Here is a 57,230-nt window from a genome sequence, read left to right as displayed (position 1 = left end):
CTGGCGGGAGCGACACGCCCGCTGACGGATGTCATGAAAGGGCCGTTCAGGACAATTTCTGTCTTGAACGGCCCTTTCATGACGTGCCGGGTGCGGGAATGGTCGGGGTGGGCCGCTACGGTGGGCGTCGTGCTGGCCGAGATGCGCATCCAGGGCCTCGGAGTCATCGAGGACGCCCTGCTGGAACTGCACGCGGGCTTCACCGTGGTCACCGGTGAGACGGGTGCGGGCAAGACGATGGTCGTCAGCGGGTTGCACCTGCTCTCCGGCGGCCGAGCCGAAGTGTCCAAGGTGCGGACGGGAATGCTGAAGGCCTTCGTGGAAGGCCGATTCGAGCTGGGCGGTGCCGAGGGCGCCACCCGGATCGTCACCGACGCCGGGGCGGAGGTCGACGAGGACGGCAGCGTCATCGCGCTGCGCGCGGTCTCGGTCGACGGCCGGTCCCGTGCCCACCTCGGCGGCCGTTCGGTGCCGGTCGGTGTGCTGGCCGACCTGTCCGAGCAGCTGATCGCCGTCCACGGGCAGAACGATCAGCTGCGGCTGCTGCGGCCCGCCGAGCAGCGCGCGGTGATCGACCGGTTCGCAGGTGAGGCCGTCACCGAGCCGCTCGAGCAGTACCGCGCGGTCCGGGACGAATGGCTCGCCGTCGTCGCCGAACTGACCGAGCGCTCCACCCGCTCCCGCGAGATGGCCCAGCAGGCCGACCTGTTGCGCCACGGGCTCGCCGAGATCGACGCCGTCGCGCCGGAACCCGGCGAGGACACCGAGCTCACCGAGCAGATCAAGCGGCTCGCCGCGGTCGACGAACTGCGGTCCGCGGCGAGTGCCGCGCAGGCCGCCGTCTCGGGTTCGCCCGACGGCGACCCGGACGCGCCCGGCGCGGTCGGGCTGATCGGTGAGGCGAGCCGCCACCTGACCGGTTCCGAGGACGCCGTCCTGCGTGAGCTCGGTCCCCGGCTGGACGAGGCCTCGGTGCTGTTGTCCGAAGTGGGCGCCGAGCTGGGCAGCTATCTCGAAACGCTCGACGCCGATCCCGCGTTGCTGGAGAAGGTGCTGGCGCGCCAGGCCGATCTGAAGCGGCTCACCCGCAAATACGCGGCGGACGTGGACGGTGTGCTCGCCTGGGCCGACGACGCCCGTCGCCGGATGTCCACGATGGACACCTCCGAGGAGGCGCTGGCCGAACTGGCCAAGCGCCGCGACGAACTCGCCGTCACGCTGGCCGAACACGCCCTCACGCTGTCGGAGGCGCGGGTCGAGGCCGCCGCCGAGCTCGCCGAGGCGATCACCGCCGAGATGTCCGGGCTCGCCATGGGACAGGCCGAGATCGAGATCACCGTCGAGCGGCGCACCGTCGACGAGAGCGACGCGCACGCCGTGAAGGTCGGCGGCAGGCTCGTGCACGCCGGGCCCGACGGCGTCGACGACGTCGAGTTGCTGCTGCGGGCGCACAACGGTGCCCCGCCGCTCCCGGTGCACAAGGCCGCTTCCGGCGGTGAGCTTTCCCGCGTGATGCTGGCGATCGAGGTCGTCCTCGCCCACGCGGACACCGTGCAGACACTGGTGTTCGACGAGGTCGACGCCGGTGTCGGCGGCCGCGCGGCGGTCGAGATCGGCAGGCGGCTCGCGCGGCTGGCGCGCAGTCACCAGGTCCTGGTGGTCACGCACCTGCCGCAGGTGGCCGCGTTCGCCGATCAGCATCTGGTGGTGGACAAGGGGACCAGCGGCGGGGTGACCCGCAGCGGGGTGCGCGTGCTCGAACAGTCGGAGCGCGTCGTCGAGCTCGCGCGCATGCTCGCCGGGATGGAGAGCACCGAAACCGGCCGGGCGCACGCGGAAGAACTGCTCGCCGTCGCCGAGGCCGACAAGAGCGCGCCGGACAAGCCCAAAGCCCGTCGCGGCGGGAAGCGGAAGAAGGCGAAGTAGTGCCTGTCGCGACCGGGTAGCCCGATCCGGTGTGGGTTAATCGGCGTGTTTCCATCGGCGTGGCGGACACGGAAGCCCGCGCGGATTTGTCACTATCGGTCGCATGAAGCTCACCGGCTTGCTCTCGCGTAACCAAGAGACCCTCCCCGGGATCACCGGCGTCGCCAGGGTCGACAGGCGTACGCGTGAGCTGCTCCGCCGGCTGAGCCCTGGCGACATCGTCGTCCTCGACCAGCTCGACCTCGACCGGTCGACGGCCGATGCCTTGGTGGAGGCCGAAGTCGCGGCGGTGGTGAACGCTTCGCCGTCGATCTCCGGCCGGTTCCCCAACCTGGGCCCGGAGATCCTGCTCGAAGCCGGGATCCCGCTGGTCGATTCGGTCGGCGGCGAACTGCTGCGCAAGGTCAAGGACGGCACGAAACTCCGCCTGCACGAGGGCGTCGTCTACATCGGAGAGCGGCAGCTCGGCTCGGGTGTCCAGCAGACGCGGGAAAGCGTCGCGGACCAGATGATCGAGGCCAAGGCCGGGATGTCCACTCAGCTCGAGGCGTTCTCCGCGAACACGATCGAATTCCTCCGCCGGGAACGCAGTCTCATCCTCGACGGCGTCGGCGTCCCGGAGATCCGTGTCCCGCTGCGGGATCGGCACGCCTTGGTGGTCGCGGGCGGCAACGGGCACGCCGAAGACCTCAAGAAGCTGAAGAAGTACATCTCCGAACACCGGCCGGTGCTGATCGGGGTCGACGCCGGGGCGGACACCTTGCGCGCGCAGGGTTATCAGCCGGACGTCATCGTCGGCGACCCGCACGGCATCGGCGCCGAGACGTTGCGCAGCGGTGGCGAGGTCGTGGTCCCGGCGCAGCCGGACGGGCACGCGCCGGGGGTCGAGCGCATCCAGGACCTCGGGATCGGCGCGGTCACCTTCCCCGCGACGGGCAACGCCGAGGATCTGGCGCTGCTGCTGGCCGACGCGCACGAGGCGAGCCTGGTGGTCACCGTCGGATTCCAGGCGACACTGCGGGAATTCCTCGACCACGGCCGGTCCGGGTCGAACCCGTCGACGTTCCTCACCAGGCTCAAGCTCGGCACGAAACTGGTCGACGGCAAGGCGGTCGCGACCCTGCACCGCAGCCGGGTGTCCATCGGCGCCATCGTCCTGCTGGTCGTCGCGACCTTGGTGGCCGTCGCGGCCGCGCTGCTGGTGTCCGACGTGGGTTCGGTGTACCTCGACTGGATCCGCGACACCTGGAACTCGTTCATCGCCTGGGGCAAGGGACTCTTCACGTGATTTCACTGCGGTACCACATCGTTTCCATCGCCGCCTGCTTCCTGGCGCTCGCCATCGGCGTGGTGCTCGGGTCGACGGCGCTGAACGGTTCCCTGCTTTCGGGTCTCGCCAGCCAGAAGGAGGATCTGGGTTCCCAGGTCGCGGATCTGGAGGCACAGCGCAATTCGCTCAACGCCAGGCTCGGCGACGCGGACGCGTTCGCCGGTGCGATGGGGCCGAAGGTCGTCGCGGGTCAGTTGGACAAGCGTTCGGTGGTGCTGGTGACCACCGAGGACGCGAAGCCCGCGGACCGCGACGCGCTCAAGCAGCTCGTCGGTCAGGCCGGTGCCTCGGTCACCGGTGAGATCCAGCTGACCGAGGCGTTCTCCGACCCGATGCGGTCGGATCAGCTGCGTGACGTCGTGTCGCGTCTGCAGCCGGCCGGTGTCCAGTTCCCGACCGCGGGCGACCCGGGCACCCTCGCGGGCGCGCTGATCGGCTCCGTGGCGTTGCTGAACAAGGACAACGCGCAGCCGCAGTCCACCCCGGTGGAGCTGGCGGCCGCGCTCGGCGGGCTCACCGACGGCGGTTTCCTCAAGACCGGCGGGGACGTGAAGCCCGCGCAGCTCGCGATCGTGCTCACCGGTTCCAAGTACACCGGCGACGGCGCCGGTGACCGTGCCTCGACCGTCGCGCGGTTCGCCGCGCAGCTCGACCGTTCCGGTGCGGGCACCGTCCTGGCGGGCGACGCGGGATCCGCCGACGGCACCGGCGCGATCGGCGTCGTCCGCGCCGACACCTCGTCGACGTCCATCCTGTCCACTGTGGACAACGCGGAGACCGCGGCGGGCCGGGTCACCACGATCATGGCGCTGCGGGAGCAGCTCGAAGGCGGCGCCGGGCGCTACGGCATCGCGGGCAACGCCCAGGCCCCCGCCCCCGGGATCGCCGCCGCCGGCAACTGACCCCCTTCCGCATTTAGTCCTCTGGATGCGGTACTTGCGTGTGCAAGGACCGCATCCAGAGGACTAAATGCGGGGCCAGAGGCGGGTTTTCGGGAGTGGGCGGGCGTAGGAACCGGCCCGGCTGGTCTTGAGGTTCAGGGCCACAAGGGATTCGGCGAGGCGGACGGCGGCGGCGACGCCGTCGATCACCGGGATGTCCAGCATCGCCGAGATACGGCGATCGAGGCCGGTCATCCCGGCGCAGCCGAGGACGAGGACCTCCGCGCCCGCGTCCCTGGCGCGCCGTCCGGCGGTCAGCAGGGCCGATTCCGTCCGGCGCTCGTCGGTCAGTTCGAGGACGCCGAGCCCCGCACCGAGGACGCCGACACAGTTCTGCGCGACGCCCGCGGCGTGCAGGCTGTCCTCGATGAGCCCGCACGTCCGGTCCAATGTGGTCACGACGCCGTAGCGTCTTCCCAGCAGACAGGCCAGATGCGCGGCGGCCTCGGTGATGTCGACGACCGGGACGTCGAGCAGTTCCCTGGCGCCTTCCCGTCCGTGCTCGCCGAAACCGGCCATCACGAGCGCGTCGAAGGGCTCGTCCAGCCCGTTGAGAAGGTCGAGGACGGCCGCGGCGCTCAGGAAGCTGTCCAGCCAGCCCTCGGCGGATTCCGGACCCCACAGCGGTGTTCTGGCCAGGATCTCGGTGCCGGGACTCGCGGCGGCGCGGGCGCCCGACTCGATCTCCTTGGTCATCGCCTCGGTGGTGTTGCAGTTGGTGACCAGGATCCGCATCACGCGACCCGCTGCTTGCGTGACACCACGAAATAGAGCGCCGCGGCGGAAGCGGTGCCGATGAACCACGAGTACGGCGCGGCGGGGGCGAAGAACGGCACCAGCGCGATGATCGCGGACAGCGCCGCCGTGGGCAGGAAGGTGACCATCGCCCGCGGGTTGAACCCGCGTTTGTAGTGGTACGGCGAATCGGGTCCGGCCACGAACAGTTTGTCGACGTCGATCCGGCCGCGTTTCACCAGGTAGTAGTCCACGATCATGATGCCGAACAGCGGGCCGAGGAAGGCCCCGAGGCCGCCGAGGAAGTAGTTGACCACCGCGGGCGAGGAGTACAGCTTCCACGGCAGCACGCACAACGCCGCGACCGCGCTGATCATCCCGCCGACGGTGAAGGTGATCCGTTTCGGCCAGATGTTGGCCAGGTCGTAGGCGGGGGAGACGAAGTTCGCGACGATGTTCACGCCCATGGTGGCGATCGCGAAGGTCAGCGCGCCGATGATCAGCACAGGCGTGTTGTCGATGCGGGCCAGCAGTTCGGCGGGGTCGGTGATGGCCTCACCGAACACCTGGAGACTGCCCGCCGTGACCAGTACGGACAGCAGCGCGAACGCCGTCGAGTTGATCGGCAGACCCCAGAAGTTGCCGCGCCGCACCGTTTTCTGGTTCGGGGCGAACCGGGAGAAGTCGCAGAAGTTGAGCATCAGGGTGCCGTAGATGGACAGGATCAGGCCCACGGCGCCGAACCATTGCCGTACTTGCTCCCCTGTGGACAGTGCCTTCGGATTGCTGGTCAACGAGATGTTCCAGTCGGCGGCGGCCAGCACCCATACGGCGAGCGCGATCATCACCACCCAGATACCCGGACCGCACCAGTCCTGGAACTTGCGCACGGCCTCCATGCCGCGGGTGAGCACGAGCGCCTGCGCGAGCCACAGCGCGATGAAGCAGATCCAGCCGAGCGCGTGCAGACCGAGGAAACCGACCTCTGTCAACGGTTTCAGTCCCGGATCGATCGCGAGCACGAGCAGTGTGATGGCCACGGAAGCGAGATAGGTCTGGATGCCGTACCAGAAGATCGCGATGATCGCGCGGATCAGCGCGGGCAGGTTCGCGCCGAAGGTCCCGAAGCTGATGCGGGCGACGACGGGGAAGGGGACGCCCGTCTTCTGACCGATCCGGCCCATCAGGTTCATGCCGAAGTAGATGAGCACGAAACCGGTCAGCAGGGCGGTGAACACCTGCCACGCCGAAAGCCCGAGGACGAACAGGCCCGCCGCGAAGGTGTAGTTGCCGAGGTTGTGCACGTCCGACATCCACAGCGCGAAGATGTCGTAGACCTTCCAGCGGCGTTCTTTCGCCGGCGCGAGATCTTCGTTCCAGAGCCGGGGATCGGTGTTCTCGGTGGTAGGCGCTTCGGACCGGGTTGCTGGGGCGGCGGTCATGCGGGCCTCCGATCGACGGGGAGTCCGGTCGATTTGGTATCCCAAAATTTGGCATCCCAAATATCACCCCGCGGTGGCCCGTCGTCAAGGTTTCTGCCGATAAACTCGGGTTACGAGCTGTTACGGCGGTGTTGAAGAGGGGGTCAGGTGGCCGAGGAAGGACAGCGTCAGCCGCTGGCCGCGACCCGGCAGCGGGTCCGCGACGAGCTGCGTGAACGTATCCTCGCCGGACGGCTGAAGCCGGGGGACAGGCTGGTCGAACGCGAACTCGCCGAGGATCTCGGCGTCTCACGCGTGCCGGTGCGCGAAGCCATCCGCAGCCTGGAGGCCGAAGGATTCCTCGCCGTCCAGTCGCCCCGCCGGATCGTCGTGCGCCAGCTGGCCAGAGCCGACGTCGAAGAGCTCTTCGACGTCCGTGAGGCGCTCGAAGGGCTCGCAGCCGGTCTGGCCGCCGAACGGGCGGGCAAGGCCGAGCTTCGCGCGCTCGAACGGCTGCTCACCGACGCCGCCCGCGCGACCGAGAGCGGCGACCCGGCCCGGATCACCCAGCTCAACACCCGCTTCCACGACCAGATCGTCGCTCTCGCGGGCAACGGCCTGCTGCACGAGATCCTCCGTCCGCTCGAGGGCAGGCTGCGCTGGCTGACCAGCCAGAACGAGCATTGGGGCGAACTGCTCGACGAGCACCGCCGCCTCTACGACGCGATCGCTTCGGGTGACGCCGACCGCGCCCGGGCCCATGCCGTCGAGCATGTGCGGGTCAACCGCGAAGTGACGTTGAAGACGCTGTTCCCCGAGGACGACGGAGAACGCTCCGCGGGCTGAAACGGACATGTCAGACTCGCGGACATGATCACCGACGAACAACGGGCCGCCCGCACCGCGCGGGCGGTGGCCGCCGCGGTCTCCGCGGGACGCGACCTGGGTATCACCGTCACCGAACCCGAGGTCCTGTACGACGTTTTCTCCGTCATCGTGCGGCTGGCGCCTTCGCCGGTCGTCGTGCGGGTGCCGACCGTTCTGCCGCGCACGACGACACCGGAGACACAGCTGACCGATCAGCGGCGCGAACTCGCCGTCGCCACCTGGCTTGGCGAGAAGGGGCTTCCGGTCGTCAAGCCGAGCCCGCTGGTACCGGCGGAACCGGTTCAGCGCGACGGTTTCTCGATGACCTTCTGGGAGCTGATCGAGTTCGTCGAGGACGCGAACCTCGCCGTGGAGTACTCGGCCAAGCTCGTCGCGAAGCTGCACGCCACGCTCCGCGACTACCCCGGCGAGCTGGCGTTCCTGAACGGCCTCGACCCGTTCATCCCCGACGGTCTCGCCCAGCTCGAAAGCAGGCCGGACCTGCTCGACGCGGGCGACCTCGACCGCGCCCGCCGCGAATGGGAGGTCCTCCGGCCGCTGCTGGAGTCGGAGGAGGCCTTCACCAAGGCGTTCCCGAACGCCACCGTGCAGCCGGTGCACGGTGACGCGCCGGGCTACAACCTGATCGTCACCACCGAAGGCGAGCTGTACTCCGACTTCGAACTGGTCAACCGCGGCCCGATCGAACGCGATCTCGCCTTCAACGGCCCCGAAGGCATCGCGGCCTACAACGCCGCCGCCGAGGAACTGGGCCTGCGCGAGGTCGACGAAACCGTGCTGAAGACGATCGAGGCCGCGGGACGGCTGCAGATGGTCGCGTGCCTCTCGATGGCGCCCGAGCTGCCGATGCTCGTGGAAGGAATGAAGCCGATGATCGATCTGTGGCGCGCTTCGCCGTTCGAGGGTTAGCCGAGCATCGAGGTCCAGGCCTCGGCGAATCCGGGGAAGGTCTTCCCGACCGTCCCCGGATTCTCCACCTCGACGCCCTCGACCTTCAGCCCGAGCACCGCGGCCGCCATCACCAGCCGGTGATCGTCGTAGGTGTGGAACTTCCCGCCGTGCAGCGGCGCCGGCGTGATCCGCAGGCCGTCCTCGGTCTCGCGCACGTCGGCGCCGAGCGACGACAGTTCGGTGGCGAGCGCGGTCAGCCGGTCGGTCTCGTGGCCGCGCAGATGCGCCACCCCGGAGATGACCGACGGCCCTTCGGCGAGGCACAGCAGCGCCGCGATCACCGGCGTCAGCTCGCCGACGTCGTGCAGATCCAGTTCGACGCCGGGGATCGTGCCGCCGCCGGTGACCGTCAGGCCGCCCGCGTCGAGCTCGGCGGTGGCGCCCAGAACGGGCGCCAGGCTCCGCAGCCAGTCCCCGGGCTGGGTCGTCCGCTGCGGCCAGCCCGCGATCCGCACCGTGCCGCCGGTCGCGATCGCGGCGGCGACGAACGGCGCCGCCGTCGAGAGGTCCGGCTCGACGATGTACTCGGGGCAGGAGAGCCGTGTCGGCGCGACGTGGAACTCGGTGCCCTCACGGTCCACGGTGGCCCCGAAGCGGCGCAGCATCTCGACCGTCATCGCGATATGCGGTTCGCTCGGCACCTGGCCGCCCACCAGGCGCACGGTGACACCCTGCTGGAACGACGGCCCGGCGAGCAGCAGCGCGGACAGGAACTGGCTCGACGCCGAGGAGTCCAGATCGACCCGGCCGCCCCGCAGACCGCCTTCGCCGTGCACGGTGAAGGGCGGCGCCTCGCGGCGGTCGTCGTCGATACGGGCGCCGAGGTCGCGCAGCGCCTTCAGCAGCGGCCCGATCGGACGGCGGCGGATGGCCTCGTCGCCGTCGAACAGCGCCGGGCCGGTGCCCAGCGCGGCGAGCGCGGGGGTGAACCGGGCGACCGTGCCCGCGTTGCCGAGTTCCACCCGGACGGTCTCGTCGGGGTGGACGCGGCCGGGGCCGAGCGGGTGCACGAGGTAGCCGCCGATGCTGCCCTGCGAGTGGGCGCCGAGGGCGTAGATGGCGCCGAGCATGAGGCGCGCGTCCCGGGAGTCGAGCGGGGTCCGCACCCGCGTCGGCGCGCTGGCGAGCGCGGCGAGGACGTAGGCCCGGTTGGTGATCGACTTCGAACCGGGGACGCGGATGTCCGCGTCGAGCGGGCCTTCCGCGACCGGTGCGGTCCAGGTGTCGTGCGCGTCTGTCACGCCGCGAGGGTAGCGGTTTTCCACTCCATCGGACGCTTGCGGCGTGGCCGATGAGCGCTACGGCGGGCGTGCGATAAGGTGGAAGCCCGTGGGACTTCAGTCGCGGGCTACCAAGTATGTCTTTGTCACCGGAGGCGTTGCCTCCTCTCTGGGTAAGGGACTCACGGCTTCCAGCCTGGGTCAGCTCCTTACCGCACGTGGGCTCCGGGTCACGATGCAGAAGCTGGATCCGTACCTCAACGTCGATCCGGGCACGATGAACCCGTTCCAGCACGGTGAGGTGTTCGTCACCGACGACGGCGCCGAAACCGATCTGGACATCGGGCACTACGAGCGTTTTCTCGACCGGGCTCTCGACGGCAAGGCGAACGTCACCACCGGGCAGGTGTACTCCGAGGTCATCGCCAAGGAGCGCCGCGGTGAGTACCTCGGCGACACCGTGCAGGTCATCCCGCACATCACCGACGAGATCAAGGCGAGGATCACCGCCGCGGCGGGTGCCGACGAGGACGGGAACAGCCCGGACGTCGTGATCACCGAGGTCGGCGGCACCGTGGGCGACATCGAGTCGCTGCCGTTCCTGGAGGCCTGCCGTCAGGTCCGCCACGACGTCGGCCGCGACCAGTGCTTCTTCCTCCACGTCTCGCTGGTCCCGTACCTCGCCCCGTCGGGCGAGCTCAAGACCAAGCCGACCCAGCACTCGGTCGCCGCGCTGCGCAACATCGGTATCCAGCCCGACGCGCTCGTCTGCCGCGCCGACCGCGAGCTGCCGGAGGACCTCAAGCGCAAGATCGGCCTGATGTGCGACGTCGACACCGAGGCCGTCATCGCCTGCCCCGACGCGCCGTCGATCTACGACATCCCGAAGGTGCTGCACCGTGAAGCGCTCGACGCCTACGTGGTGCGCCGTCTCGGGCTGCCGTTCCGCGACGTCGACTGGACCGTGTGGGGCGACCTGCTCGACCGCGTGCACAACCCGTCGGAGACGGTGCGGGTCGCGGTCGTCGGCAAGTACATCGACCTGCCGGACGCGTACCTGTCGGTGACCGAGGCGCTGCGCGCGGGCGGGTTCGCCCACCGCGCCAAGGTCCAGATCGCCTGGGTCCCCTCGGACTCCTGCGAGACCCCGGCCGGTGCCGCGGCCGCGCTGTCCGATGTGGACGGTGTGCTGATCCCGGGTGGGTTCGGCATCCGCGGTATCGAGGGCAAGGTCGGCGCCATCGCCTACGCCCGCACCCACGGGCTGCCGCTGCTGGGCCTGTGCCTCGGCCTGCAGTGCATGGTGATCGACGCGGCGCGGAACTTGGCCGGGATCAAGGACGCGAACTCGGCCGAGTTCGAGGACGGACCGAACCCGGTCATCTCCACGATGGCCGACCAGCGCGACGTCGTCGCGGGTGAGCGCGACATGGGCGGCACGATGCGTCTGGGCGCCTACGTCGCGAAGCTCAAGCCGGGGTCGCAGGTCGCGAAGGCGTACGGCAGCACCGAGGTCTCCGAGCGGCACCGCCACCGCTACGAGGTCAACAACGCCTACCGCAAGCGCCTTTCCGACGCCGGTCTGGTGTTCTCGGGCACCTCGCCCGACGACCACCTGGTCGAGTTCGTGGAGCTGCCCGCCGACAAGCACCCGTTCTTCGTCGGCACCCAGGCGCACCCGGAGCTCAAGAGCCGTCCGACCCGGCCGCACCCGCTGTTCAGCGCGTTCGTGAAGGCCGTCGTGGACCGCAAGGTCGCCGAGCGGCTGCCGGTCGAGCTGCCCGAGGCCCCGCAGACGGTGGCCCGGTGACCGAGCCCGGCAAACACGAGTTCACCGTCGCGTCCACAAGGGACGTCCACATCGGACGCGTCGTGGGGCTGCGGGTCGACGAGGTCGTGATGCCCGGCGGCGGCACCGCCCGCCGTGAGGTCGTCGAGCACCTCGGCGCGGTCGCCGTCGTCGCGCTGGACGCGGACGGCATGGTGACGCTGATCCACCAGTACCGCCACCCGATCGGGCGGCGGCTGTGGGAACTGCCCGCCGGGCTGATCGACAAGGCGGGGGAGGACCCCGTCGGCGCGGCCAAACGCGAACTGGTCGAAGAAGTCGGGCTCAGCGCCGAGCGCTGGGAGACCCTGGTCGACGTCGCGGCGTCGCCCGGCTTCACCGACGAGGTCGTCCGCGTCTACCTCGCCCGTGAACTGTCCGAAGTGGACAGGGAGATGCTCGGCGAGGAGGAGGCCGACCTCGTCATGCGGAAGTTCCCGCTCGCCGAGGCGGTCCGGATGGCGCTGGCGGGTGAGCTGGTGAACGGGGCGACCGTCGGTGGCGTGCTCGCCGCGCACGCGGTGCTTTCGGGGGCGGCTTCGTCGCGGCCTTCGGACGCTCCTTGGGAGGACAGGCCGACGAAGTTCGCTTCGCGCGGTCTCTAGGTCCCTTCGCGCGCTAGGAACGGTCCTTTCCTTGCAAATTTTGCAAGGAAAGGACCGTTCATTGCATTCGGGAGCCGGGGTCAGTCGCGGAGTCGGCGGCCCTGCGCGTCCGTGCCGCCGTTCGCCAGCAGCACGATCCCGTCGACCATCGGCCAGACCACCCCGACGCCGCAGGTGACCAGCACGACCGCCAGCTGGCCGAGGGCGAGGCCGATGTGGCCGGTGTAGAACCGCCCGATCCCGAACGGCAGCACGATCTGCAGCACCCCGGCGGCGATCTTCGACTTCGGCGAGTACGGCAGGACCGCGGCGGGCCGCTGATACACGGGGACGAACGGCGGTGGGTCGAACCGCGGCGCCAGGTACGTCGGGTGCGGCGCGGGCAGGTCCTGAAACAGCGGCCGGAGCTCGCCGAGCGTCACGGCCTCGTACGCGGCGAGGACGCGGCCCTCGTACTCGTCCGGCGTGAGCCTGCCCTGGCTGTAATGGTCGCCGAGCAGCCGCGCGGCCTCTTCGCGCTCGGCCGTGCCGACGCGCATCTCCTCCGGGTCCGGTTGCTGCGACATGCTCCCAAGGTAGCCCGTTTCACACCCGCGGCGCGGTACGCGCGGCGAACCCCCGATCGGGTCGCGAGTGGTCCTAGAGTGTCCGTGTGTCACGGGCCGGCGGTAGCGGAGTCGCCCAGGTGGTCGCCGCGTACCTCGACCATCTGGTGGTCGAGCGCGGAACCGCGAGGAACACCCTCGACAGCTACTCCCGTGACCTGCGCCGGTACACCGCGTACCTCGGCGACGCGGACGTCGAGCGCTTCGCCGACGTCACCTCCGCGCACATCACCTCGTTCGGCGCGGCGCTGCGCGAGGGCGACGAAGAGCATCGCCCGTTGGCCGCGTCCTCGGCGGCCCGCGCGCTGGTCGCGGTGCGGGGGCTGCACAAGTTCGCGCACGCCGACGGCATCACCGAGAACGACCCGGCCCGCGAGGTCCGGCCGCCCGCCGCGGCCAAACGGCTGCCCAAGGCGCTGCCGGTCGGCGACGTGCTGAAACTGCTGGAAACCCCACCGCCCGAGGGCGAACGGCCGCTGCGGGACCGGGCGCTGCTGGAACTGCTCTACTCCACCGGCGCGCGGATCTCCGAGGCCGTCGGACTCGACGTCGACGACATCGACGACGCCGAACGGACCGTGCTGCTCGACGGCAAGGGCGGCAAACAGCGCATCGTGCCGATCGGCCGTCCCGCGCTGGAAGCGGTGCACGCCTATCTCGTTCGCGCGCGGCCCGCCCTCGCCACCCACGGCCGGGGGACGCCGGCGATGTTCCTGAACGCCCGCGGCTCCAGGCTTTCCCGGCAGAGCGCGTGGCAGGTTCTCAAGGACACCGCGGAATCCGCCGGGATCACGGCGGGCGTTTCGCCGCACACGTTGCGCCATTCCTTCGCCACGCATCTGCTCGAAGGCGGCGCCGACGTCCGCGTCGTGCAGGAACTGCTCGGCCACGCTTCCGTGACCACCACCCAGGTGTACACGCTGGTCACGGTCAACACGCTCCGCGAGGTTTACGCGACAGCACATCCCCGCGCGCTCGGCTAGGCGCTGTCCTGCGGCTCTGTTCGATGGGCTTCGTGATCCAGGTGGTTCCTGGCGGTGCGGGCGGTTCTCCCTCGTACCGGGTCGTACTCGGGTGAACCGCTCGTGCCGTCAGGGGCCGCCTGGGCGCGAAGACCGCGGACAAGAGTCGCAGGACAGCGCCTAAACGACCCGGTCGATCCCGGCGTGCCTCGTTGGCTCGACTCCCGGATCGCGCATAGGCTGCCGAGGATCCTGCCGAAGAGGAGCTTTCGCGTTATGTCGACACCGAACGAGCCGGCGAAGCCGTCCGCGTCCGCCGGTTCGGCTGCCGCGAGCCTCAGCCAGGTGACCATCGCAACCCCCGCCGAACACGACGGCGACGAACCGTCGGAGGACACGATCTCTTCCCGCGGCCGCAAGGCCAAGCGCGCCAAAGAAGCCAAAGAAGCCAAGCAGCAAGAACGCGACAACGACGGCATCGGGCCCACCGGCCGTCCGTATCGCGAGATCCCCGACCCGCCGCCGCTGGACCGGCACGGCCCCGCACTGGTGATGGCCATGTGCAACCAGAAGGGCGGCGTCGGCAAGACCACCTCGACCATCAACCTCGGCGCGGCGCTGGCCGAATGCGGCCGCCGGGTGCTGCTGGTCGACTTCGACCCGCAGGGCGCGCTCTCGGTCGGCCTCGGCATTCAGCCGCACGAGCTGGACCAGACGGTCTACAACGTCATCATGGAGCGCTCGGTCAGCATCACCGACGTCATCCGGAAGACCCGGGTGGACGGCGTCGACCTGCTGCCGAGCAACATCGACCTGTCCGCGGCCGAGGTCCAGTTGGTCGCAGAGGTAGGACGCGAACACACTTTGTTACGGGTCCTTCGTCCGGTCATGAACGACTACGACTATGTTCTTGTCGACTGCCAGCCCTCGCTAGGCCTGCTGACGGTGAACGCACTGACCGCCGCGGACGGTGTGATCATCCCGCTGGAGTGCGAGTTCTTCAGTCTGCGAGGCGTAGCGCTCCTGATCGACACCATCGAGAAGGTGCAGGAACGCCTCAACCCCAAACTGGACATCACCGGGATTCTCGCCACCATGTACGACCCGAGAACCCTGCACTCGAAGGAGGTCATGGCGAGAGTGGTGGAGGCATTCGGCGACACCGTGTTCGACACGGTGATCAACCGCACCGTGCGGTTCCCCGAGACGACGGTCGCGGGCGAGCCGATCACGACCTGGGCTCCCAAATCAGCGGGCGCGGCGGCTTATCGCGCGCTGGCACGCGAGGTGATCGCTCGGTGAGCAGGCGAGCTTCCCTGCCCGGAGCGTCCGAACTCTTCAGGATCACCTCCAGCCCCGCCCTCGATCTCCCGCCCGCGCCCGAACAGCCCGCCCCCGCGAAGGGGAACGGCAACGGGAACGGATCCGGGACCGAGCCGGGGCACGCGCACAAGGATCAGCTGACCCGTGCCGCGCGCAGCGGTTCCGGGCGGACCAAGCACGACGCGAAGATCACCGTCTACGTCTCCGGCGACGAACTGCTGGCGATGGAGCAGGCCAGGCTGAACCTCCGGGCGAAGCACGGTCTCGTGCTCGATCGCGGCAGGCTGGTCCGCGAGGCGGTGGCCGTGCTGCTGGCCGACTTCGACGCGGCGGGCGAGGACTCGGTCCTCGTCCAACGCCTGCGGGCGGGCAGCGAGGACGGGAAAGAGACCGAGAACTGATGGACGACCCGGCCGCGGCTGCTCCCAGCGGCTCAGAGCCGGTCGAGCGGACAGAGGCAGACGAGACCCCCGTCGTGCACGAGACCGTGCACGGCGGGATGGTCCCCGAAGGACTGGCCAGTGAAGAGCTGAGCACGTCCAAGTTCAAGGTGCACCTGGAGAACTTCGAGGGCCCCTTCGATCTGCTGCTCCAGCTGATCTCGCAGCACCAGCTCGACGTCACCGAAGTCGCGTTGCACCGGGTCACGGACGATTTCATCGCCTACACCCGTGCGCTCGGCACGGAGTGGAACCTCGACGAGACGACCGAGTTCCTGGTCATCGCGGCGACCCTGCTCGACCTCAAGGCGGCGCGCCTGCTGCCCGCCGCCGAGGTGGAGAGCGAAGACGACCTGGCCCTGCTCGAAGCACGGGACCTGCTGTTCGCGCGTGTGCTGCAGTACCGGGCGTACAAGCAGGTCGCGGCGCTGTTCGGCGAGCTGGAGGCCGGCGCGCTGCGGCGGTATCCGCGCTCGGTCGCGCTCGAAGACCGGTTCATGGGGCTGCTGCCCGAGGTGATGCTCGGCGTCGACGTCGGGAAGTTCTCCGAGATCGCGGTCGCGGTCTTCAAACCGAAGCCGCCGCCGACGGTGTCGATCGCGCATATCCACATGGGCCGGGTCTCGGTGCGCGAGCACGCCGCGCTGCTGCGGCTCAAGCTCGCGGAACGAGGCGAAGCGACCTTCGGCGAACTGGTCGAGGACTGCGAGCACACCGTCGAGATCGTGGCGCGGTTCCTCGCGCTGCTGGAGCTGTACCGGGAGTCCTCGGTCCAGTTCGAGCAGCTGGAGGCGCTCGCCGAACTGCACGTGCGCTGGACCGGCGGGTCCGTGGAGGAGGCGTCGGTGGCGGCCGAGCAGGACCGCGCCGCCGTCGAGGACGAGGAGTACGGGTGACCCCGGAGAACACCGAAGAGACAGAGACGACCGAAGACACCCAGGCGGAGACTCCTGCCGCCGAAGCGGAGCCGCCCGCCGACGAAGGTCTCGTCGCGGCCGGCGACGGCGACTATCCCGACGTCACCTCGGACGAGGCGCTCGAAGCGGCGCTGGAGGCGTTGCTCCTGGTCGTCGACTCGCCGATCAGCGAGGAATCGCTCGCCGAGACGGTCGGGCAGCCGGTGTCGCGGGTGACCGTGGCGCTGCGCACGATGGCGCAGAAGTTCACCGAGCGGACCAGCGGAATCGACCTGCGCCGAGTCGGCGAAGGGTGGCGGTTCTACACTAGGGACGTCTATGCCCCGTTCGTGGAGAAGCTTCTGCTCGACGGCCAGCGTTCCAAGCTGACGCGAGCCGCACTGGAGAGCCTCGCCGTGATCGCCTATCGGCAGCCGGTGACCAGGGCCAGGGTCGCCGCCGTCCGAGGGGTGAACGTGGACGGGGTGATCAGGACGCTGCTGGCGCGCGGCCTGATCGAGGAGATGGGGACCGACCCCGAAACCACTGGCACGCTGTACGTGACGACCGAGCTGTTCCTGGAGCGACTGGGCCTGTCGTCCCTGGCCGACCTTCCGCCCATCGCTCCGTTGCTACCCGAAGTGGACACCATCGATGACATCTGACCCGCATCCCGACGGCATTCGGCTGCAGAAGGTCCTTTCGCAGGCGGGCGTGGCCTCGCGGCGCGCGGCCGAGGACCTGATCGTGCGCGGTCGCGTGAGCGTGGACGGCAAGGTGGTCACCGAACTCGGCCGCCGGGTCGATCCGGACAACTCCGTGATCCACGTCGACGGCACCCGCGTCCAGGTCCGCGAGGACCTCGTGTACCTCCTGCTGAACAAGCCCAAGGGCGTGCACAGCACGATGAACGACGACCGCGGCCGTCCGTGCGTCGGCGACTACCTGCGCGGCCGGTACGAGGAGACGCCCGGCATCGTGCACGTCGGCAGGCTCGACGAGAACACCGAAGGCCTGCTGCTCCTCACGAACGACGGCGACCTCGGGCACCGGCTGATGCACCCGTCGTTCCGCGTGCTGAAGACCTACTTCGCCGAGGTCGAGGGCATCGTCCCGCGCGGACTCGGCAAGGAACTGCGCGCCGGTTTCGAGCTGCCGGACGGCATCGTCAAGGTCGACCAGTTCCGCGTCAAGGACATGCTGGCCGGGCGCACCCAGATCGAGCTGGTCATCCACGAGGGACGCAAGCACATCGTGCGGCGGCTGATGGCGGCCACCGGGCACCCGGTGCGCAAACTGGTCCGGACCGCGCTGGGCGACGTCCAGCTCGGCGCCCAGCGGTCGGGTTCGATCCGGCGGCTGAACCGCGGCGAGGTCGGTTCGCTGTACCGCGCCGTCGATCTCTAAGACTTTCCGCTCTACTGCACGCGTGATCATCGCGTTTAGCTCTCTCTGACGGGCTTTCAGCCGACGGGGAAGGGCTCAACCGTGAAAACAGTTGTGCTGGCAGGGATCTTGGCGGTGGCCGCGGCCGTGGTCGCGGCACCGCAGGCCGCGGCGAAACCGCGGGCGAGTGAACCGGTCTACGACTTCGCCCAGGCCGTCCGCGAGACGGCTTGGGTGGACATCGGGCTCGACGGGGACGGCGACGGTCGTTCGGACCGGGTCGCCGCCGACATCATCCGCCCGAAGGAACCGGCGGCGCAGGGCAAGAAGGTTCCGGTCATCATGGACGCGAGCCCGTACTACTCGTGCTGCGGACGCGGCAACGAGAGCGAGCTCAAGACCTACGATTCGGCGGGCAGGCCGGTCGGGTTCCCGCTCTACTACGACAACTTCTTCGTCCCTCGCGGGTACGCCGTGGTCCTGGTGGATCTGGCCGGTACCAACAAATCCCGCGGGTGCACCGACATCGGCGGCCCCTCGGACATCGAATCGGCGCGCAAGGTGGTCGACTGGCTGAACGGCCGGGCGAACGGCTACACGACGGCGACCGGTCCGGCGAGGACGAACGCGACGTGGTCGACGGGCGCGGTCGGCATGATCGGGAAGTCCTACGACGGCACGGTGGCCAACGGCGTAGCCGCGACCGGTGTCGAGGGGCTCAAGACCATCGTGCCGATCGGCGCGATCAGTTCCTGGTACGACTACTACCGTTCCGACGGCGCGAACCTGCGCCAGGGCAGCCCGGCCGGGCTCGCGCAGACCGTTTCGCAGCGCAACGGCGGGCAGAACTGCAGCGCGGCCAACCGCAAACTCACCGCGGGCGCGACGTCGAACGGTGACTACAACGCGTTCTGGCTCGACCGGGACTACGTGCAGAGCGCATCGAAGGTGAAGGCGAGCGTGCTCGCTTCGCACGGTCTCGGCGACCTCAACGTCAAGACCATCAACTTCGGGCAGTGGTGGGAAGCGCTGAACGTCGAACGCAAGATCTGGCTGACGCAGGCCGGTCACGTCGACCCGTTCGACTACCGCCGCTCGGCTTGGGTCGACACACTGCACAAGTGGTTCGACCACTACCTGCTCGGCGTGGACAACGGCATCGAGAAGACCCCGGGCGCGAGTGTGGAACGCGAGCCCGATGTCTGGGTGGATCAGCCGGCGTGGCCCGCGGGCAGTGCCGTCACCCTGCGCCCCGCGTCCGGAAGCACTCCGGGGGTCGGCACGCTCGGCAGCTCTCCTGGCACGGGCACGGTGTCGTTCACGGACTCCTCCGGTCAGTCCTCGAACAGCTGGGCCGCGAAGCCGACGGAGACTTCGAACGGGCGAGTGCTGTTCAGCACCGGCGCGCTGGCGAAGGACCTTCACGTGTCCGGAACCGCGAAGGTGACGGTGACCGCGACGCCGTCGACGTCCACTGCGCGTCTTTCGGCGATCCTGGTGGACTACGGTCCGGCGACGATCCGGAACTACACCGGACCGAAGGAAGGCATCAAGAACGAGCTGACCCAGTCGTGCTGGGGCTCGAGCGCTTCGGGCAACGACGCGTGCTACCTGAACACGAGCACCGACGCGGTTTCCGTGGGGCTGAACATCATCAGCCGCGGCTGGGCGGATCTGGCCAACCACAGTTCGCTGAGCCAGGAGTCGCCGCTGACCCCGGGGCAGCCGTACACGATGACGTTCCGGCTGGCGAGCACGGATCACGTCGTCCCGCAGGGACATCAGCTCGCGCTGATCATCGGCGGGACGGACGGCTCGTTCATCTCGGGACCGGCGCAGTACCCGAAGATCACGGTGGATCTGGGCAAGACGTCGCTGGCGTTGCCCGTCGCGGGTGCGGGCCCGGCGGCGGTGCCGGCGGCGCTGCCGGTGGCTCCGGCGCAGATCGCTCCTGCCACTGTTTCGGGGCTTGAGCGCGGCTAGCCGGATGCTATGAACGGGCCGTTCCTTGCAAAATTTGCAAGGAACGGCCCGTTCATAGCGCTACGGGGGCGGGATCAGCCGGTTTGCGAGGCCGGGCTCTTCGACCCGAAGGGCTTCCGCTGCAGAGCGCGGGCGACCGGTTCGACGATCCGCGCGGCCGTCGGGCCGAGGATCGCCATCAGCAGCACGTACGCCGTCGCGAGGGCCGCGAGTTCGCCGGTCACCGCGCCCGCCGCCACCGCCAGCCCGGCGATGACGATCGAGAACTCGCCTCGCGCGACCAGCGCGGCTCCGGCACGAGCGCGGCCCATCTTCCCGATGCCCTGCCGCCGCGCGGCCCACCAGCCGGTGCCGACCTTCGTGAGCGTGGTCGCGACCGCCAGCACCACCGCCCAGCCGAGTACCGGCGGGATCGAAGCGGGGTTGGTGTTGAGCCCGAACACCACGAAGAACACGGCGGCGAAGAGGTCCCGCAGCGGTTCGAGCATGTGCGTCGCGTTCTCCGCCGTCGAACCCGAGATCGCGATGCCGAGCAGGAACGCGCCGACCGCGGCCGAAACCTGCATCGCCGAAGCGACACCGGCGACCAGCAGTGCCGCGCCGAGGACCTTGAGGAGGAACACCTCGCGATCCGGGCTGTCCACCGCCGCGGAGACGTACCGGCCGAATTTCAGCGCGATCACCAGGACCACGGTGATGACCATCAGGGAGATCCCGACGGCCTTCATCCCGCCGAGGAAGCTGACCCCGCCGAGCACCGCGGTGAGGATCGGCAGGTACAGCGCCATCACCAGGTCCTCGAACACCAGGATCGACAGCACCACCGGGGTTTCCCGGTTACCGAGCCGCCCGAGATCGCCGAGCACCTTCGCGATGATCCCGGACGACGAGATGTAGGTGACGCCTGCCATCACGATCGCGCCGATCGGCCCCCAGCCGAGGATGAGCGCGACGATCGCCCCGGGCGCGGCGTTGAGCACGATGTCCACGAGGCCCGCCACCCACGAGCGTTTCAGCCCGGTGAACAGCTCGGCCGCCGAGTACTCCAGGCCCAGCAGGAGCAGCAGCAGGACGACACCGATCTCGCTGGCGAGATGGGTGAAGTCGCCGATGTCGCCGAGCGGGATCAGCCCGCCCTGCCCGAAGCACAGGCCACCGATCAGGTACAGCGGGATCGGGGACATCCCGATCTTCCCGGCGAGGCGTCCCAACGCGCCCAGCCCGAAGAAGACCGCCCCGAGTTCGATCAAGGACAGTGCGGTGTGATCCATCCGCGATCAGCCGTACTTCAAGATCTTGACGGCGGCCTCGAGACCCTCGGAGGTGCCGACCGCGACGAGCACGTCGCCCGCGGTGAGGTTGAAGTCCGGGTTGGGGGAGGGGTGGACCTGACCGGCTCGCATCACCGCGACCACCGAGACGCTCGTCCGCGTGCGCATGGCGGTGTCGCCCAGTGTCCGCCCGTCGAACGGCGACGACGACTTGATCGGCAGCTGCTTGGTGTTGATACCGGGCAGGTCCCGGTGCTCTTCGGTGAGCTGGGCGACCAGCTGGGGCGCGCCGAGCAGGTTCGCCAGCGCGCCCGCCTCGTCGGTGGTGAGCGGAAGCGACGCCAGGCAGGCGTCGGGATCGTCCGTTTTGGACACGATCAGCTCGACATGTCCATCGCGGTGGGTCACCACCCCGACACGGCGGCCGTTGCGGGTGGCGAAGTCCTTGCGGACGCCTATTCCGGGGAGCGGGGTCACTTCGACGTTCACGTGAACAACAGTAACTCACTGTCCGTTTTGCGCGGGACGGATCAGGAACAACGCCGAGATCACGACCATGAGGGCGCACGTCGCGCCGTGGATGCCGAGCGCGGCGCCCACGGAACCGTTGTGGGTCAACACGATCAGCATGTCGCCGAACGGGATGAACGCCAGCGCGAGCATCGCCCAGCCCAGAGCGCGGGCGTTGCGGAACAGGAGCAGCGCGAGCACCACGAGCGCCGTGCCGATGTCACGGACGCCCTTGACCGCGAGGATCGGATCGCCCTCGGACGGCATCACCGGCAGCCCGAAGCCACCCGTCTGGGTCGCCGGGAAGAACACGTAACCACTCCCGAAGTAGAGGACGAAGAGCACGAGGGCGGCGGACAGGACGTAGGCGATCTTGATACGGGTCATGGTCTCCGACTCCAAAAAGCTAGCAGCGCTAGGAACGGCGCCGACACTAGCGCTAGCAGTGCTAGCTTGTCTAGCGGTGCTAGCATGTCCGTATGGTCACGAACCCCCGGCGCGAGCGGGATCGCTCGCAACGCGAACAGCTGATCGTCACCACCGCCCGTGAGATCGCCGAGGAAGAGGGCTGGGACGCGGTCACCACGCGGCGGCTGGCGGCGAAGATCGAGTACAGCCAGCCCGTGCTCTACAGCCATTTCTCCGGCAAGGGGGCGATCATGGCGGCCGCGGCGCTCGAAGGGTGCACCGAAATGGCCGCCGACATGCGCAGAGGGGCCGGGGCGGCGGAGGGTTCCCGGGACGCGCTGATGCGGCTGGCCGCCAACTACTTCGACTTCGCCGACCGTAAACCGGCGCTCTACGACGCGATCTTCACCCTCGCCAGCGAACTGAGCTTCGCCAGCCCGGACAGCCCGGAGCCGTTGAAGGACGCGTTCGGTGCCTTGCTCGAAGTCGTCGGCCCGGTCGCCGGTGGAGACGACCCCGCCCTCTACACCGAGACCTTCTGGGCCGCCCTGCACGGCCTGGTCACCCTCGAACGCAGCAGGCGGCTCCCGGCGGACGCGCGCGCGGAACGGATCCGCATGCTCGTCGACCGGTTCGCCGTGGGCGGCTGAGGCGTGTCGCGTACCACCAGGCAGAATGAACGTCGATCAGATGAGCGACGGATGAGCTGAGGAGTGTTTCGGTGGCGGGAGCCCTGCGTGGTGTGGTCGCGATGGACGGCCCGTCCGGAACCGGGAAATCGACGGTTTCGCGGAAGCTCGCGACGAAGCTCGGCGCCGGTTACCTCGACACCGGTGCGATGTACCGCATGGTCACCCTCGCCGTCCTGCGCGCCGGGACCGACCTGACCGACCCGGACGCGATCGCCGACGTCGCCCGGAAGGCCGAATTCGGCATCGGCACCAGTCCGGACGAAGCGACCGTGACCCTGGCGGGTGAAGACGTCGCCGCTGAGATCCGCGGCGCGGACGTCACCACCGCGGTGTCGCCGGTTTCGGCCGTTCCCGCCGTCCGCGAACTGCTGGTCGCCCGGCAGCGCGAGATCATCGCCGAGGTGCTCGGCCGCGTCGGCGGCATCGTGGTCGAAGGCCGGGACATCGGCACCGTCGTCTCGCCGGACGCCCCGCTCAAGATCTTCCTCACCGCGTCGGCCGAGGTCCGCGCCGCACGCCGCAGCGCGCAGGATTCCGCCGCCGGCCGGGAGTCCACGGTGGATGTCGCCAAAGCGGCGGTGGAACGGCGCGACCGCCTCGACTCGACGCGGGCGGCTTCGCCCTTGCGCGCGGCCGACGACGCCGTCGAGGTGGACACTTCGGCGCTCAACATCGACCAGGTGATCGTGGCGCTGGCGGAACTCGCGCTGCACCGTGGTCTTCTCGAAGGCTGCCCCGCCGAGGCGTCGAGGTGAGCGCGAAGGGACTTCCCGAAGGCGCGAGCGGCCCGATCCACACGTTCGGCCGGGGGATCTCGAAATTCCTCGTCCGGCCCGCGTTCCGGGTCCGGGTGCACGGTGCCGAGCGGGTACCGGCGTCCGGGCCGGTGGTGTTCATGGCGAACCACAGTTCGATGACGGAACCGGCGCTGCTGTTCGGAATGTTGTCGCGGCGCACGGCGTTCCTGGTCAAGGCGGAGCTCTTCAAGGGCTTCGTCGGCTGGTTCTTCCCGAAACTGGGCCAGATCCCGGTGAAACGGGGCGCGGTGGACCGCAAACCGCTGATGATGGCGGTCAAGGTGCTCGAGGAAGGGGGCGCCGTCGGGATCTTCCCCGAAGGCACCCGCGGCCTCGGTGACGCCGAAAACTTCGAGCGCGGCGTGGCCTTCCTGGTCCGCGCCGGGAACGCGACCGTGGTTCCGGTCGCCACTCGGGGGACGTACAAACCCGCCGGCGCCAAACGGCGTTGGCGGCCACGCGTCGACATCATGGTCGGCGAACCTTTCACTCCCGAGATCGGGAAGGGAAGGACAGGGCTGGAGGAGGGAACCGAGCGGCTTCGCATCGCGCTCGCGGACCTCGTGAAGGCACTGGACGAATGGCGCTTGGAGCACGGGCTCCAAGACACGCGACAGGATTGAGAAAATGACAGAGCTTGACGGAGTCGGCGAGATCGACGGCTCCTGGTCCGACGAATCCGAATTCACCGCGCTCGACGCGCAGATCGCCGCGGGCGAGGCCGAGGAGGAGGCGCAGCTCGCGCAGCCGGTCCTCGCCGTCGTCGGCAGGCCGAACGTCGGCAAGTCGACCCTGGTCAACCGCATCCTCGGCCGCCGAGAGGCGGTCGTGCAGGACGTCCCCGGCGTGACCAGGGACCGCGTCGCCTACGACGCGTTCTGGGCGGGCCGCCGGTTCACGCTGGTGGACACGGGCGGCTGGGAGCCGGACGCGACCGGGCTGCAGGCCTCCGTCGCCGCACAGGCCGAGATGGCGATGGCCACCGCCGACGCGGTCCTGCTGGTCATCGACGCCAGTGTCGGCGCGACGGCCACCGACGAGGCCGTCTCCAAGGTGCTGCGCCGCTCGAAGAAGCCGGTGCTGCTCGCCGCCAACAAGGTCGACGACGACCGCCTGCTCGCCGACACCGCGTCACTGTGGTCGCTCGGCCTCGGCGAGCCGTACCCGGTCAGCGCGCTGCACGGGCGCAGCTCCGGCGACCTGCTCGACGCCATCGTCAAGGCCCTGCCGTCGATGCCGCGCGACGGCGACCGCGCCACCACCGGCCCGCGCCGCGTAGCGCTGGTCGGCAAGCCGAACGTGGGCAAGTCCAGTCTGCTGAACAAGCTCTCCGGCGAGGAACGGTCCGTCGTGGACTCGGTCGCCGGCACCACCGTCGACCCGGTCGACTCGCTGGTCGAGCTCGACGGCGAGACCTGGCGGTTCGTCGACACGGCCGGTCTGCGCAAGCGGGTCAACTCGGCCAACGGTGCCGAGTACTACGCGTCGCTGCGGACCAAGACCGCGATCGACGCGGCCGAGGTCGCGATCGTGCTGCTGGACGCGGCCGAGCCGCTTTCGGAGCAGGACCTGCGGGTGCTGACCATGGTCGTCGAGGCGGGCCGAGCCTGCGTGCTCGCCTTCAACAAGTGGGATCTCGTCGACGAAGACCGCCGTCACGCCATGGTCCGTGAGCTGGACCGCGGCCTGGTGCGGGTGCCGTGGGCGGACAAGGTCAACATCTCCGCGCTCACGGGCCGGTCGGTGCGCAAGCTCGCGCCCGCGCTGCGGACCGCGTTGAAGTCCTGGGACCAGCGGGTGCCCACCGGTCAGCTGAACGGCTGGCTGGCCGACCTCATCGCCGCGACCCCGCCGCCGGTGCGCGGCGGCAAGCAGCCGAAGGTGCTGTTCGCGACCCAGGCGGGTATCCGGCCGCCGACGCTGGTCCTGTTCACCACCGGCTTCCTCGAGGCGGGCTACCGGCGGTTCATCGAACGGAAGTTCCGTGAGCGTTTCGGTTTCGAAGGCAGCCCCGTTCGGGTGAATGTCCGGGTGCGGGAAAAGAAGCAAAAGCCCAAGGCCGGTGGTAAAGCGGCGGGAAAACCACAGGGTAAGCCAAAAGCGCGCTGATTTTCTCACGATGTAGGTGAATATTTCACTGGGTGGACACGCCGATGACCTCGGGTTTCGGCGTGTCCACCGGTGAGTTTCGACACTCTGCCGAGACCCTCCCGAGATATGTCGTTCACCTGCGGTAAAGTCGATGGTCTGCTAGCGGGCGCCTCATTCGGAGAGCGAGCCCGAATGACGCACTTCGCGAAAGGTGTGTGATGGGCTTGCGCGCCCATGGTTCTGCCGTGCCCGTGGTGATCTTCCGATGACCCTGACCGCCGACTCGCGACCGATCGCCTGCGTCGCGGACGTCACCGTCGCGCCGTCGCCCGCCCCGGTCGCCGACCGCGCCCTGTTCTGGTCCGGCCTCGGCGCGGGCGAGCGCACCCTGATCGACATCCTCGCCGAGACCGCCGCCCGCCACCCCAACGCGGGCGCGATCGACGACGGCGAGACCACGCTGTCCTACCGCAAGCTCGTCGAGGAGATCGACGCCTACGGCCGCAAGCTGACCGCCAACGGTGTCGGCGTCGGCGACCGGGTCGGCGTCCGGATCTCCTCCGGCACCGCTGAGCTCTACGTCGCCATCCTCGCGATCCTGTCCGTCGGCGCCGCCTATGTGCCGGTCGACGCGGACGACCCCGAAGAGCGCGCCGAACTGGTCTTCGGCGAGGCCGACGTCGCCGCGGTGGTCACCGATGGCGGCGCGATCACCGTCCTCGGCTCGCCGAGCGGCGTCGAGGGCTCGCCCGCGCCGACCGACGACGCCTGGATCATCTTCACCTCCGGTTCGACCGGGAAGCCGAAGGGCGTCGCGGTCTCGCACGCCTCGGCCGCCGCGTTCGTGGACGCCGAAGCGCAGCTGTTCCTCACCGAGGAGCCGATCGGTCCCGGAGACCGCGTGCTCGCCGGGCTGTCCGTCGCGTTCGACGCGTCCTGCGAAGAGATGTGGCTCGCCTGGCGCCACGGCGCCTGCCTGGTCCCGGCGCCGCGTTCCCTCGTGCGCACCGGCGTCGACCTCGGCCCGTGGCTGGTCGCGCAGGGCATCACCGTCGTCTCCACCGTGCCTACGCTGGCCGCGCTGTGGCCCGCCGACGCGCTCGAAGACGTCCGCCTGCTGATCTTCGGTGGCGAAGCGTGCCCGCCGGAGCTGGCCGAACGCGTCGCCGTCGAAGGCCGCGAAGTCTGGAACACCTACGGACCGACCGAGGCCACCGTCGTCGCCTGCGCCGCGCAGATGACCGGCGAAGGTCCGGTCCGCATCGGCCTGCCGCTCGTGGGCTGGCAGCTCGCCGTCGTCAACGAGGCGGGCGAACCGGTCGCGATGGGGGAGACCGGCGAGCTGGTCATCGGCGGTGTCGGCCTGGCCCGCTACCTGGACCCCGAGAAGGACGCAGAGAAGTTCGCGCCGCTGCCTTCGCTGGGCTGGCGCCGCGCGTACCGCAGCGGCGACATGGTCCGCGCGGAGGCCGAGGGCCTGCTGTTCCTCGGGCGCCTCGACGAACAGGTGAAACTCGGCGGCCGCCGGATCGAACTCGGCGAGGTCGACGCCGCACTGCAGGCGCTGCCCGGCGTGCAGGGTGCCGCCGCCGCGGTCCGCCGCACCAAGGCGGGCAACCAGGTGCTCGTCGGATACGTCGTGCCCGCCGAGGGCGTCGAGTTCGACCACGACGAGGCCGCGACACGGCTGCGCGAGCAGCTGCCCGCCGCGCTCGTCCCGCTGCTTGCCCTGATCGAAGACCTGCCGACGCGCACTTCCGGCAAGGTCGACCGCAACGCGCTTCCCTGGCCGCTGTCCACGGTGGACGCCGCGAAATCCGGTCTGTCGCCGACGGAGAGCTGGCTGGCCGAAGGCTGGGCGGAGATCCTGGGCGTCTCGGTCGACAACCCGAAGGCCGACTTCTTCACCAACGGCGGCGGCAGCCTGACCGCCGCCCAGCTGATCGCGCGGATCCGCACCCGGCACCCGCAGGTGTCGGTGAGCGACATCTACGCCAACCCGAAGCTCGGCGCGCTCGCGTCGATGCTGGACGCGCTGAGCGGCGAGAAGACCGAACGCCGCGACATCGCGCCCACCCCGCGCAAGGCCGGGATCATCCAGTCGTTGCTGATGATCCCGCTGATGGGTCTCGTCGGCCTGCGCTGGACGACGATCGCCGCGACGCTGTCGAACGTGCTTTCGCTGGCCGGGTTCGCCTGGGCGCCGACGCTGAACTGGGTGTGGATCGCCGTCGCGTGGATCGCGCTGTTCAGCCCCGCCGGCCGGATCGCGATCTCGGCGACCGGCTCGCGGCTGCTGCTGCGCGGCGTCCGTCCCGGCAGCTACCCGCGTGGCGGAAGTGTCCACCTGCGACTGTGGACCGCCGAGAAACTCGCCGAGTTCAGCGGCGCGGACAGCGTCGCGGGCGCTTCCTGGATGACGACGTACGCCAAGGCCCTCGGCGCGCGGATCGCCAAGGACGTCGACCTGCATTCCCCGCCGCCGGTCACCGGCATGCTGAAACTCGGCCGCGGTGCCGCCGTCGAACCCGAGGTCGACCTGTCCGGGCACTGGGTGGACGGCGATCTCGTGCACATCGGCAAGATCCGCATCGGTGCCGACGCGCGGATCGGCGCGCGCAGCACGCTGTTCCCCGGCGCCCGGATCGGCAAGGGTGCGGAGATCGCGGCCGGGTCCACCGTCCGTGGCAACGTGCCGGCCGGGCAGCGTTGGGCCGGTGCGCCCGCCGCGCGTGCCAGCAAGGACGCGCTGAAGTGGCCGTCGAGCCGCCCGCCGCGCTCGCGGTTCTGGGCTTCGGTCTACGGCGCGACTTCGGTCGCCTTGGGCCTGCTGCCCGCCGTCGCCGCCCTGCCCGCTGTCGCGGTGCTGGGTTACGCGATCGCCGGCGCGCCGTCGCTGGGCGCCGCGCTCGGCCAGGCGCTGCTGTTCACGCCGCTCGCGACCGTCGCGTACTTCCTGACGTACGCGCTGCTGGTGCTCGTCGGCGTCCGTTCGCTGAGCATCGGCATGGTCGAGGGCTATCACCCGGTGCACGGGCGCGTCGCGTGGCAGGTCTGGGCGACCGAGCGGCTGATGGGCATGGCGCGTGAAGGGCTGTTCCCGTTGTACGCCAGCCTGTTCACCCCGGTGTGGCTCCGGATGCTCGGCGCGAAGGTCGGCCGCAACGTCGAGGCGTCCACCGTGCTCGCGCTGCCGAAGATGACCCAGGTGGACAGTGGCGCGTTCCTCGCGGACGACACCATGGTCGCCACCTACGAACTCGGCCACGGCTGGCTGCACGTCGCCCCGGCGCGGATCGGCAAGCAGGCGTTCCTCGGCAACTCGGGGATGGCCGCGCCGGGACGTTCGGTGCCGAAACGCGGTCTGGTCGGGGTGCTGTCGTCGGCCCCGCTCAAGGCGAAGAAGGGCTCGTCGTATCTCGGGATGCCGCCGCTGCCGGTCCGCCGGTCGGTCGGCGAGGCCGACACGAGCCGTACCTTCACGCCGCCGCTGCGGCTGAAGGCGGCCCGCGCGCTCGTCGAACTCTGCCGCATCGTGCCGGTGATGTGCGGTGTCGCGCTGACCGTGCTGGTGGCCGCCGGGATCTTCGCGCTCGCGTCGTCGTTCGGCTTCCTGGTCGCGGTGCTGCTCGGCGGGCCGCTGCTGCTCGCCGCCGGCGCCGTCGCCGCGCTGACCGCCACCGCGATGAAGTGGCTGCTGGTCGGCCGGTTCCGCGCGGTCGACCATCCCTTGTGGAGCTCGTTCGTCTGGCGCAACGAACTCGCCGACACCTTCGTCGAGGCGCTCGCCGTGCCGTGGCTGATCGGTTCGCTCGGCGGCACGCCGCTGCTGCCGGCGTGGCTGCGGACCATGGGCGTCAAGATCGGGCGCGGCGTGTGGCTGGAGACGTACTGGCTGCCCGAGTCGGACCTGGTGAGCCTCGGCGACGGCGCGACGATCAACCGCGGCTGTGTCGTGCAGACGCACCTGTTCCACGACCGGATCATGACGATGTCGCCGGTGACCCTGGACGAGGGAGCGACGCTCGGGCCGCACGGTATCGTGCTGCCTGGCGCGAGCATCGGCGCGCGGACGACCGTCGGACCTGGCTCCCTGGTGACCCGGGGCGACGCGGTTCCCGCCGACTCGCGCTGGCTGGGTAATCCCATCTCGGCCTGGACGAAGTAGGAACGGCTGGCGGAGCTGAGGTGCGTTCGGATGGTGACCACAGGGGTGAACCCGCCCCGGCCGAAGGCCCCGCTATCGCGGTGGCAGGGCGCCGTGTCCACGCACCGTGACGGTCTTCTGCCAACCAGCGCCCTGCCGACGTCGATCGCGGCCGCGGGTTCACAGACAGACACAATGGAAAGCGGGGTTCTTCCCGGGTGATTTCGAAGGCATCCGTGCAGCCCTCGCCCGGCGCGGAAACCTCCGGCGACTCCTATCTGCCCCGTCACGGTAACGGCGGTTACCGGGTCCGGCACTACGATCTGGAGCTGGACTACAAGATCGGTCCCAACCGGTTGTCGGCCGCCGCGGCCATCACCGCGGAGGCGACGCAGGCGCTGTCACGGTTCACGCTCGACTTCGGCGAGTTCCGGATCAACCGCGTGCTGGTCAACGGGAAACCGGCCAAGTACACGCGCCGCGCGCACAAGCTGCAGGTGAAGCCGGCGAAGTCGTTGGCGCTCGGCAGCGAGTTCCTGGTGGAGGTCCACTACGTCGGGAATCCGCGGCCGCTTCCGGGGCTGTGGGGCGACATCGGCTGGGACGAACTGACCGACGGCTCGCTCGTCGCGAGTCAGCCGGTCGGGGCGCCATCGTGGTTCCCGTGCAACGACCATCCGGTGGACAAGGCGACGTACCGTGTCGCACTCACGACGTCGTCGCCGTATCTCGTGGCCGTGACCGGGAATCTCGTCTCCCGGTACACGCGCGCGAGCACCACTCAGTGGGTCTTCGAACGGCCCGAGCCGACGCCGACGTATCTGATGAGCGTCCAAATCGGACGGTACGACGACATCGTGCTGGCCTCCGGCGGTGTCCCGCAGCGGGCCGCCGTTCCGCCGCGCCTGCGCCGGGCCTTCTCGCGTGATTTCGGGCGGCAGGGCCAGATCATGGAGTCGCTGCAGCGGCTGTTCGGGCCGTACCCCTTCGGCGAGTACGTCATCGTCGTCACCGACGACGACCTCGACGACCCGATCGAAGCGCAGGGTATGTCGATCTTCGGCGCCAACCATGTGGACGGACGGCGCACGCACGAACGGCTCGTCGTCCACGAGCTGGCGCACCAGTGGTTCGGCAACAGCCTGACCGTCGCCGACTGGCGGCACATCTGGCTGAACGAAGGCTTCGCGACGTACGCGGAATGGCTCTGGTCCGAGGAATCCGGCGGACAGAGCGCGCACGCGTGGGCGAAGACGTGGCACGCGCGTATGAAGGCGAAGCCCGCGGACCTGCGCCTCGCCGACCCAGGGGTGGCGCGGATGTTCGACGAGCGGGTGTACAAACGTGGCGGGCTTTTGTTGCACGCCTTGCGTTGTACCGTCGGCGACGAGGTCTTCTTCCCGCTGGTGAAGGCTTGGGCGGTGGAGAACCGGCACGGTCTGGTGACCACCGATGGTTTCGTGGCACTCGCTGAACGCTTTGCCGGGCGTTCGCTTGCTTCTTTCTTCGATGCTTGGCTGGATGGTTTGGCGTTGCCTCCGCTTCCTCCCGCCTGACGCGCCTCGGTGCGCCCAATGTGGCATTGGGGACGTTGAGTGTCCCCAATGCCACATTGGGCGCTTGGCTGAGTTATCCACAGTGGGGCTGATGTGGCGAGTTGTCCACAGCGGGCGGGATCGGTGCTGGCGAGGTCGGCCTACGTCGGCTGATGATCTCGGTGTGCGATCAGCTGAGTGGGCTCGGGATCACGAAGCCCTTTACAAACAGAGCCGTGGTGGGGTGATCACCGTCGGGCGGCTCGTGGCGTTCGGTGTCTCGAAGAGGACTTGTCACCGGCGTTGCGTGCCGGGCGGGCCATGGCAGAGGTTGCTCCCCGGGGTGGTGCTGCTCGGTTCAGGGCGGCCCACTCCTCGGCAAGCGATCGAAGGGGCACTGCTCTATGGCGGGCCGGAGGCGATCCTCACCGGGCTTCAGGCTTGTCGCCTGCACGGGATCAGGGGGCCGAAAGGTGACACTGATCGAATCCACCTGCTGGTGCCCTCGTCTCGCCAGGTCAGCAGCTCCGGGTTCGTGATCGTGGAGCGGACGACACGGATGCCTCGACCAGTCGCCGTGAACGGCATACTCGTGGCGCCGCTCGTACGTGCGGTCCTCGATGAATGCAGGAGATCCACTACGCGAGACCCGGTCCGGGCCTTGCTGACGGAGGCTGTTCAGCGGGCGAGGTTGCAACCAGATGTCCTCATCCGTGAGCTCGAAGCCGGCAGCGACCGTGGTAGCGCTTTGCCACGCCAGGTGCTGCGCGACGTCCTCAAAGGGGCCCGGTCGGTCGCCGAAATCGACGCGATGCGCGTCTGGCGGCTCTCCGGCCTGCCCGAACCGCTCTGGAACCACCGGCTCCGAGACGAAAACGGCGAGTACATCGCGACACCCGACGGCTACTTCAAGGAAGCCGCGCTCGCTTGGGAGATCGACTCCTACGAATTCCACTTCACGAAGGAGGACTACGCGAAGACCTTGGACAGGAACGCCAGATACGCCGCGGCGGGGATCGCCGTCCTGCAAACCCTGCCCAGCCGTCTCAGGTCGGAGCCCGAGGCTGTCGCTCGAGAGCTTCGCCAGGCGTATGAGGCTCGATGCCGCTAGAACCGCACCGGAGCACCCGCGCAGTGCAGAGCCCCGACCTGCGTCCGGAAACGCAACAGCGCGTCACCTCCCCGCCGGATGCTGGAGAGCACCGCCACCTTCCCGTCGCCCGCGTTCTCCCGCAGCGCGTGCGCGAGCAGCGGATGGGGCGAGAGCTCGACGAACGCGCGGTGTCCGTCGTCGAGGGCCGCCCGGACGGCGGCGCTGAAGCGGACCGGGCGGCGCAGGTTCGCGGTCCAGTAGGCGGCATCGAAAGCGGCCGGGGCTTTCGGATCGGGGAGCACGGTCGTGTAGACGGGGACGCGGGCGCGTCCGGGGCGCAGTCCGGACAGCTCGGCACCGAGCTCGGCCAGGATGGGTTCGACCTGCGGCGAATGCGACGCGACCTCGACGGGGACCAGTTTGGCCATCAGCTCTCTCGCGGCCCAGCGGTCCACCAAGGATCGCACCCGGTCGCGTCCACCGGCGACGACCGTCGACGTCGGGCCCGAGTGCGCGGCGACGGTCACCTCGGGCACGTCGGCGAGTTCCGTTTCGACGGTGTCCCACGGCAGGGCGACCATCGCCATCGCGCCGGTGCCCGCGACGCGCCGCATCAACCGGGACCGGCGGCAGATCACGGCCACACCGTCCGCTGTGGACAGTGCGCCCGCGACCACCGCCGCGGCCGTCTCGCCCATGGAGTGCCCGATCACGGCGGCCGGTTCGGCGCCGTGTGCCCGCCAGGCCGCCGCCAGGCCCAGCTGCATGGCGAACAGCGACGGCTGGACCTGCTCGATGCCGTCCGCCGACCCGGAAAGCGCGTCGTACAGGGAAAAACCGGCTTCGGCGCTGATCAGCGGTGCCAGGTGGTCGATCTCTTCGGCGAAAGCGCGCTCGCCGTCGAGCAGCGCCTTGCCCATCCCCGGCCACTGCGAACCGTGGCCGGAGAACACCCAGACCGCGTTCCCGGCCGAGACCGCCTCGCCGACGGCGGTGCCGCTGGAGGATTCCCCGGCGGCGACCGCGCGGAGGCGGCCGGTCACCGAGTCCCGGTCCTCGCCGACGACGACGGCACGCCACGGACCGTGCCGCCGTCCGGTGAGTTCGGCGGCGAGGGCAGGCAGACGGTCGGGCCGGTCCGCGAGTACGGCGGCCTCGGCCGCCAGCTGCTCGGACGACTCGGCCGAGAACGGGAAGAACATCGTTTCCTCCTACCGGGATCAGCCGAGGTACCGGCGGGCGAGTGCCTTCTTGTCGATCTTGCCGACCGCGGTCGACGGCAGTTCTTCCACCACCGCGACCCGGTCCGGCACCTTGTAGGCGGCGACGCCGCGGTCTCGGAAGAAGGTCTGGAGCTTGCTCGTGGACGGCGGCTCGCCCGAGCAGACCAGGAACGCCACCGATCGTTCGCCGAGTACGGTGTCCGCTTCGGGCAGCAGGGCGGCGGAGAGCACGCCCGGGCAGGCGAGGAGATGCCCTTCGACCTCGGTCGCGTCGATCTTCTGTCCGCCGCGATTGATCTGGTCCTTCGCCCGGCCGACCACGTTGAGATGACCCGTCGGGAGCTGCTGGACCAGGTCTCCGGTGCGGTAGAACCCGTCGGCCGTGAAGGCCCGCGCGTTGTGTTCGGCCGCCCGGAAGTAGCCGCGCAGGGTGTACGGCCCGCGGGTGAGGAGTTCGCCGGTCTCACCGGGAGCGACCTCGACGTCGTCCGGACCGACCACGCGGACCTCGTCGTCCGCGGAGATCGGCCTGCCCTGCGTGGTGTGCACGAGCTCGTCCGGATCGTCGAGCCTGGTCAGGCACAGCAGTCCCTCGGCCATGCCGAACACCTGCTGCAGACGGCAAGCGAAGGTCTTGGTGACCGCCGCCGCCAGGTCGTCGGCGAGCCGGGCGCTGCCGACCTGCAGGACGCGAAGGCTCGAAAGGTCCGTGTCGCCCTGTTCGAATTCGGCGAGCCAGTGCGGCACCAGCGGCGGGTTGATGGCCGCGATGGTGACACCCTCGCGTTCGATCAGGTCGAACGCCGTCCGCGCCCCGGGGGACGGGGCGAGCACGACCCGTCCGCCCGCCTGCAGGACGCCGAGCAGGCCAGGACAGCTCATCGTGTAGTTGAAGGCGATGGGCAGCACGGCGAGGTACACCGAGTCCTCGGTCAGCTCGCAGAGTTCCGCCGCCCGCCGGGAGTTGTAGGCGAAGTCGTCGTGCGTCCGCGGCACCAGTTTCGGCATGCCGGTGGTACCGCCGGAAAGCAGCAGCAGGGCGAGATCACCCGCCTGCGGCGGATCGGCGGGATCGGGCGCGGGTTCGTTGTCGAGCAGATCCGCCATCGCGAGGAAGCCGTCGTGCCCGCCGGGATCGCCGGCGACGATCACGTGGCGGATCCCGGCTTCGGCGCGTACGCGGGAGGCGAGTTCGCGATAGTCGAACCGCGCGTGCCTGTCCGGGATGACGTACGCGACGGCCTCGGCCATCGCCGTGAGATGGGCGATCTCGTTGCGCCGGTGGGCGGGCATCGCGTGGATCGGCACGATCCCGAGCCGCGTGAGCGCGAACCACAGCAGCACGAACTCCGCGCGGTTCGGCAGTTGCACGATCACCTTGTCGCCGCGTTTCAGCCCGAGCCCGATGAGTCCGGTCATGAGGCGCCGGACGGCGGTGTCGAGCGCGGCGTAGGTCCACCGGCGGTCGCCGTCCACGAGCGCGACGCGGTGGGCGTACCGGACGGCCCAGCCGGAGAGCTGTTCGCCGAAGGTCGTTCCCTGCCAGTGGCCGACGGCCCGGTACCGGCGGGCGGCCTCGTCCGGCCAGCCGGGCCAGTCGGACCGGTCCATGTCCTGCGTCATCCCCGGTCAGCCCTTCTGCCCGGCGAGGACCAGCTGATGGATGTCGTCGAGCGTCTCCACCTCGCTGATCGCCGCGTCGCCGACCCGGATGCCGTAGCGCTGCAGGATCCGCGCCGCGACTTCGAGCAGCAGCAGCGAGTCGACACCGAGGTCTTCGACGAGGTTCGCCTCGTCGGTCACCTCCGCGGCTTCGACCTCCAGCACGCGGGCCACCAGGGTCCGCAGGTCTTCCAGCTCCGGCTCGATCAGCTTGTTCCCGGTCATGAAGGCCCCTTCCTTCGTCGTTGTCCCCGATTTCGGTCGTTCACGTCTGTCCGGCGCCCGGCCCGGCGAACGCCATCGCGGCCGCCGCCGCACCCGGGAGGCCGCAGGACACGGCGAGGGCGGTGCCTTCGCCGCCGTCGATCCGTGCGCTCGCGGCGGCGCACTGCAGGACGCCGAGCGCCCCCGACTGACGTCCCGCCCAAGCCGAAAGGTCGAGTACGTCGCCTGGCCGGACTCCCGGTTCGGCCAAGGTCGCCGCGGCTTCGTCCGGGACGGCGGAGGCCGCCGCCCGCGCACTGGCCGCCCGCCGGTACCCGCCGAGCACGAGCCGGACACGGGCGCCTCGGCGCCGGGCCACGTCAGCGGATTCGAGGACGACCGACGCGGCGGCGTCGGGCCAGTGCGTCTCACCGTTGTCGTCGAGAAGCTTGCGTACATAGCGGTTGTCGGGCTCGACCCCGGTGACGACGACGGCGTCCGCCCGGCCGTACCGGATCAGCCGCCGCGCCCAGTGCAAGGCGTCGAGACCGCTGGTCGGACCGTTCGAGAGGGTCAGGTTGGGCGCCCGCAGGCCGTGATCGATGGCGACCCAGCCCGCCGACACGTTGCTGGAGGTGTTGGGCAGCCCGGTCGGCGGCAGCAGGCTCGCGGACTCTTCGGCGATCGTGTCCAGGAACGAGCAGATGCTGTCCAGGTTCCCGGTGTTCGTGCTGACCACGGTCGCCGTCCGGAGTGAGTCACCGCGGTAGGAACCGTCCTCGGCGAGCAGGCCCGCGTCACACAGTGCCGCGGTGGCAGCGTGGGAAGCCAGCCGCGATGCCCGGTCACGGTGCCGGAGCCACCTGCCGCGCAATCCGGTCTCCGGGTCGAAGCCGTCCTCGCGGCGCCGGTACGGCTCCAGCAGGTCGGCCGGTCCGCGCAGCCCGTCGACGGTGATCCCCGCCCCGGTCACGACGACGGCGGTCACGACGCCGCCTCCAGGATCGCCACGGCGTTGATACCGCTGAGCCCGAAGGCGTCCACCTGGGCGATCCGGAACTCGCCGTACCGCGGTTCGTCGCGGACGAGATCCAGCCCTTCCGCCTCGTCCATCGGTTCGGCGAGGCCGAGGATCGGTGGTGCCAGCCGTTCGCGGAGCGAGATCGCGGCGACGATCAGGCTCAGCAGACCGGAGCCACCGAGCGTGTGCCCGGTCGACGCCTTGATCGCGGTGAGCGCCGGTTTCGCACCGGCGAACACGTCGTGCAGCATCCCGGTCTCCACCAGGTCGTTGCGGACGGTTCCGGTGCCGTGCAACACGATCAGGTCGATCTGCCCGGCGTCGATCCCGGCGCGGTCGTGCGCCTGCCGTACCACTCGGGCGACACTGCCCGGCTCCGGCACCGTCGGATGGTCGGCATCGCAGTTGAGCGCGACGGACCGGAGCCTGGCCGCGACCGGCCCGCCGTGTCCGGGCCGGCGGAGTACGACCGCCGAAGCGCCTTCGCCCATCATCATCCCGTGCCGTTCCTTCGCGAAGGGGCGCACTTCGCCCGGCACACCACTCTGGACCCGGTCGAAGATGCCGAAGGTGGCTTCGGTCAGGCCGTCGGTCCCGGCCACGACGACGGTGTCGCATTCGCCGTCCGCGATCAGGTCGGCGGCCAGGCCGAGCACGGTCAACGATGCCGCGCAGGCGTTCGCGAAGGTGTGCGTCTCCACCGTGCCGAACCGGTCGCGGATCGCCGTGCCGAAATGCAGATCGGCGAAATCCGCCGCCGCTTCACCGCGCCACCACAGTTCCATCGAGCGCTGTTCGCGGTGGGTCGTGCCGACCAGCACCGGGCAGTTCTCCGGCAACTCGGCGAGTCCGGCGTCACCGATCGCCTGCGCGATCGCGTCGATCAGCCATTTCGTCGATCGGCCGGGTTCGTCCTTGCCCGGGGCCGCCCGGTCGTCGATCTCGTAGGCCGTGCCCGATCGGAACTTAGTCGTGTCGTAGACGCGCAGTGGTCCGAGACCGCTTTTCCCGGCGCACAACGCGTCGTGGATCGTTTCGGGGTCACCGCCGATACTCGAGACGGCGCCGAGCCCGCAGATGTCGAGGTCCACGGCTTTCCCTCCAGAAGATGCTCACGTCAACGGAAGCGCTTGACGTCCATGAACGAGAAATCGATCCGCGGTTCGCGGCCGGTGGCCAGATCCGCGAGCAGTTCGCCGATCCCGGTGGCGTGTTTGAACCCGTGCGCGTTGTCGCCACCGGCGACGATGACGTTCGGCGCTTCGGGCAGCGAGCCGAGCACGAACTGCCCGTCCGGCGTGAGCGTGAGCATGCAGACCGCCACCCGCGAGGGTTCCGGACGCAGGCCCGGCAGATGCTCGGCGAGCACTTCGCGCAACGGTGCCCAGTCGGCCGGGGTCACCGAACGGTCGGTGTCGAGCGGATCGAACGGGACCGCGGCGGCGCCGAACTGCTCCAGGCCGAGTTTGACGTCGTGAGGCGGATCCGCACCGCAGCCCCACAGCACCGTGCCGCCGACGAGTTCCCGCATGAACACCGGGAAATCCGCCAGCCGGAAGCGATCCGTGCCGTCTTCGGGCTCGAACCAGGTGACCGGCATCCGCACCACCCGGAGCCCGGGCAGCGGTGTCAGCGTCGGCATCGACGGGAGCCACGATCCGGTCGCCACCACCACGCGCCGCGCATGCCAGGTCCTCGCCGGGCTGTGCACGAGGACGCCGTCGTCGGTCGGCTGGATCCCGGTGACCTCGGTGCCGGTGAAGATCCGCGCCCCCGCGGTCTCCGCAGCGCCGAGCGCGGCCCGGATCGACGCCTCGGGCCGGAGCAGCCCGGCCGACGGTTCCCAGACGCCGATGTCGTCCGGGGCCAGCGCGGTGTGCTGGGGGAACCGTTCGGCGAGCCGGGCGCGGCCGAGCGGTTCGACGTCGATGCCGTGCTCCCTGGCCGCGGCCAGCGTTCCGCCCGCGACCGCGGAATCCGGCGCGCCGATCAAGAGACCGCCGTACCGGTGCAGCAACGGTTTCCCGGTCAGGCGGCCGAGCAGATCCCACAGCTCGGCGGATCTGCGCGCCAGCGGTACCAGGCCGGGATGTTCCAGGCAGGTGACCCGGAACATCCGGCTGCCGCCGTGCGACGCGCCGAGCGAGTGGCCGCGGCCGTGGCGTTCGACACCGATCACCCGAACACCACGGGCCGCGAGCTGCCACAGGGCCATCGAGCCCCAGGCGCCCAGCCCGACCACGACGACGTCGGTGTCCGGCTCAGGCATCGAAGCGGGGCACCACGTCGGTGGTGAACAGCTCGAGTGCGCGGATGGCGTGCTCGTGGTCGAGATAGCCGGGGCTCAACTGGACACTGACCGAGAGGTCACTGCCGAAATTCTCGGCGATCCAGCCGATCTGCCCGGCGACGTCGTCGGGAGTCCCGGCGAGAACCTTGTTCTGTGTCAACGACTTCTCGAAGTCGTACGCGCGGACCTTCTCGATGAGCTTCTCGTAGCCCTGGTACGCGCCCGACGTGGTCGACGCCCACGAGGCGATCGCGCCGCTCATCTGCTCGATGTAGTTGTTCTCGAACTTCTCGCCCCAGGCCAGCGCCGTCGCCCGGTCCTCGGCGAGATAACAGGTGTACTTGATCTGGATGCGGCCGTCCTCGGGCCGTCGTCCCGAGGACGCCCACGCCGTGCGGTAGCCCTGGATCATGTCGGTCAGCGTTTCCTGACTGACGATCGACGGGACCACCTGGAGATGATGGCCGGCGGCGCCCGCGGCGGCGCACGACTCGGGATTCGAGGCCGAAGCGACGAAGAACGGCGGGTATGGCCGCTGCACCGGCCGGGGCAACAGCGTCACCGGGCCGAAACTGTGGAACTCGCCCTCGATCTTCACGTCCACTTCGGACAGAAGTCGACGGCAGGCATCGACGCCTTCGTCGAAGCGACGCCGGCTTTCGTCCATCGGGACGCCGAACCAGTCGAACTCGTCCGGGAGGAAGCCGCGGCCGAAACCGGCGTCCAGCCGTCCGCCGGAAAGGTTGTCCAGCATGGCGAGTTTGCCCGCCAGTTTGAGCGGATGGGTGAAGGCGGGGATCACCGCGCCGGTCGTGATCCGGATCCGCTCGGTCCTGGCGGCGATCGCGGCGAGCAGGGTCACCGGGTCGGGACTGTAGCCACCGTAAGGAGATCCGTAGTGTTCGACGGTCTGGACGTGTTCGAGTCCCGCGCGATCGGCCCGCTCGGCCAGATCGATGACTTCGCGGTAGTAGTCGCCCGCCGTTTTGCGGTCGGGGGAGAAGACGGGGAAGAAGTTCAAGCCGAATTTCACCAGTACTCCCAGCTGTTCGGAAGGGTGCCGGTCAGGACGGCCGGGGTGCGACGGGTTTTCCGCCGAGCCCCCAGCGGTGCGCGGGTACCGGGTCCAGTACCACCCACACGTGTTCACGGATTTCTTCGCCGTAGGTGCCGACCACCGCGTCGGTGATCGCGGCGATCAGTTTCGGCTCGGTTTCTTCGGTGATCCGGTTTTCCAGGATCTGGACATGGATGTAGGGCATGACGGAGCACGCTCCGATCTTTCGCGCGGGATCAGGTCAGCTGTGGCTCAGAACGGCCCGCCTGCCGAAGACCTCGTTGAGGCTGCTTCGGAGCGCGGAGCACAGGAGCGCGACCTGGGTGTCGGTCAGACTCGGGTGGCACGGGAGGTTCATATGCTCGGAGAACCAGATTCGTTCCGCCACCGGACATTCTCCGGGGCCGTGCCCGCGGGACTGCCATTCCGGCGTGAGATGCAAGGGGAAATAGCGCAACTGGATCTCGACGCCGCGCCGGTCGAGCGCCCGTACGAGCGCGTGCCGGGCTTCGTCGCCTCCGGTGACGAAGAAAGTGTAGAGATGGTACGAATGTTCGTTGCCGGGATCGACGAGCGGAAGCCGGATCTGCGGATGCCCGCCGAGTACATCGTCGAGTTTGGCCGCGATCTCTTGCCGTCGCCGGACCAGTGCCGGCAGCTTCCGCATCTGCACGGTGCCGACGGCGCAGGCGGCCTCGGACAGGGTCGCGTTCGTCCCGGCGCCGTGGATCCCGGTGACCGATTCCCGGTACACCGCTTCGGAGAACTTCATCCAGGGCAGTGTTTCCGGTGGTGAGCCGAGGATCCCGCTGACCGGTCCGGCGACCATGTCGACCTCGTTCGACCGGATCCGGTCCACCCGGACGGCCCAGTCGTCGCGGTCGAAGGTGATCATGCCGCCCTCGCCGAGGGTGGTGATGTTCTTCGAGGAATGGAAACTGAACGTGCCGATGTCGCCGAGGGAACCGGGCCGCCGTCCGCGATAGCCCGAGCCCAGTGCGTGGGCGCAGTCTTCGAGCACCAGTACGTCGTGCCGGGCCGCGATGGCGCAGATTTCCGCCATGTCGGCCGGATTCCCGCCGTAGTGCACCAGGATGATCGCCCTGGTCCGCGACGTGATCAGCGCTTCGAGCTTACGTGGGTCGAGATTGAGCGTTTCGGGATCCACGTCACAGAATCGGACGCTCGCCGGGGAGGCCAGCAGCGGCTGGATCGATGCTTGGAACGTTTGCGTGGTCGCGATCACTTCGTCGCCGGGCCGGAGGTCGAGCAGCCGGATGGCGATTTCCAGCGCGACGGTGCCACTGGTGACGGACAACGCGTACCGGGAACCGGTGTAGGCGGCGAACTGGGCTTCGAACCGGTCCCGCCACGGACCCGCCGTCAACGCGAGATCGTTCTGCAGAACCGTTCTGAGCACGGCGAAATCCTCGTCGTCGACGACGGATCCGCGTCGAGCGGAAGGAATCTGATAGCGGGGCTTGGTACTTTCGGCGGCCTCGTTCACTTGCACCCCCAAGTGCGTGGATGACGAACGTCGAAAACATGCAGCCGCCGAAGCCCGGAACCCGACCGTCGCTGCATCGGCTCGAACAGTGAGCCTTTCGCAAGGGAAGCACGCCCAATTGCGGGCAGGATTCAACCTAACAGCAGACGTATGACTGGCGCAACAACCGATGTTTTGGCAGCCTTACCTAAGTAGGTCGCGCCTGCCGTCACCTCGATGTCGCGCCGGGGTGATCCGGGAGCACCTCCGTTTCCGTGTCCGACTTCGTGGAGTGCGTAGATGCAGCAGATGGACCTACCCGGCCGACCGAGCCGGCGTGCCTTCCTGGTGGGAACGGCGGGTTTCGCGCTCGCCGGTTGTGCGCCCGGAAAGACGGACGACTCCGCCCCATCGGGCGGGTTTTCGGTGCAGCTGGAAGGAAAACTCGGATCCACGACGTTGGATCGCTTGCCGGCCAGGGTGATCGCGCTCGGCTTCGGACAGGACGCCGACGCCGCCGTCGCGCTCGGCGTCATCCCGGTGGCCATGCAGGAGGGAACGTCGACCCCGGAGCGGATCCAGCCGTGGGTCGCGCCGTTGCTCGGAGCCGCCCGTCCCGAGCTGATCCGCGCGGGACCGGACCGTCCACTGGAACGCTTCGCCGCCCTGCGGCCGGATCTGTTCCTCGCCGTCGGTGACTACTACCTCGAAACCGGGTACCAGCGGCTCACCGGGATCGCGCCCGTGCTGGGCTACGTCACCGGCCCGAACCTCGACCCGTGGCAGGACACCACCCGGCGGATCGGCCGGGCGCTCGGAAAGGAGTCCCGAGCCGAACAGCTGATCACCGGAACGCTCGCCAAGATCGCCGCGGCCAGGGACACCGCCGGACTCACCGGGAAGACGTTCAGCTGCAGTTCGGTGAGCAGCGGGGGACAGGTGTACACCAAGAACACACCCGAGGACGTGCTCGCGGTTTCGTTGGCGCAGTTCGGTTTGCGTCTTTCGGAGAAGGTCACCCGGCTGCGGTCCACGACGACGAAGGGGGTCGCGGCGGTCGGCCCCGAGCGGCTCGACCTGCTCGACGCGGACATCGTGCTGATCAGTTACGAATCGGTTCAGCAGAGGCGGGCCTTCGAGGCCGAACCGTTGTTCACGCGGCTCCCGGCCGTGCGCCGGGGTGCCTACCTCGCGATCGACAAGGCCGAGGCACAGGCGCTCGCGTTCCCTTCCGCCCTCGCGCTCGCCCACACCGCGGAGCGGATCGTGCCGCGGCTCGCGGAGGCCGCACGATGACGCGCGGCTCACGACCCCGCCTGCCCGACGACGACGTCGTGCCGCACGGGCGTGTCGTCGGCCATGATCCGCCCGACCGACGGCTGGTGGCTGGGCGCGGTGCAGATGACCAGATGGGGCCCCGGCGCGGTCGGGGCCGCGTGGTACCAGCCGGTCTCGTCGGTGACCGTGCGGACGACACGGCCGCCGTCCGGATTCACCAGCAGTACCACCGCGCCGGGCACGGGATCGCCGTCGAGTCCGCGGACCCGTCCGGTGGCGGCCGCGAGCCGTTCCGCGGTCCGCGGTGGCAGGACGACCACGCCGACCGCGGCGGCGGCCGCCACGCAGACCGCCGAGACGGCGAACGCGACGGCGTATCCGTGCGCGAGTCCTTGCGCCGCCGGAGAACGGCCGGCTGCCGCGGCGGCGACCGTGGTCAGCACGGCCAGCCCGATGGCGCCGCTGGTCTGCCGCACCGTATTGAGCACGGCCGCGGCCACCCCGCCCGAGGTGGTGGGCACGCCGCTGGTCGCCGCCACCGTCAGCGGGGTGAACGCCGAGGCGGTCCCGAAACCGAACACCACGCTCGGCAGCACGATCATCGCCGCGGACGAACCGCCGGTGGCGAGTGAAGCGGCCACCCCGGCGAGCCCGGCCGCCCCGAGCGCGCACCCCAGCGCCGCCGCGCGCCGGGCGCCGAGGCGGATGGTGAGCGGGCCTGCCGCCTTGGCGCCGGCGAACATCGCCAGCCCCGCGGGCAGGAAGCCGAGTCCGGCGCCGAGCGGGCCCGCGCCGTGCACGTACTGGAGAGCGAACGAGATCAGCACCGGTGCACCGAAGAAACCCAGGCCCAGCAGGAACATCACCAGATTCGCGCCGCGGACCGCGCGGTGCCGGAACAGGCTGAGCGGGACCAGCGGGGCCGCCGCCCAGCGTGCCTGGTGCAGCAGGAACAGCCCGCACAGCAGGATTCCCGCGATCAGCGGGCCGATCACCTCCGACGAGCCCCAGCCCACGGCTTCCGACTCCATGACCGCGTACACCACGCCGGTCAGCCCGGTCGTCGCCAGTACCGCGCCGACGACGTCCAGCCGGTGCGCCGGTCCGGACCGGGATCGGCCGGGCAGCAGGACCACCGTGCCGGCGACGGCGACCAGTCCCAGCGGCACGTTGACGAAGAACACCCAGCGCCAGCCCAGGAACTGGGTCAGCAGACCACCGGCCAGCGGACCGGACGCGGCACCGACGGCACCGATCGCGCTCCACGTGCTCAACGCGCGGGCGCGCCTCGGCCCGGCCGGGAAGGTGTCGGTCAGCAGGGACAACGTCGCCGGCATCAGCAGCGCGCCGCCGACCCCCTGCCCGGCCCGTGCCGCCAGCAGGAGCGCCGGATCCGCGGCCAGTCCGGCGAGGAGGCTCGCCCCCGCGAACAGGCCCATCCCGGCCAGCAGTATCCGGCGTCGTCCGAAGACGTCCGCACACCGGCCGCCGAGCAGCAGGCAGCCCGCGAAAGCGAGCGTGTACGCGTTCACCACCCACGGCAGCGTCGCGGCGGAGAACCCGAGATCGGCGCGGATCCGGGGCAGGGCGACGGAAACGATCGTGGCGTCCAGCACCACCACGAACGAGCCGAGACAGGCCAGCGCGAGCACCAGATGGTCGCGGCGGCGGGCGGGGGAGGACGTGCTCATGAAACCTTTCCTGTTCCTACTGCGTCTTCTTCGCCCGTCCGGAAACCGAGGACGGGTAGCGCGTGGCGGGCCGCGGGGACGTCGTACAGCGCGTCGATCGCCGCCCGCTGCCACGAATAGCGTGCGGCCAGCCCGGCGATCTCGGGTTCGGTGGCGGGCAGGGTCGCGGCCCCGAGCAGGACGCGGATCTCCGGTTCGCTCATGACGGCTCCGGCGGGGTCATGAGATGCCAGCCGGTGGCCGTTTGGAAGGCGTCGCCCGCCTCCAGCAGTTCCGGTTCGCCGTGCACCGGCCCGGCCAGCTGCAGCGAGAGCGGCAGTCCGTCGGCGGTGAACCCCATGGGCAGCGCCAGCACCGGATTGGCGAGCCCGTTCCAGTACGGGGTGTTGATCACGCCGAAGAGTTCCTCGTTCTCGGGTAGCCCGGCGGGGGACAGCAGCGAGGCGAACGGGGGCGCGCCGACGGACGCCGTCGGGCAGACGACGAGATCCACCTCGGTGAACAGTGCGCTGACCGCCCGCTGCGCGACCTGTCGCACGCGCTGGGCCTGGACGTAATCGGCGCCGGTGACCAGCGCGCCGGTGGCCAGGAGCCCGCGGGTACCCCGGCCGAAGTCGAGCCATCGGTGGCAGAGGTCCGCGCGGTGGTGGGCGAGCGCTTCGCTGGCCACGGTCACCAGGACGGCGGTCACCAGTTCCGTCTGGTACGGCAGCGTGATCGAGCTCAGCCGCGCGCCGAGCCCGGCGAGGACCGCGAGCGCCTCGGCGAAGACACCGTCCAGCGCGGGATCGCGGCCGGGAGGGAAATGGCGGTCACGGACGACCCCGACTCTCAGCCCGGTGAGGTCACCGCGGAATTCGGGACGGGGCATCGGCCCGGCCGCGGAATCGGGGTCGGCCGGATCCGGTCCGGCGAGGACCTCCAGCACGGCCGCGCAGTCCCGGACGGACCGGGCCAGCGGGCCGATCCGGTCGAGGCTGTAGCCCAGCGGAACGCAGCCGGTTCTCGGCACCCGGCCGTAGCCGGGCATGAGACCGGTGACGCCGCAGAACGCCGCGGGCACCCGGATGCTGCCCGCGGTGTCCGACCCGATCCCGGCGAGGAACATGCCGGTCGCGACGCCGATCCCGGCGCCCGAACTCGATCCGCCCGCCCAGCGTCCGGTCCGCCAAGGATTGCGGGGGATCGGGAAGGGATGCTCCTGTTCCGGCATCCCGCAGGCGAACTCCATGGTGGTCGTCTTGCCGGTCAGTACCGCTCCCGCCGCTCTGAGCCGGGCGGCGACCGTCGCGTCCCTCCCCGCCAGCCAGCCGCGGTCGTGCACGAGACTCTGCGCCGTCGTCGCCGCTTCGGCGGTGGCGATGATGTCCTTGACGCCGATCGGGATCCCGTGCAGCGGCCCGCGGTCCAGCCCGGCCGCGAGTTCCGTGTCCGCCCGTCTCGCCGCGGCGAGGGCGGTCTCGTCGAGACGGGTCAGGTAGGCGCCGTAGACCGCGTCACCGCGATCCGCGGCGGCCATCGCCGCCTCGGTCAGGCCGACGCTCGTGACCGTGCCGTCCCGCAGGGCCGCCGCCGTGGCGGTGAGGGTGCGCGGGCGCAAGGACGTGGTGCCGATGTCCGCCTCCGATCCATCAGGTGTGGTTAGCCTAACCTTGGACCCTCAACCCGGGTTGAGGTCAACTCGGGCTGACCGGACCACCCGATCGTGCTGTCCATCGGGCAAGCGGATGACTGAACGTCTGATGTTCGACAGAGCAGGTGTTTACTTGCTAGCCTGAACCCGGTTCCGCGCGCGGCCCTGCCCCCGCGGACCACCGGTACGAGCGTTTTCCGCCACCGGAGAATCCGGATCCGCCGAGGGGATCCACACCCGAACACCACGCCGCGCTGATCGTCGCGCTGCTCTAGTGGCGCCTGGGGAAGGACTCGCATGACCGACACCGTTCAGCCAGAGATCGCTCTCACCGTGGAGCAACCGCTCGCCGAGGCACCGGATCAGGCGATCGCACTGGACCGGCATCCCGGGCTGCGGGAGTTCGCCGGGAGGCTCGGCGACACCCCGCTGGTCGAGGTTCCCGGCCCGCCGGGCGGGGCGAAAGTGCTGGCGAAGTACGAATTCGCCAATCCGTTCGGTTCGGTGAAGGACCGGACCGCGTTCGCGCTGGTCTGCCGGGCGATCGCCGCGCACACCGGCCCGGAACCGCTGAAACTGCTCGACGCGTCGGCCGGGAACATGGCCCGCGCGCTGGCCGGACTCGGCGAACTGGCGGGGATCCCGACCCGGCTCGTGGTCCCGTCCGTCATCCCGCCGAGCCTGCTGACCGCGATGGAGAAGACGGGTGCCGAGATCGAACTCGCCGACGCGGCAGGCGGTCTGCTCGGGATGATCAAGGTGTGCGAGAAGATCGCCGCCGACGATCCCGGGCTCACCCCGCTCGTGCAGCACCGGAACATGGCCAACGTAGCGGCCCACGAATTCGGTACCGGCAAAGAGATCCTGGACCAGCTCGGGGAGCATCGGCCCGCCGCCTGGGTCAGCGCGATCGGAACCGGCGGCACCCTGGCCGGCGTCCACCGGGCACTGCGCACGCGGTGGCCGGATCTGGTGGTCGCCGGGGTCACGCCGTCGGAAATGCCGTACGGCACCGAGCGGGCTCCGCATTCCGAGCCCCGGTTCGCCGGTGCCGGCGGATTCGGCAACGGACTGCGTCAGCCGTTCGTCGACACCCAGCTTCCGGGCGCGGAACAGCTGCACGTCACCTACGCCGAATCGCTGCGGGGAATGGTGGAGTACCGGAAGCTCACCGGTACCTCGATCGGCGCCTCCGCCGCGGCCGCGTGGCTCAGCGCGAAGAAGGTCGCCGAACGGTTCGGCCCCGGCGAGGTCGTCGTGACCCTGTTCGCCGACGCCGGCCCCGAGGAGGATTGGGTCAAGGCCGAGCAGACGGCGGGCTGACATGCGACGGCCCTTCAACCGGTTGCGTGAAGATCTCGTGACCACAATGGACAAAGACCCGTCGGTGACCTCCTTGCTGGAGGCGCTCTGTCATCCCGCGTTGCCCGCGGTCTGGAGCCACCGGATCGCGCACCGGCTGCATCGCGGCGGCCATCGGATCCTCGCCCGTCTGCTGTCGAACGTGGCGAAGATCCTGACCGGGGTGGAAATCCATCCCGGGGCCCGGATCGGCAGGCGGTTCTTCATCGACCACGGGCACGGCGTCGTGATCGGTGAGACCGCCGTCATCGGCGACGACGTGACCCTCTATCAGCAGGTGACGCTGGGCGCCATCGGCTTCTGGCGGGACAACGCCAGGGCCGAAGGCGAGGCCCGGCATCCGCGTATCGGCGACCGGGTGGTCGTCGGCGCCAAGGCGACGGTGCTCGGCCCCGTGACCATCGGGGACGGCGTCGTGGTTCCCGCACACAGCCTCGTGCTCACCACCATCGAATCCGGCGGCAACGGGAAGACCCCAGTGAAGATCGGAGACGGGAATGTCCAACGACCTCATGGCCAGTATCCGGTTCAGCGAGAATGACCTTCGTACCAGGGTCGCCAGGTTCACCGACCTGGTCGGAACGGACGGCGGTGCCCCGGACACGGTGCTCGCCGGCTGCGCGCGGGTGATGTTCAACGTCATCGGCTTCCGCCCGCCGGAGCGGAACGGCGCCGCGGACGACCAGGTGATCTCCCCGATCGGCGCGAAGAGCTCGGGCAACGCGCCGATCGACATCGCCGAGGGCTTCAACCTCGCCTACATCAAGGCCACGCCGGGGAACGGCACGATCCTGCACAACCACGACACGAACGAGACGTTCATCCCGCTGAGCGGCACGTGGCGTTTCCGCTGCAACGACGACGACGATCTGTACGTCGACCTCGGCCCGTTCGACGTGATCTCCCTCCCCGCCGGGCTCCAGCGCCGGTTCACGAACCTGGAGGCCGCTCCCGGCACGGAGGAGAGCCTGATGATCGTCATCGTGGCGGGGGACCGCCCGAAATCGGTCATCTACCCGGAAGTGCTCCAGGCCGCGCGTACCGAAGGCGCGTACACGCCGGCTTCCTTCGCCTGAGTACCACCAGAAACGAGGACAGCGATGACCGAGACCACCGTCCGGGCCGACCTGTGGTTCGACCCGATCTGCCCGTGGGCGTGGCAGACCTCGCGTTGGCTGCTCGAGGCGGCCGAAGTGCGCGAGATCGACCTGCGTTTCCACCTGATGAGCCTCGCCGTGCTGAACGAGGGCCATCAACTGCCCGAAAAGTACGAAGTGATGATGCGTGAGGGCTGGTATCTCTCGCGGGTCGTCGCGGCCGCCGCCCGTGACCACGGCGAGAAGATCGTCGAACCGTTGTACACGGAGATGGGCACGCGCATCCATCCCGGCGGGAACGAGGACTACCGCGAGGTCACCGGTCTCGCTCTCGAAGCGGCCGGACTGCCGTCCGAACTGGCCGGCGCGGGAACGGACACGACGCTCGACGCCACGATCCGCGCGAGCCACGACGAGGCGATCGCCGCGGTCGGTCCCGACCTCGGAACGCCGGTCGTGCGCATCGACGGCAGTGCCTGCTTCGGGCCGGTACTCGCCCAGGTGCCGCGCGGCGAGGCAGCGGGCCGGGTCTTCGACGGCGTCCGGGCGCTCACCGGGTTCGAGTATTTCTTCGAGCTGAAGCGGGCGCGGACCGCGGAACCCGTTTTCGGCTGACACCACAGGTACTGGGAGGCGAAATGTGCGGAATCACCGGTTGGGTGTCGTTCGAGGACGACCTGCGGAACCGGCGGCCGGTCCTCGACGCGATGACGGCCACGATGTCCTGCCGCGGTCCGGACGCCGGGGGTGCCTGGCTCGACCGGCACGCCGCGCTCGGGCATCGCAGGCTCGCGGTGATCGACCTGCCCGGCGGTGTGCAGCCGATGTCGGCGGCGACCCCGGCCGGTGAGGTGGCGCTGGTCTACAGCGGCGAGGTCTACAACTACACCGAGCTCCGCGAGGAGCTGCGGGGCAAGGGACACCGGTTCCACACCGACAGTGACACCGAGGTGGTGCTGCGCGGGTACCTGGAATGGGAGGCGGGAGTCGCGGAACGGCTGAACGGTATGTACGCCTTCGCCGTCTGGGACTCCCGCACCGCGAAACTGGTGCTGATCCGGGATCGCATGGGCGTGAAACCCCTTTATTACCAGGCGACCTCCGACGGTGTGCTGTTCGGTTCCGAGCCGAAGGCGATCCTGGCGAACCCGCGCGCGCCGCGTGTCGTCGACGCGGACGGTCTGCGCGAACTGGTCGCGTTCACCAAGAAACCCGGCTGGTCGCTGTGGAAGGACATGCACGAGGTCGAGCCGGGGTCGATCGTCACCGTCGACGACCGCGGGATCCGTTCGCGCACCTACTGGCGCCTGCGGACCGCTCCGCACACCGACGACCAGGACACGACGGTCGCCAGGGTCGGCGAGCTGATGACCGACATCGTGCACCGCCAGCTGGTCTCGGACGTGCCGAGGTGCGTGCTGCTCTCGGGTGGGCTGGATTCGAGCGCGGTCACCGGGATCGCGGCGGCGCGGCTCGCGGAGACGGGGGAGCCGCTGCGCACGTTTTCGGTCGACTACGCGGGGCAGGAAGAGAACTTCCGCCCGGACGAGATGCGGGACGCCCCGGATTCGCCGTTCATCCGGGACGTCGTCGATCTCGTCGGCTCGGTGCACGAGAACGTGGTGCTGGACCCCGCCGAACTCACGGATCCCGACGTGCGCCGGGCGTGCGTCGCCGCGCGGGACATGCCGTCCGGGCTCGGCGACGTCGACCTCTCGCTCTATCTGCTGTTCAAGGCCATCCGGCGGCAGTCCACAGTGGCCTTGTCGGGCGAGGCCGCTGACGAGGTGTTCGGCGGCTACCGCTGGTTCTTCGAAGAGGAGTCCCGTACCACCGACATGTTCCCGTGGCTGGTGTTCCGCAACGCGGTCACCAGCGACCGGGAGAACCTGCTCCGCCGTGACGTCCGCGAGGCGCTCGACGTGCCGGCCTACGCCGCCGACGAATACGCCTCGGCGGTCGCGGAGGTCGAACAGGTGCCCGGTGACGACGCCTTCGAGCAGCGGATGCGCGTGATCTGTCACCAGAACCTCACCCGCTGGGTCCGGGTGCTGCTCGACCGCAAGGACCGGATGTCGATGGCGGTGGGGCTCGAAGTACGGGTCCCGTTCTGCGACCACCGGCTCGTCGAGTACGTCTACAACACCCCGTGGGCGTTCAAGAACTTCGACGGCCGGGAGAAGAGCCTGTTGCGGCAGGCGACGAAGCATCTTCTGCCTGCCTCGGTCACCGAACGGCTCAAGAGCCCGTATCCGTCCACACAGGACATCGGATACGCGGTCGCGCTTCAGTCACAGGCGAAGGAAGTGCTGGCGGACATCGATTCACCGGTTTTCGAGCTGGTGAACCGGGATTGGGTGTACGACGCCGTCCAAGCCGACGCGGCGACGTTGACCGGCCAGACGCGGCACGGGCTCGACCGGGTACTGGACCTGCATCATTGGTTCGACCTCTACCGGCCGTCCGTACGCCTCGGCTGAGCACCGCTCTCAACGGCGTTTCGGCGTGCTTTTCCTTTTACGCGGCGCGGATTTCTTCTGTGCCTTGGTCAGCACCGCGACGGCGGCGTCGATGATGACCGCGACGGCCCGTTCGGCCCGATCGGCGTCGCCGTCGGTGATGGCCTCGGCGAGGGTGTCGTGATCCGGGAAGTCGATGTGCTCACGGCGCAGCTCGGCCATCACCGTCGCCACCCCGCTGCTGAGCGCGTAGCTGAGGCCTTCCCACAGCTCGATCAGTACCGCGTTGTGGGTGGCGGCGATGATCGCGGCGTGGAATTCGTTGTCGGCGGCGAGGAAAGCGTCCTCGTCGCCGGCGTCGCGTGCTTCGTGCTGGGCGGCGAGTGCCTCGGTGATCCTGGTGACGTCCTCGGGGCTTCGCCGTTCGGCCGCCGTCCTGGCGGCCTGGCGCTCTATGCTGTTGCGGACTTCCAGTACTTCGAGCACGTTCGCGGCGCGGGTGCGCCGCAGCAGGGCCGCGGACAGGCCGTGCCGCGCCCGCACGTAGGTTCCGTCGCCACGGCGCGGTTCCAGCAGACCGGCGTGTTCAAGGGCGCGGACGGCTTCGCGGACCGTGCTGCGCCCGACCCCGAGCTGCTCGACCAGCTCCTGTTCCGGCGGGATACGGGAGCCGACCGGCCATTCGCCGGTCTCGATCAGTTCCTCGAACTGTTCGACCACAGTGGACGAGAGTCTCGCTGTGCTGGCCGCTCGAAGTGGCATGGCGGTCTCCCTCCTTCGTCCCCCGGATACGGACATCAGATCGGCAGATCATATGACATCTTACTGCCTGGCCAGGACAAGACGGGCGCGCCCGGTCGAAAAACGATATGTGGCGCGCGAAAGAGCGATCTCAGCGACCGGCCACGCACCGGGTGCGGGTGTTCACGGCGGAATTCGCCGCGGCGGCGTCACAGACGATCATCATGGACGCCTGGTGCCGCTCGAGGGGCACGGTCGCCGTCGCCGTACGTGCTTCGAACCGCCGCCCGTCGGCGGGAACGAGCGTCATTCGCGCACCGGGGGTGATGCCCGCGGTCAGAAGCGTTTCGAGGAACGTGGAATCCTCCTGGAGGCGCTCGCTGATCCGGTGCAGCCGGACCTCCTGCCGCCCGGCGTGCGTGGCAGGGCGCATCCCCGGCGGGGCCGGCACCGGGGAAAGCCCCGGCAGGCCGAGGAAGGCGAGCCCGGGGATCGGCCCGCCGTAGGGGCTGAAGCGCGGGCCGCCGCAGAGTTCGAAGATCCGGCGCGCGGCGGCGTCGGACATCACGTGCTCCCAGCGGCAGGCCTCCTCGTGCAGCCGGGCCCAGTCGAGTCCGATCACCCGGTAGAGAAGTGTTTCCGCGAGCCGGTGCTTGCCCATGACCCGCACCGCGATCCGCCGTCCCTCCGGCGAAAGCTCCAGTCGCCGGTCTTCGGCGACCAGGAGGAGGCCGTCACGCTGGAGCCGGGCCACGGTCTGGCTGACCGTCGGGGCGCTCTGGTCGAGCCGGTCCGCGATCCTGGCGCGCAACGGAACGACACCGTCCTCTTCCAGCTCGTAGGCTGCTTTGAGGTACATCTCGGTGGTGTCGATCAGGCCACGGGCGGTCATGCTCCGGTAGCCTGCCCCCTCAACCCGGCTTGAGGTCAAGCGCCCGGAAGCTCCACTGTGGACCGGAACTCCGGACAGCGTTCCAGCGTGTTTTCGGGACAGCGGAGCAGATGCCGCAGATAGGTCCGCGCGGTGGCGAGTTTTTCGAGCTGCGACTCCAAGGCTTCGATCCGGGCGGAGACGGTGTCCCGCCAGTCGTGCGTGGCGGTGCGCCCGGCGAGCACGGTCGCGATCTCGTCGAGGCTGAGCTGGCCGGTGTCCCGCCACAGCCGGATCAGTGCGATCCGGTAGAGCTGATCGGTGTCGTAGTAGCGCCAGCCGGATCGCCGGTGCGGCTTGATCAGCCCGCGGCGTTCCCAGTAGTGCAGGGTCGAAACGGGCAGATCGAACCGGTCGGCGACTTCCCTGATCGATGCGGATTCCATGAACGTATTTGAACTCAACCCAGGTTGAGGATGCAAGCTTAGGCTAAGCAAACACCCCCTGGGAGGTAACGAAAGTGATTCTCGAGCTCGCCGAAGCGGGAGGCTGCCCGCGCGACCTCGTCGGTGGCAAGGCGGCGAATCTCGCGGAAATGACTTCGGCGGGTTTCCCCGTGCCGGAGGGCTTCTGCGTCACGACCGCCGCGTACCGGCGGGTGCTCGCCGGTGGTGACGGCCCGCGGCTGCTCGACGAGCTGACCAGGGTGCCGTCCGGTGACGAGCGGGCGCTGGCCGATCTGGCGGACCGGCTGCGGGCCCACGTGCTGACCGTGCCGATCCCGGCCCGGCTCGAAACCGGGATCGTCGAGGCGTACGAACGGCTTTCGGCGGACGGGCCGGTGTCGGTGGCGGTGCGGTCCTCGTCGACGGCCGAGGATCTGCCGGACGCCAGTTTCGCCGGGCAGTACGACACCTTCCTCGACGTCCAGGGTGCGGGCGAGGTGCTGGCGGCGGTGCGCCGGTGCTGGGCCTCGCTGTGGTCCGACCGGGCGACCAGGTACCGGGCGGCGCACGACACCGATCGCGCCCCCGCCATCGCGGTGATCGTGCAGCGTCTGGTCGACGCGGAATGCGCCGGCGTGCTGTACACGGCGAATCCGGTTTCGGGCAAACGGTCCGAAATCGTCGTCGACGCCGCGCCCGGATTGGGCGAAGCGGTGGTTTCCGGTGCGGTGACTCCGGACCACTACCGGCTGAGCGTCGAGGGCGAGACTGTCGAAGGGCCGGGCGACGGCTGCCTGACGCCGTCACGATTGGGTGAACTCGCGGCGGTCGGCAGGAGTCTGGAGAAGCACTTCGGCGCACCGCAGGACGTCGAGTGGGCGTTCAACGGTGAGGGTGAGTTGTGGTTGACCCAGTCGCGGCATATCACCACCCTCTTCCCGGTCCCGGAGAGTGAAGGGGCGCCGCGCGCGTACTGGTCGGTCAACGTCTATCAGGGGATCAGCCGCCCCTTCACGCCGATGGGCGCGTCCATGATCAGGGAGCGCCAGCGCGGCATGGCGGTGTACATGAGCGCGCTCGGCTTTTCCGACGAGATCACCGATGTGGACGGGTGGCTGTTCTGGGACATCACCGACGGCGTGCGGAGCCCGGCGAAGCGGCCGAAGATGGCCGCGTTCGTGGACAGCCTCGCGGCGCCGTCGGGCCGGCTCGTCGAACAGCTCGGGCGCGACCAGAGGTTCCCTCCGGTGTCGCCCGGTTCTGGAGAGGACGTCCCCCCGAAGAAACGCCGCCGCCGATGGGAACGGATGATCCCCGCGTGGCTGTGGCCGGATCAGGCCCGCGCCAAGGTCGTCCGCGACGCCGAACGGCGGATCGCCGCTTTCGCGGGCCCGGCCGAGGCGACGGCGGAAGAGCGGTTGTCCTTTGTGGAATCCGTTCGGCGAGATGTCTGTCAGATCGAAGCGAACCTCCCGCGTGACGCCAATACCGCGGGCGGGACCGGTGGGCAGCTGGCCGGGCAGTTGCTGCGCGGTTACGTGGACGAGGCGGAGATCGCCACAGTTTTCCGGGGTGTCCCGCACAATCCGACCACCGAGATGGATCTCGCGTTGTGGCGCGCGGGTGAGGCGATCCGGCGTGACGACGAAGCCTTCCGGCTGCTGCTGGACACCGCCCCCGACGAACTGGCCGCGAAACAGCTCGCGGGGACCTTGCCGGACGTGATCCAGCACGGTGTCGCCGCGTTCCTGGCGGAATACGGCTGCCGTGCCACCTCGGAAATCGACTTCGGCGTTCCCCGCTGGACCGACGATCCCGAGCCGGTCTTCGCGATGCTGGTGAATCTGCTGCGTGCGGAGGGCGAGGAGCAGAACGCGGAAACCCGCTTCGAACACGCGGCCGCGGCGGCCGAGGCGCGGATCGTCGAACTCACCCGGCGGCTTCCGGCGACCAAGGCGCACCGGGCGATCTTGGCGCGTTTCCTGCTTCGCAGGTCGAGGCGATTGCGTGGGCTGCGCGAGTTCCCGAAGTTCTGCCTGATGCGCGGTTTCGCCGCGCTTCGGAAGCAGCTGCTCCTCGTCGGCGAGGAGATCGTCCGGGCGGAGCGGCTGGACCGGGCCGATGACGTGATGTTCCTCGACCTCGCCGAAGTCCGCGAAGCCTTGGACAGCAGGGACTTCCGCGCGACCGTGGCGCGGCGGCGCGAGATCTGGGAGCGGGAGGCGCGCAGGCCGCGGGTGCCGTCGGTCCTGCTTTCCGACGGCACCGCACCTGCCGTCGAAGCCGTCGCGGGCGAAGGTGATCTCACCGGACTTGCCGCGGCGGCCGGGGTGGCGATCGGCCGGGCGAGGGTGATCCACGATCCCGACGGGGCACGGATCGAACCGGGCGAGATCCTGGTCGCCGCGACGACGGACCCCGGCTGGACACCGCTGTTCCTGACCGCGGCCGCGCTGGTGACCGAAACCGGCGGGATGATCTCCCACGGCACCACCGTGGCCAGGGAACACGGGATCCCGGCCGTGGTCGGCGTTCCCGGCGCGACCGCGCTCATCACCACCGGCCAGATGATCACCGTCGACGGCTCGGCGGGGACGATCACCCTCGGCGAGGAGTCCCGGTGACCGCGGTCGCTTCCGCGCTCACCGGCGCGTTCAACTTCCGCGACGCCGGCGGCGGGCCGATCCGGCGGGGACGGCTGTTCCGCAGCGACACCTTGCAGGCCCTGACCGGGACGGACAAAGAACTCCTGCTCGACCGGTTCGGTATCGAAGGCGTTCTCGACCTCCGCTCCAGCGCCGAGACGTTCAGCGAGGGCAGGGCGGAACTGCCCGGCGTCCGCTACGTCAACGTGCCGCTGCGGACCGTCCAAAGCGGACGGTCGAGCGCGCTGGAGGAAATCTACGTCGACCATCTCCGGCACGACGACGACCTCCCGGTCGCCATCGAGATCCTGGCGGTCCTGCTGGCCCGGCCCGTCGTCGTGCACTGCGCGTCGGGCAAGGACCGGACCGGGGTCGTCACGGCCCTCGCGCTCGGTCTCGCCGGGGCGTCGCGGGAAATGATCGTCCAGGACTACCTGCGCAGCGCGTACAGCCTTCCCCGGGTGATCGAGCGCTTCCGCGCGCTCCGGTTGCCGGAGGAACTGTTCCGGTGCACCGAGAGCACGATCAACGCTCTGCTGGACAGCGTCGAGGACGATTTCGGTGGCTTCGCCGGCTGGGCGCGGCAGCGTGGTGTGCCCGATGCGGCGGTCAGGACGTTGAAGGCGCGTTTGCTCAACGCTGGATGATCTGCGGAAGCCCCGGTAAATCGGTGGTCGGCGGCTCGGACGTCTCGTTATCGTCCTTCCGCCGACCTCGGGGGGAGAAGTATGGGACGGAAGAGTCCGCAGGAGAAGAAGCGGCTGAGCTACGCCAAGGACCGTCGCAACGATTACGGTGCGAACGACAAGTCTTCGCGCAAGAACCTCCCGCGGCACAAACGCCGGGTGAACCAGGCGAACCGGCACCGCGATCACCAGATGCTGACCGCGGCCCGCGGACCGGTGGATCTCGAACATGCGGCGACCGCCGAGGAGGACCTGTCGAAGGTCCGGCCTCTGCAGTGGCGGAAGTGGCCCGACACCCCGCTGGGCGGGGTAGTGCGGGGAAAGCTGGACCGGATCGAGGTGCGCCGGTCGTTCGAGGCGGCAACGCTGTCCCCGCTGGCCGACGGCGAACTGGACGAGATGCTCGCCGCGGCGGCGCATCTTCTGTCGACCAAGGACGTGGCGGTCCTGCACTTCCTGGCGCGTACCGGTGTTCGGGTCACCGAACTGTCCGCGCTGGATCTGCGGGACGTGTCGGCCGGCTCGGTCATCGTGCGCGGCGGGCGACGGCGGACGATTCCGCTGCCACCCGAGCTCCGGCCGCCGCTCGACGCCTATCTTCGGGTCCGTGCCGAGCGGCCGGGTGCCGACGAGGCGACTGCGTATTTCCTCAACGCTTTCGGCTGCCGAGTGTCTCCAGGTTCGGTCAATGACGTCGTGGCGACATTCGGCGCCTTGATCGGCATGCCGGGGCTCTCCGCGCGAACGCTGCGCAAGACCTTCGCCGTCAACCTGCTCCGCGCCGGGGCCGACCTCGGCACCACCTCCGAGATGCTCGGTCACGCCTCGCCCGAGGCAACTCGTGCCTACCTTGCTCGCTGACCGATAGGTCGGATGTATCTGCCGCTTTCCGGGTGAGCGCTCTGGTCAAATCCTGCTCATCTCTGGAAACATGCCGGTCGCCAGGACTTGATCTGCGGTAAACGTAGTATGAATCTGGAGGCGACCCATGGCCGAGCTGTCCAGGCGATCGATGCTGAGGGTCGCGGCGGGGGCGGCGGCGCTCGGTGGCCTCTGGGCTCAGGGGGCGCCACCGGCGCTCGCCGGACAAGACGTCCACCGCCGGATCGTCGACGACGCGCGCATGGTCTGGAAACGGATGCCGACGGGCTGGCAAGAGGGCCCGTTCCTCGCCAACGGCTTCCTCGGCGTCCAGTTCTACGCGGGGGCGCAGCCGAACGTCCTCAAGGTGATGCTCGGCCATTCGCGTGTCCAGGACCAGCGCGGGCAATGGGAAGCGGGCATCGGGTACTCGCGGCTCCCGATCGGCTACCTCACCCTCACCTTCGAGGGCGCGATCACGGCGGTGGACTGGCACCTCGACCTGTACAACGCCGAACTCGGCGGCACGATCA

General features: G+C 69.6%; 54 protein-coding genes (2 of these 54 only partly in view). 32 read left to right on the top strand and 22 right to left on the bottom strand.

The features are described 5' to 3' along the window. The 4 genes from AB8M46_RS24595 to AB8M46_RS24580 all read left to right on the top strand — a co-directional run. Positions 1-25, top strand: partial view of an NAD kinase gene (locus AB8M46_RS24595; protein ID WP_037303235.1) — the 3' portion only. 887 nt of this gene lie to the left of the window's left edge; only the last 25 of its 912 coding nucleotides appear in the window; its start codon lies beyond the left edge, outside the window; its stop codon occupies positions 23-25. Positions 26-129: 104 nt separating this feature from the next. After that, positions 130-1,926 (top strand): DNA repair protein RecN, encoded by a 1,797-nt coding sequence (recN, locus tag AB8M46_RS24590; RefSeq protein ID WP_037348283.1) that lies wholly within the window; start codon positions 130-132, stop codon positions 1,924-1,926. Positions 1,927-2,029: 103 nt separating this feature from the next. Continuing rightward, complete coding sequence (gene steA, locus AB8M46_RS24585; protein WP_037348117.1) at positions 2,030-3,214, top strand: putative cytokinetic ring protein SteA; 1,185 nt, start codon at positions 2,030-2,032, stop codon at positions 3,212-3,214. Further along, on the top strand, positions 3,211-4,158 hold the full coding sequence (locus tag AB8M46_RS24580; protein ID WP_037348119.1) for a copper transporter: 948 nt from the start codon (positions 3,211-3,213) through the stop codon (positions 4,156-4,158). The genes steA and AB8M46_RS24580 overlap by 4 nt, the downstream gene beginning before the upstream one ends. Positions 4,159-4,221: 63 nt before the next feature. Here AB8M46_RS24580 and AB8M46_RS24575 read toward each other — a convergent pair whose 3' ends face one another. After that, positions 4,222-4,932 carry an aspartate/glutamate racemase family protein gene (locus tag AB8M46_RS24575; RefSeq protein ID WP_394361719.1) on the bottom strand — a complete coding sequence of 237 codons (711 nt, stop codon included), beginning with the start codon at positions 4,930-4,932 and terminating at the stop codon, positions 4,222-4,224. Next, positions 4,932-6,374 carry an NCS1 family nucleobase:cation symporter-1 gene (locus AB8M46_RS24570; RefSeq protein WP_394361718.1) on the bottom strand — a complete coding sequence of 481 codons (1,443 nt, stop codon included), beginning with the start codon at positions 6,372-6,374 and terminating at the stop codon, positions 4,932-4,934. Before AB8M46_RS24570 ends, AB8M46_RS24575 begins: the two co-directional genes overlap by 1 nt. Before the next feature lie 147 nt (positions 6,375-6,521). On the opposite strand from AB8M46_RS24570, the gene AB8M46_RS24565 reads away from it, so the two are divergent. After that, a complete protein-coding gene (locus AB8M46_RS24565) occupies positions 6,522-7,199 on the top strand; it encodes a GntR family transcriptional regulator (protein ID WP_394361717.1) in 678 nt (225 codons plus the stop codon). Between the two features lie 24 nt (positions 7,200-7,223). Then, entirely contained in the window at positions 7,224-8,150 is a 927-nt protein-coding gene (locus AB8M46_RS24560; RefSeq protein ID WP_394361716.1) for an aminoglycoside phosphotransferase family protein, read from the top strand. Here the strand turns inward: AB8M46_RS24560 and aroA are convergent. Next, the gene (gene aroA, locus AB8M46_RS24555) at positions 8,147-9,433 is read right to left on the bottom strand and encodes a 3-phosphoshikimate 1-carboxyvinyltransferase (RefSeq protein ID WP_037348127.1); all 1,287 of its coding nucleotides are present in this window, start codon (positions 9,431-9,433) and stop codon (positions 8,147-8,149) included. The genes AB8M46_RS24560 and aroA overlap by 4 nt on opposite strands. 88 nt (positions 9,434-9,521) lie before the next feature. Between aroA and AB8M46_RS24550 the strand changes: the two genes are divergently transcribed. Then, positions 9,522-11,222, top strand: coding sequence for a CTP synthase (locus AB8M46_RS24550; RefSeq protein WP_081976085.1), 1,701 nt, complete (start codon positions 9,522-9,524; stop codon positions 11,220-11,222). Then, a complete protein-coding gene (locus AB8M46_RS24545; RefSeq protein WP_037348129.1) occupies positions 11,219-11,845 on the top strand; it encodes an NUDIX hydrolase in 627 nt (208 codons plus the stop codon). The genes AB8M46_RS24550 and AB8M46_RS24545 overlap by 4 nt, the downstream gene beginning before the upstream one ends. 80 nt (positions 11,846-11,925) lie before the next feature. Here the strand turns inward: AB8M46_RS24545 and AB8M46_RS24540 are convergent, their stop codons facing one another. Next, positions 11,926-12,411 (bottom strand): DUF1707 domain-containing protein, encoded by a 486-nt coding sequence (locus AB8M46_RS24540; protein WP_037348130.1) that lies wholly within the window; start codon positions 12,409-12,411, stop codon positions 11,926-11,928. A 119-nt stretch (positions 12,412-12,530) separates the two neighbouring features. Between AB8M46_RS24540 and xerD the strand changes: the two genes are divergently transcribed. From xerD to AB8M46_RS24505, 7 genes are all read left to right on the top strand, one after another. Then, entirely contained in the window at positions 12,531-13,433 is a 903-nt protein-coding gene (gene xerD / locus AB8M46_RS24535) for a site-specific tyrosine recombinase XerD (protein ID WP_037348132.1), read from the top strand. 255 nt (positions 13,434-13,688) lie between these two features. Then, on the top strand, positions 13,689-14,714 hold the full coding sequence (locus tag AB8M46_RS24530) for a ParA family protein (RefSeq protein WP_037348134.1): 1,026 nt from the start codon (positions 13,689-13,691) through the stop codon (positions 14,712-14,714). Next, entirely contained in the window at positions 14,711-15,136 is a 426-nt protein-coding gene (locus tag AB8M46_RS24525; RefSeq protein ID WP_038511562.1) for a hypothetical protein, read from the top strand. The genes AB8M46_RS24530 and AB8M46_RS24525 overlap by 4 nt, the downstream gene beginning before the upstream one ends. Beyond that, the gene (locus AB8M46_RS24520; protein ID WP_037348138.1) at positions 15,136-16,071 is read left to right on the top strand and encodes a ScpA family protein; all 936 of its coding nucleotides are present in this window, start codon (positions 15,136-15,138) and stop codon (positions 16,069-16,071) included. The genes AB8M46_RS24525 and AB8M46_RS24520 overlap by 1 nt, the downstream gene beginning before the upstream one ends. Beyond that, on the top strand, positions 16,068-16,736 hold the full coding sequence (gene scpB / locus AB8M46_RS24515; RefSeq protein WP_394361715.1) for an SMC-Scp complex subunit ScpB: 669 nt from the start codon (positions 16,068-16,070) through the stop codon (positions 16,734-16,736). The genes AB8M46_RS24520 and scpB overlap by 4 nt, the downstream gene beginning before the upstream one ends. Continuing rightward, on the top strand, positions 16,726-17,478 hold the full coding sequence (locus AB8M46_RS24510; RefSeq protein ID WP_007035528.1) for a pseudouridine synthase: 753 nt from the start codon (positions 16,726-16,728) through the stop codon (positions 17,476-17,478). The genes scpB and AB8M46_RS24510 overlap by 11 nt, the downstream gene beginning before the upstream one ends. 93 nt (positions 17,479-17,571) lie before the next feature. Continuing rightward, positions 17,572-19,440: a Xaa-Pro dipeptidyl-peptidase gene (locus tag AB8M46_RS24505; protein WP_394361752.1), complete on the top strand. Its 1,869-nt coding sequence runs from the start codon at positions 17,572-17,574 to the stop codon at positions 19,438-19,440. A gap of 74 nt (positions 19,441-19,514) precedes the next feature. Here the strand turns inward: AB8M46_RS24505 and AB8M46_RS24500 are convergent, their stop codons facing one another. Genes AB8M46_RS24500 through AB8M46_RS24490 form a run of 3 tightly spaced genes read right to left on the bottom strand, consistent with a single transcriptional unit; the run spans position 19,515 to position 21,608 of the window. Next, positions 19,515-20,711 (bottom strand): cation:proton antiporter, encoded by a 1,197-nt coding sequence (locus AB8M46_RS24500; protein ID WP_037348144.1) that lies wholly within the window; start codon positions 20,709-20,711, stop codon positions 19,515-19,517. Between the two features lie 6 nt (positions 20,712-20,717). Next, positions 20,718-21,200, bottom strand: a complete 483-nt coding sequence (locus AB8M46_RS24495) for a cation:proton antiporter regulatory subunit (protein WP_037348145.1) — start codon at positions 21,198-21,200, stop codon at positions 20,718-20,720. 15 nt (positions 21,201-21,215) lie between these two features. After that, on the bottom strand, positions 21,216-21,608 hold the full coding sequence (locus AB8M46_RS24490; protein WP_394361714.1) for a DUF4267 domain-containing protein: 393 nt from the start codon (positions 21,606-21,608) through the stop codon (positions 21,216-21,218). A gap of 92 nt (positions 21,609-21,700) precedes the next feature. On the opposite strand from AB8M46_RS24490, the gene AB8M46_RS24485 reads away from it, so the two are divergent. From AB8M46_RS24485 to AB8M46_RS24455, 7 genes are all read left to right on the top strand, one after another. Then, positions 21,701-22,279 (top strand): TetR/AcrR family transcriptional regulator, encoded by a 579-nt coding sequence (locus tag AB8M46_RS24485; protein ID WP_037348147.1) that lies wholly within the window; start codon positions 21,701-21,703, stop codon positions 22,277-22,279. 92 nt (positions 22,280-22,371) lie between these two features. Further along, on the top strand, positions 22,372-23,076 hold the full coding sequence (gene cmk / locus AB8M46_RS24480; RefSeq protein WP_394361751.1) for a (d)CMP kinase: 705 nt from the start codon (positions 22,372-22,374) through the stop codon (positions 23,074-23,076). Then, a complete protein-coding gene (locus AB8M46_RS24475) occupies positions 23,073-23,741 on the top strand; it encodes a 1-acyl-sn-glycerol-3-phosphate acyltransferase (protein ID WP_037348151.1) in 669 nt (222 codons plus the stop codon). Before cmk ends, AB8M46_RS24475 begins: the two co-directional genes overlap by 4 nt. A 4-nt stretch (positions 23,742-23,745) precedes the next feature. Further along, positions 23,746-25,227 carry a ribosome biogenesis GTPase Der gene (gene der, locus AB8M46_RS24470; protein WP_350596332.1) on the top strand — a complete coding sequence of 494 codons (1,482 nt, stop codon included), beginning with the start codon at positions 23,746-23,748 and terminating at the stop codon, positions 25,225-25,227. A gap of 247 nt (positions 25,228-25,474) precedes the next feature. Beyond that, on the top strand, positions 25,475-29,377 hold the full coding sequence (locus AB8M46_RS24465) for a Pls/PosA family non-ribosomal peptide synthetase (protein WP_037348156.1): 3,903 nt from the start codon (positions 25,475-25,477) through the stop codon (positions 29,375-29,377). Between the two features lie 197 nt (positions 29,378-29,574). Continuing rightward, on the top strand, positions 29,575-30,912 hold the full coding sequence (locus AB8M46_RS24460; RefSeq protein ID WP_394361713.1) for a M1 family metallopeptidase: 1,338 nt from the start codon (positions 29,575-29,577) through the stop codon (positions 30,910-30,912). 727 nt (positions 30,913-31,639) lie between these two features. Continuing rightward, positions 31,640-32,002: a hypothetical protein gene (locus AB8M46_RS24455; RefSeq protein WP_394361712.1), complete on the top strand. Its 363-nt coding sequence runs from the start codon at positions 31,640-31,642 to the stop codon at positions 32,000-32,002. Here the strand turns inward: AB8M46_RS24455 and AB8M46_RS24450 are convergent. The 9 genes from AB8M46_RS24450 to AB8M46_RS24410 are packed head-to-tail and all read right to left on the bottom strand — an operon-like array spanning position 31,999 to position 40,948. Next, positions 31,999-33,186 (bottom strand): acyltransferase domain-containing protein, encoded by a 1,188-nt coding sequence (locus tag AB8M46_RS24450; protein ID WP_394361711.1) that lies wholly within the window; start codon positions 33,184-33,186, stop codon positions 31,999-32,001. The genes AB8M46_RS24455 and AB8M46_RS24450 overlap by 4 nt on opposite strands. An 18-nt stretch (positions 33,187-33,204) precedes the next feature. Then, a complete protein-coding gene (locus AB8M46_RS24445) occupies positions 33,205-34,830 on the bottom strand; it encodes a (2,3-dihydroxybenzoyl)adenylate synthase (RefSeq protein WP_394361710.1) in 1,626 nt (541 codons plus the stop codon). A gap of 6 nt (positions 34,831-34,836) precedes the next feature. After that, entirely contained in the window at positions 34,837-35,094 is a 258-nt protein-coding gene (locus AB8M46_RS24440; RefSeq protein WP_394361709.1) for an acyl carrier protein, read from the bottom strand. Positions 35,095-35,134: 40 nt separating this feature from the next. Beyond that, complete coding sequence (locus AB8M46_RS24435) at positions 35,135-36,061, bottom strand: beta-ketoacyl synthase N-terminal-like domain-containing protein (RefSeq protein WP_394361708.1); 927 nt, start codon at positions 36,059-36,061, stop codon at positions 35,135-35,137. After that, complete coding sequence (locus tag AB8M46_RS24430; protein ID WP_394361707.1) at positions 36,058-37,185, bottom strand: beta-ketoacyl-[acyl-carrier-protein] synthase family protein; 1,128 nt, start codon at positions 37,183-37,185, stop codon at positions 36,058-36,060. The genes AB8M46_RS24435 and AB8M46_RS24430 overlap by 4 nt, the downstream gene beginning before the upstream one ends. 26 nt (positions 37,186-37,211) lie before the next feature. Next, positions 37,212-38,363 (bottom strand): N-methyl-L-tryptophan oxidase, encoded by a 1,152-nt coding sequence (gene solA, locus AB8M46_RS24425; RefSeq protein WP_394361706.1) that lies wholly within the window; start codon positions 38,361-38,363, stop codon positions 37,212-37,214. Then, on the bottom strand, positions 38,356-39,417 hold the full coding sequence (locus AB8M46_RS24420) for an LLM class flavin-dependent oxidoreductase (protein ID WP_394361705.1): 1,062 nt from the start codon (positions 39,415-39,417) through the stop codon (positions 38,356-38,358). The genes solA and AB8M46_RS24420 overlap by 8 nt, the downstream gene beginning before the upstream one ends. Positions 39,418-39,448: 31 nt before the next feature. Then, a complete protein-coding gene (locus AB8M46_RS24415) occupies positions 39,449-39,646 on the bottom strand; it encodes a tautomerase family protein (RefSeq protein WP_037348177.1) in 198 nt (65 codons plus the stop codon). A gap of 36 nt (positions 39,647-39,682) precedes the next feature. Next, on the bottom strand, positions 39,683-40,948 hold the full coding sequence (locus tag AB8M46_RS24410) for a DegT/DnrJ/EryC1/StrS family aminotransferase (RefSeq protein ID WP_394361704.1): 1,266 nt from the start codon (positions 40,946-40,948) through the stop codon (positions 39,683-39,685). A gap of 279 nt (positions 40,949-41,227) precedes the next feature. Here AB8M46_RS24410 and AB8M46_RS24405 point away from each other — a divergent pair, with 279 nt between their 5' ends. Next, entirely contained in the window at positions 41,228-42,223 is a 996-nt protein-coding gene (locus tag AB8M46_RS24405; protein WP_037348180.1) for an iron-siderophore ABC transporter substrate-binding protein, read from the top strand. An 8-nt stretch (positions 42,224-42,231) separates the two neighbouring features. Here the strand turns inward: AB8M46_RS24405 and AB8M46_RS24400 are convergent, their stop codons facing one another. From AB8M46_RS24400 to AB8M46_RS24390, 3 genes are read right to left on the bottom strand one after another with little or no spacing between them, the layout of a single operon-like run. Then, on the bottom strand, positions 42,232-43,896 hold the full coding sequence (locus tag AB8M46_RS24400) for an MFS transporter (protein WP_394361703.1): 1,665 nt from the start codon (positions 43,894-43,896) through the stop codon (positions 42,232-42,234). Next, entirely contained in the window at positions 43,893-44,099 is a 207-nt protein-coding gene (locus AB8M46_RS24395; protein WP_037348181.1) for a hypothetical protein, read from the bottom strand. The genes AB8M46_RS24400 and AB8M46_RS24395 overlap by 4 nt, the downstream gene beginning before the upstream one ends. Beyond that, complete coding sequence (locus AB8M46_RS24390; RefSeq protein WP_394361702.1) at positions 44,096-45,496, bottom strand: amidase; 1,401 nt, start codon at positions 45,494-45,496, stop codon at positions 44,096-44,098. The genes AB8M46_RS24395 and AB8M46_RS24390 overlap by 4 nt, the downstream gene beginning before the upstream one ends. A 330-nt stretch (positions 45,497-45,826) precedes the next feature. On the opposite strand from AB8M46_RS24390, the gene AB8M46_RS24385 reads away from it, so the two are divergent. Genes AB8M46_RS24385 through asnB form a run of 5 tightly spaced genes read left to right on the top strand, consistent with a single transcriptional unit; the run spans position 45,827 to position 50,468 of the window. Continuing rightward, positions 45,827-46,852 carry a pyridoxal-phosphate dependent enzyme gene (locus AB8M46_RS24385; protein ID WP_394361701.1) on the top strand — a complete coding sequence of 342 codons (1,026 nt, stop codon included), beginning with the start codon at positions 45,827-45,829 and terminating at the stop codon, positions 46,850-46,852. A 1-nt stretch (position 46,853) separates the two neighbouring features. Then, entirely contained in the window at positions 46,854-47,432 is a 579-nt protein-coding gene (gene epsC / locus AB8M46_RS24380) for a serine O-acetyltransferase EpsC (protein ID WP_052121326.1), read from the top strand. After that, a complete protein-coding gene (locus AB8M46_RS24375; RefSeq protein ID WP_125736210.1) occupies positions 47,389-47,967 on the top strand; it encodes a cupin domain-containing protein in 579 nt (192 codons plus the stop codon). The genes epsC and AB8M46_RS24375 overlap by 44 nt, the downstream gene beginning before the upstream one ends. Positions 47,968-47,991: 24 nt before the next feature. Then, entirely contained in the window at positions 47,992-48,603 is a 612-nt protein-coding gene (locus AB8M46_RS24370; protein WP_394361700.1) for a disulfide bond formation protein DsbA, read from the top strand. Between the two features lie 23 nt (positions 48,604-48,626). Then, positions 48,627-50,468 (top strand): asparagine synthase (glutamine-hydrolyzing), encoded by a 1,842-nt coding sequence (gene asnB / locus AB8M46_RS24365; protein ID WP_394361699.1) that lies wholly within the window; start codon positions 48,627-48,629, stop codon positions 50,466-50,468. A gap of 9 nt (positions 50,469-50,477) precedes the next feature. On the opposite strand, the gene AB8M46_RS24360 is transcribed toward asnB, so the two are convergent. The 3 genes from AB8M46_RS24360 to AB8M46_RS24350 form a co-directional block, all read right to left on the bottom strand. After that, complete coding sequence (locus AB8M46_RS24360) at positions 50,478-51,209, bottom strand: FadR/GntR family transcriptional regulator (protein ID WP_125736207.1); 732 nt, start codon at positions 51,207-51,209, stop codon at positions 50,478-50,480. A gap of 130 nt (positions 51,210-51,339) precedes the next feature. Beyond that, positions 51,340-52,080, bottom strand: coding sequence for an iron dependent repressor, metal binding and dimerization domain protein (locus AB8M46_RS24355; protein ID WP_394361697.1), 741 nt, complete (start codon positions 52,078-52,080; stop codon positions 51,340-51,342). Between the two features lie 35 nt (positions 52,081-52,115). Next, positions 52,116-52,505, bottom strand: coding sequence for a MerR family transcriptional regulator (locus AB8M46_RS24350; protein ID WP_037348190.1), 390 nt, complete (start codon positions 52,503-52,505; stop codon positions 52,116-52,118). Between the two features lie 74 nt (positions 52,506-52,579). Here AB8M46_RS24350 and AB8M46_RS24345 point away from each other — a divergent pair, with 74 nt between their 5' ends. The 4 genes from AB8M46_RS24345 to AB8M46_RS24330 form a co-directional block, all read left to right on the top strand. Further along, complete coding sequence (locus AB8M46_RS24345; RefSeq protein ID WP_394361696.1) at positions 52,580-55,129, top strand: PEP/pyruvate-binding domain-containing protein; 2,550 nt, start codon at positions 52,580-52,582, stop codon at positions 55,127-55,129. After that, positions 55,126-55,797, top strand: a complete 672-nt coding sequence (locus AB8M46_RS24340; protein ID WP_037348192.1) for a tyrosine-protein phosphatase — start codon at positions 55,126-55,128, stop codon at positions 55,795-55,797. Before AB8M46_RS24345 ends, AB8M46_RS24340 begins: the two co-directional genes overlap by 4 nt. Before the next feature lie 81 nt (positions 55,798-55,878). Then, positions 55,879-56,697 carry a tyrosine-type recombinase/integrase gene (locus AB8M46_RS24335; protein WP_394361695.1) on the top strand — a complete coding sequence of 273 codons (819 nt, stop codon included), beginning with the start codon at positions 55,879-55,881 and terminating at the stop codon, positions 56,695-56,697. Between the two features lie 127 nt (positions 56,698-56,824). Beyond that, a protein-coding gene (locus AB8M46_RS24330) for a glycosyl hydrolase family 95 catalytic domain-containing protein (protein WP_394361694.1) crosses the window boundary here: on the top strand, positions 56,825-57,230 show its beginning. The gene runs 1,874 nt beyond the window's last position; 406 of the gene's 2,280 nt are visible here — the first part of the coding sequence; its start codon is at positions 56,825-56,827; its stop codon lies beyond the right edge, outside the window.

The sequence above is a fragment of the Amycolatopsis sp. SB7-3 genome (assembly GCF_041021335.1).
Classification (GTDB): domain Bacteria; phylum Actinomycetota; class Actinomycetes; order Mycobacteriales; family Pseudonocardiaceae; genus Amycolatopsis; species Amycolatopsis japonica.
The sequence above is the reverse complement of the archived record's forward strand: the minus strand, read 5'-3'. Positions and strand labels throughout refer to the sequence as shown.

Coding starts and splice junctions, on each gene's coding strand:
- steA (WP_037348117.1), top strand. CDS start 2,030: ATGAAGCTCACCGGCTTGCTCTCGCGTAACCAAGAGACCCTCCCCGGG.
- AB8M46_RS24575 (WP_394361719.1), bottom strand. CDS start 4,932: ATGCGGATCCTGGTCACCAACTGCAACACCACCGAGGCGATGACCAAG.
- AB8M46_RS24570 (WP_394361718.1), bottom strand. CDS start 6,374: ATGACCGCCGCCCCAGCAACCCGGTCCGAAGCGCCTACCACCGAGAAC.
- AB8M46_RS24560 (WP_394361716.1), top strand. CDS start 7,224: ATGATCACCGACGAACAACGGGCCGCCCGCACCGCGCGGGCGGTGGCC.
- AB8M46_RS24540 (WP_037348130.1), bottom strand. CDS start 12,411: ATGTCGCAGCAACCGGACCCGGAGGAGATGCGCGTCGGCACGGCCGAG.
- AB8M46_RS24530 (WP_037348134.1), top strand. CDS start 13,689: ATGTCGACACCGAACGAGCCGGCGAAGCCGTCCGCGTCCGCCGGTTCG.
- AB8M46_RS24520 (WP_037348138.1), top strand. CDS start 15,136: ATGGACGACCCGGCCGCGGCTGCTCCCAGCGGCTCAGAGCCGGTCGAG.
- AB8M46_RS24510 (WP_007035528.1), top strand. CDS start 16,726: ATGACATCTGACCCGCATCCCGACGGCATTCGGCTGCAGAAGGTCCTT.
- AB8M46_RS24500 (WP_037348144.1), bottom strand. CDS start 20,711: ATGGATCACACCGCACTGTCCTTGATCGAACTCGGGGCGGTCTTCTTC.
- AB8M46_RS24490 (WP_394361714.1), bottom strand. CDS start 21,608: ATGACCCGTATCAAGATCGCCTACGTCCTGTCCGCCGCCCTCGTGCTC.
- AB8M46_RS24485 (WP_037348147.1), top strand. CDS start 21,701: ATGGTCACGAACCCCCGGCGCGAGCGGGATCGCTCGCAACGCGAACAG.
- der (WP_350596332.1), top strand. CDS start 23,746: ATGACAGAGCTTGACGGAGTCGGCGAGATCGACGGCTCCTGGTCCGAC.
- AB8M46_RS24465 (WP_037348156.1), top strand. CDS start 25,475: ATGACCCTGACCGCCGACTCGCGACCGATCGCCTGCGTCGCGGACGTC.
- AB8M46_RS24450 (WP_394361711.1), bottom strand. CDS start 33,186: ATGTTCTTCCCGTTCTCGGCCGAGTCGTCCGAGCAGCTGGCGGCCGAG.
- AB8M46_RS24445 (WP_394361710.1), bottom strand. CDS start 34,830: ATGACGCAGGACATGGACCGGTCCGACTGGCCCGGCTGGCCGGACGAG.
- AB8M46_RS24440 (WP_394361709.1), bottom strand. CDS start 35,094: ATGACCGGGAACAAGCTGATCGAGCCGGAGCTGGAAGACCTGCGGACC.
- solA (WP_394361706.1), bottom strand. CDS start 38,363: ATGCCTGAGCCGGACACCGACGTCGTCGTGGTCGGGCTGGGCGCCTGG.
- AB8M46_RS24415 (WP_037348177.1), bottom strand. CDS start 39,646: ATGCCCTACATCCATGTCCAGATCCTGGAAAACCGGATCACCGAAGAA.
- AB8M46_RS24405 (WP_037348180.1), top strand. CDS start 41,228: ATGCAGCAGATGGACCTACCCGGCCGACCGAGCCGGCGTGCCTTCCTG.
- AB8M46_RS24400 (WP_394361703.1), bottom strand. CDS start 43,896: ATGAGCACGTCCTCCCCCGCCCGCCGCCGCGACCATCTGGTGCTCGCG.
- AB8M46_RS24395 (WP_037348181.1), bottom strand. CDS start 44,099: ATGAGCGAACCGGAGATCCGCGTCCTGCTCGGGGCCGCGACCCTGCCC.
- AB8M46_RS24385 (WP_394361701.1), top strand. CDS start 45,827: ATGACCGACACCGTTCAGCCAGAGATCGCTCTCACCGTGGAGCAACCG.
- epsC (WP_052121326.1), top strand. CDS start 46,854: ATGCGACGGCCCTTCAACCGGTTGCGTGAAGATCTCGTGACCACAATG.
- AB8M46_RS24375 (WP_125736210.1), top strand. CDS start 47,389: ATGTCCAACGACCTCATGGCCAGTATCCGGTTCAGCGAGAATGACCTT.
- AB8M46_RS24370 (WP_394361700.1), top strand. CDS start 47,992: ATGACCGAGACCACCGTCCGGGCCGACCTGTGGTTCGACCCGATCTGC.
- asnB (WP_394361699.1), top strand. CDS start 48,627: ATGTGCGGAATCACCGGTTGGGTGTCGTTCGAGGACGACCTGCGGAAC.
- AB8M46_RS24360 (WP_125736207.1), bottom strand. CDS start 51,209: ATGCCACTTCGAGCGGCCAGCACAGCGAGACTCTCGTCCACTGTGGTC.
- AB8M46_RS24355 (WP_394361697.1), bottom strand. CDS start 52,080: ATGACCGCCCGTGGCCTGATCGACACCACCGAGATGTACCTCAAAGCA.
- AB8M46_RS24350 (WP_037348190.1), bottom strand. CDS start 52,505: ATGGAATCCGCATCGATCAGGGAAGTCGCCGACCGGTTCGATCTGCCC.
- AB8M46_RS24335 (WP_394361695.1), top strand. CDS start 55,879: ATGGGACGGAAGAGTCCGCAGGAGAAGAAGCGGCTGAGCTACGCCAAG.